54 protein-coding genes and 1 pseudogene (1 of these 55 cut by a window edge) are annotated in these 55,459 nt (G+C 67.1%); 18 read left to right on the top strand and 37 right to left on the bottom strand.

From position 1 onward, the window contains the following. Window positions 1-297, top strand: partial view of a molybdopterin molybdotransferase MoeA gene (locus ACTIFS_RS14750; protein WP_439574876.1) — the end only. The gene continues 906 nt to the left of window position 1, outside the view; only the last 297 of its 1,203 coding nucleotides appear in the window; its start codon lies off the left edge, out of view; its stop codon occupies window positions 295-297. Window positions 298-417: 120 nt separating this feature from the next. Then, entirely contained in the window at window positions 418-1,110 is a 693-nt protein-coding gene (lexA, locus tag ACTIFS_RS14745; RefSeq protein WP_439574875.1) for a transcriptional repressor LexA, read from the top strand. On the opposite strand, the gene ACTIFS_RS14740 is transcribed toward lexA, so the two are convergent. Then, window positions 1,104-3,407 (bottom strand): ComEC/Rec2 family competence protein, encoded by a 2,304-nt coding sequence (locus ACTIFS_RS14740; protein ID WP_439574874.1) that lies wholly within the window; start codon window positions 3,405-3,407, stop codon window positions 1,104-1,106. The two genes, lexA and ACTIFS_RS14740, sit on opposite strands and share 7 nt — an antisense overlap. A 116-nt stretch (window positions 3,408-3,523) precedes the next feature. On the opposite strand from ACTIFS_RS14740, the gene gltX reads away from it, so the two are divergent. Together gltX and gltA are read left to right on the top strand one after the other, a co-directional pair. Then, complete coding sequence (gene gltX, locus ACTIFS_RS14735; protein WP_439574873.1) at window positions 3,524-4,939, top strand: glutamate--tRNA ligase; 1,416 nt, start codon at window positions 3,524-3,526, stop codon at window positions 4,937-4,939. A 187-nt stretch (window positions 4,940-5,126) separates the two neighbouring features. Beyond that, window positions 5,127-6,428: a citrate synthase gene (gene gltA, locus ACTIFS_RS14730; RefSeq protein ID WP_439574872.1), complete on the top strand. Its 1,302-nt coding sequence runs from the start codon at window positions 5,127-5,129 to the stop codon at window positions 6,426-6,428. 102 nt (window positions 6,429-6,530) lie between these two features. On the opposite strand, the gene lpxB is transcribed toward gltA, so the two are convergent. The 12 genes from lpxB to pyrH all read right to left on the bottom strand — a co-directional run bounded on the left by lpxB (window position 6,531) and on the right by pyrH (window position 19,235). Next, a complete protein-coding gene (lpxB, locus tag ACTIFS_RS14725) occupies window positions 6,531-7,712 on the bottom strand; it encodes a lipid-A-disaccharide synthase (RefSeq protein ID WP_439574871.1) in 1,182 nt (393 codons plus the stop codon). Then, window positions 7,709-8,566, bottom strand: a complete 858-nt coding sequence (locus tag ACTIFS_RS14720; protein WP_439574870.1) for an LpxI family protein — start codon at window positions 8,564-8,566, stop codon at window positions 7,709-7,711. Before ACTIFS_RS14720 ends, lpxB begins: the two co-directional genes overlap by 4 nt. Continuing rightward, window positions 8,559-9,395: an acyl-ACP--UDP-N-acetylglucosamine O-acyltransferase gene (gene lpxA / locus ACTIFS_RS14715; protein WP_439574869.1), complete on the bottom strand. Its 837-nt coding sequence runs from the start codon at window positions 9,393-9,395 to the stop codon at window positions 8,559-8,561. Before lpxA ends, ACTIFS_RS14720 begins: the two co-directional genes overlap by 8 nt. Window positions 9,396-9,417: 22 nt before the next feature. Further along, the gene (fabZ, locus tag ACTIFS_RS14710; RefSeq protein WP_439574868.1) at window positions 9,418-9,870 is read right to left on the bottom strand and encodes a 3-hydroxyacyl-ACP dehydratase FabZ; all 453 of its coding nucleotides are present in this window, start codon (window positions 9,868-9,870) and stop codon (window positions 9,418-9,420) included. Window positions 9,871-9,982: 112 nt separating this feature from the next. Continuing rightward, window positions 9,983-11,017 carry a UDP-3-O-(3-hydroxymyristoyl)glucosamine N-acyltransferase gene (gene lpxD / locus ACTIFS_RS14705; protein WP_439574867.1) on the bottom strand — a complete coding sequence of 345 codons (1,035 nt, stop codon included), beginning with the start codon at window positions 11,015-11,017 and terminating at the stop codon, window positions 9,983-9,985. Between the two features lie 48 nt (window positions 11,018-11,065). Beyond that, window positions 11,066-13,630 (bottom strand): outer membrane protein assembly factor BamA, encoded by a 2,565-nt coding sequence (gene bamA, locus ACTIFS_RS14700; RefSeq protein WP_439574866.1) that lies wholly within the window; start codon window positions 13,628-13,630, stop codon window positions 11,066-11,068. A gap of 215 nt (window positions 13,631-13,845) precedes the next feature. Then, window positions 13,846-14,988: an RIP metalloprotease RseP gene (gene rseP / locus ACTIFS_RS14695; protein WP_439574865.1), complete on the bottom strand. Its 1,143-nt coding sequence runs from the start codon at window positions 14,986-14,988 to the stop codon at window positions 13,846-13,848. A gap of 54 nt (window positions 14,989-15,042) precedes the next feature. Next, window positions 15,043-16,224: a 1-deoxy-D-xylulose-5-phosphate reductoisomerase gene (gene dxr, locus ACTIFS_RS14690; RefSeq protein WP_439574864.1), complete on the bottom strand. Its 1,182-nt coding sequence runs from the start codon at window positions 16,222-16,224 to the stop codon at window positions 15,043-15,045. A gap of 5 nt (window positions 16,225-16,229) precedes the next feature. Next, the gene (locus ACTIFS_RS14685; protein ID WP_439574863.1) at window positions 16,230-17,096 is read right to left on the bottom strand and encodes a phosphatidate cytidylyltransferase; all 867 of its coding nucleotides are present in this window, start codon (window positions 17,094-17,096) and stop codon (window positions 16,230-16,232) included. A 5-nt stretch (window positions 17,097-17,101) separates the two neighbouring features. After that, window positions 17,102-17,884, bottom strand: a complete 783-nt coding sequence (locus ACTIFS_RS14680; RefSeq protein ID WP_439575034.1) for an isoprenyl transferase — start codon at window positions 17,882-17,884, stop codon at window positions 17,102-17,104. A 22-nt stretch (window positions 17,885-17,906) separates the two neighbouring features. After that, window positions 17,907-18,473, bottom strand: a complete 567-nt coding sequence (gene frr / locus ACTIFS_RS14675) for a ribosome recycling factor (protein WP_439574862.1) — start codon at window positions 18,471-18,473, stop codon at window positions 17,907-17,909. A gap of 45 nt (window positions 18,474-18,518) precedes the next feature. After that, entirely contained in the window at window positions 18,519-19,235 is a 717-nt protein-coding gene (gene pyrH / locus ACTIFS_RS14670) for a UMP kinase (protein ID WP_439574861.1), read from the bottom strand. Between the two features lie 180 nt (window positions 19,236-19,415). On the opposite strand from pyrH, the gene ACTIFS_RS14665 reads away from it, so the two are divergent. Both ACTIFS_RS14665 and ACTIFS_RS14660 read left to right on the top strand, forming a co-directional pair. Continuing rightward, window positions 19,416-20,168: an SDR family NAD(P)-dependent oxidoreductase gene (locus ACTIFS_RS14665; RefSeq protein ID WP_439574860.1), complete on the top strand. Its 753-nt coding sequence runs from the start codon at window positions 19,416-19,418 to the stop codon at window positions 20,166-20,168. Between the two features lie 4 nt (window positions 20,169-20,172). Further along, window positions 20,173-20,814: a 2-hydroxychromene-2-carboxylate isomerase gene (locus tag ACTIFS_RS14660; RefSeq protein ID WP_439574859.1), complete on the top strand. Its 642-nt coding sequence runs from the start codon at window positions 20,173-20,175 to the stop codon at window positions 20,812-20,814. Window positions 20,815-20,880: 66 nt separating this feature from the next. Here the strand turns inward: ACTIFS_RS14660 and tsf are convergent, their stop codons facing one another. Both tsf and ACTIFS_RS14650 read right to left on the bottom strand, forming a co-directional pair. Then, window positions 20,881-21,804, bottom strand: coding sequence for a translation elongation factor Ts (gene tsf / locus ACTIFS_RS14655; RefSeq protein ID WP_439574858.1), 924 nt, complete (start codon window positions 21,802-21,804; stop codon window positions 20,881-20,883). 130 nt (window positions 21,805-21,934) lie between these two features. Continuing rightward, entirely contained in the window at window positions 21,935-22,930 is a 996-nt protein-coding gene (locus ACTIFS_RS14650; protein WP_439574857.1) for a 30S ribosomal protein S2, read from the bottom strand. Between the two features lie 213 nt (window positions 22,931-23,143). On the opposite strand from ACTIFS_RS14650, the gene ACTIFS_RS14645 reads away from it, so the two are divergent. Further along, window positions 23,144-23,512: a nuclear transport factor 2 family protein gene (locus ACTIFS_RS14645; protein ID WP_439574856.1), complete on the top strand. Its 369-nt coding sequence runs from the start codon at window positions 23,144-23,146 to the stop codon at window positions 23,510-23,512. On the opposite strand, the gene ACTIFS_RS14640 is transcribed toward ACTIFS_RS14645, so the two are convergent. After that, entirely contained in the window at window positions 23,509-24,192 is a 684-nt protein-coding gene (locus ACTIFS_RS14640) for an HAD hydrolase-like protein (RefSeq protein WP_439574855.1), read from the bottom strand. The two genes, ACTIFS_RS14645 and ACTIFS_RS14640, sit on opposite strands and share 4 nt — an antisense overlap. A 130-nt stretch (window positions 24,193-24,322) precedes the next feature. Here ACTIFS_RS14640 and ACTIFS_RS14635 point away from each other — a divergent pair, with 130 nt between their 5' ends. Then, window positions 24,323-24,874 (top strand): MOSC domain-containing protein, encoded by a 552-nt coding sequence (locus ACTIFS_RS14635; protein WP_439574854.1) that lies wholly within the window; start codon window positions 24,323-24,325, stop codon window positions 24,872-24,874. Window positions 24,875-25,017: 143 nt separating this feature from the next. Then, entirely contained in the window at window positions 25,018-25,638 is a 621-nt protein-coding gene (locus ACTIFS_RS14630; RefSeq protein WP_439574853.1) for a pyridoxamine 5'-phosphate oxidase family protein, read from the top strand. A gap of 53 nt (window positions 25,639-25,691) precedes the next feature. Here the strand turns inward: ACTIFS_RS14630 and ACTIFS_RS14625 are convergent, their stop codons facing one another. From ACTIFS_RS14625 to ACTIFS_RS14610, 4 genes are all read right to left on the bottom strand, one after another. Further along, a complete protein-coding gene (locus ACTIFS_RS14625) occupies window positions 25,692-26,042 on the bottom strand; it encodes a hypothetical protein (RefSeq protein WP_439574852.1) in 351 nt (116 codons plus the stop codon). Window positions 26,043-26,047: 5 nt separating this feature from the next. Continuing rightward, window positions 26,048-26,359 (bottom strand): hypothetical protein, encoded by a 312-nt coding sequence (locus ACTIFS_RS14620; RefSeq protein ID WP_439574851.1) that lies wholly within the window; start codon window positions 26,357-26,359, stop codon window positions 26,048-26,050. Between the two features lie 128 nt (window positions 26,360-26,487). Next, complete coding sequence (locus ACTIFS_RS14615) at window positions 26,488-28,491, bottom strand: sodium:solute symporter family protein (RefSeq protein WP_439574850.1); 2,004 nt, start codon at window positions 28,489-28,491, stop codon at window positions 26,488-26,490. Window positions 28,492-28,504: 13 nt separating this feature from the next. After that, window positions 28,505-28,759, bottom strand: a complete 255-nt coding sequence (locus ACTIFS_RS14610) for a DUF4212 domain-containing protein (protein WP_439574849.1) — start codon at window positions 28,757-28,759, stop codon at window positions 28,505-28,507. Between the two features lie 403 nt (window positions 28,760-29,162). Between ACTIFS_RS14610 and ACTIFS_RS14605 the strand changes: the two genes are divergently transcribed. From ACTIFS_RS14605 to ACTIFS_RS14570, 8 genes are all read left to right on the top strand, one after another. Then, window positions 29,163-29,534: a hypothetical protein gene (locus ACTIFS_RS14605; RefSeq protein WP_439574848.1), complete on the top strand. Its 372-nt coding sequence runs from the start codon at window positions 29,163-29,165 to the stop codon at window positions 29,532-29,534. Window positions 29,535-29,622: 88 nt separating this feature from the next. Beyond that, a complete protein-coding gene (locus ACTIFS_RS14600; protein WP_439574847.1) occupies window positions 29,623-30,450 on the top strand; it encodes a sugar phosphate isomerase/epimerase family protein in 828 nt (275 codons plus the stop codon). A 139-nt stretch (window positions 30,451-30,589) separates the two neighbouring features. After that, the gene (locus tag ACTIFS_RS14595) at window positions 30,590-32,227 is read left to right on the top strand and encodes an ABC transporter substrate-binding protein (protein ID WP_439574846.1); all 1,638 of its coding nucleotides are present in this window, start codon (window positions 30,590-30,592) and stop codon (window positions 32,225-32,227) included. Window positions 32,228-32,381: 154 nt separating this feature from the next. Beyond that, the gene (locus ACTIFS_RS14590; protein WP_439574845.1) at window positions 32,382-33,410 is read left to right on the top strand and encodes an ABC transporter ATP-binding protein; all 1,029 of its coding nucleotides are present in this window, start codon (window positions 32,382-32,384) and stop codon (window positions 33,408-33,410) included. Continuing rightward, window positions 33,407-34,396, top strand: coding sequence for an ABC transporter ATP-binding protein (locus tag ACTIFS_RS14585; RefSeq protein ID WP_439574844.1), 990 nt, complete (start codon window positions 33,407-33,409; stop codon window positions 34,394-34,396). Before ACTIFS_RS14590 ends, ACTIFS_RS14585 begins: the two co-directional genes overlap by 4 nt. Further along, on the top strand, window positions 34,396-35,331 hold the full coding sequence (locus tag ACTIFS_RS14580) for an ABC transporter permease (RefSeq protein ID WP_439574843.1): 936 nt from the start codon (window positions 34,396-34,398) through the stop codon (window positions 35,329-35,331). The genes ACTIFS_RS14585 and ACTIFS_RS14580 overlap by 1 nt, the downstream gene beginning before the upstream one ends. Continuing rightward, on the top strand, window positions 35,328-36,206 hold the full coding sequence (locus ACTIFS_RS14575) for an ABC transporter permease (protein ID WP_439574842.1): 879 nt from the start codon (window positions 35,328-35,330) through the stop codon (window positions 36,204-36,206). Before ACTIFS_RS14580 ends, ACTIFS_RS14575 begins: the two co-directional genes overlap by 4 nt. 4 nt (window positions 36,207-36,210) lie before the next feature. Continuing rightward, window positions 36,211-37,683: an alkaline phosphatase family protein gene (locus ACTIFS_RS14570; protein ID WP_439574841.1), complete on the top strand. Its 1,473-nt coding sequence runs from the start codon at window positions 36,211-36,213 to the stop codon at window positions 37,681-37,683. Between the two features lie 9 nt (window positions 37,684-37,692). Here the strand turns inward: ACTIFS_RS14570 and ACTIFS_RS14565 are convergent, their stop codons facing one another. The 15 genes and pseudogenes from ACTIFS_RS14565 to ACTIFS_RS14495 all read right to left on the bottom strand — a co-directional run bounded on the left by ACTIFS_RS14565 (window position 37,693) and on the right by ACTIFS_RS14495 (window position 53,430). Then, window positions 37,693-38,046 (bottom strand): cupin domain-containing protein, encoded by a 354-nt coding sequence (locus ACTIFS_RS14565; protein ID WP_439574840.1) that lies wholly within the window; start codon window positions 38,044-38,046, stop codon window positions 37,693-37,695. 18 nt (window positions 38,047-38,064) lie between these two features. Beyond that, window positions 38,065-39,048 (bottom strand): quinone oxidoreductase family protein, encoded by a 984-nt coding sequence (locus ACTIFS_RS14560; RefSeq protein WP_439575033.1) that lies wholly within the window; start codon window positions 39,046-39,048, stop codon window positions 38,065-38,067. Window positions 39,049-39,119: 71 nt separating this feature from the next. Then, window positions 39,120-40,007, bottom strand: coding sequence for a 3-keto-5-aminohexanoate cleavage protein (locus ACTIFS_RS14555; protein WP_439575032.1), 888 nt, complete (start codon window positions 40,005-40,007; stop codon window positions 39,120-39,122). A gap of 31 nt (window positions 40,008-40,038) precedes the next feature. Further along, window positions 40,039-40,785 carry an SDR family NAD(P)-dependent oxidoreductase gene (locus ACTIFS_RS14550; protein WP_439574839.1) on the bottom strand — a complete coding sequence of 249 codons (747 nt, stop codon included), beginning with the start codon at window positions 40,783-40,785 and terminating at the stop codon, window positions 40,039-40,041. Window positions 40,786-40,789: 4 nt separating this feature from the next. After that, a pseudogene (locus ACTIFS_RS14545) lies at window positions 40,790-41,643 on the bottom strand (dioxygenase). Between the two features lie 43 nt (window positions 41,644-41,686). Continuing rightward, entirely contained in the window at window positions 41,687-43,093 is a 1,407-nt protein-coding gene (locus ACTIFS_RS14540; RefSeq protein WP_439574838.1) for an amidohydrolase family protein, read from the bottom strand. 4 nt (window positions 43,094-43,097) lie between these two features. Beyond that, entirely contained in the window at window positions 43,098-44,471 is a 1,374-nt protein-coding gene (locus ACTIFS_RS14535) for an amidohydrolase family protein (protein ID WP_439574837.1), read from the bottom strand. A 4-nt stretch (window positions 44,472-44,475) separates the two neighbouring features. Beyond that, window positions 44,476-45,849 carry an amidohydrolase family protein gene (locus ACTIFS_RS14530; RefSeq protein ID WP_439574836.1) on the bottom strand — a complete coding sequence of 458 codons (1,374 nt, stop codon included), beginning with the start codon at window positions 45,847-45,849 and terminating at the stop codon, window positions 44,476-44,478. A gap of 69 nt (window positions 45,850-45,918) precedes the next feature. Then, window positions 45,919-46,743 carry an ABC transporter permease gene (locus ACTIFS_RS14525; protein ID WP_439574835.1) on the bottom strand — a complete coding sequence of 275 codons (825 nt, stop codon included), beginning with the start codon at window positions 46,741-46,743 and terminating at the stop codon, window positions 45,919-45,921. Between the two features lie 11 nt (window positions 46,744-46,754). Continuing rightward, window positions 46,755-47,555, bottom strand: a complete 801-nt coding sequence (locus ACTIFS_RS14520) for an ABC transporter ATP-binding protein (protein WP_439574834.1) — start codon at window positions 47,553-47,555, stop codon at window positions 46,755-46,757. Window positions 47,556-47,608: 53 nt separating this feature from the next. Continuing rightward, window positions 47,609-48,664, bottom strand: a complete 1,056-nt coding sequence (locus tag ACTIFS_RS14515) for an ABC transporter substrate-binding protein (protein ID WP_439574833.1) — start codon at window positions 48,662-48,664, stop codon at window positions 47,609-47,611. 137 nt (window positions 48,665-48,801) lie between these two features. Continuing rightward, entirely contained in the window at window positions 48,802-49,806 is a 1,005-nt protein-coding gene (locus ACTIFS_RS14510; RefSeq protein ID WP_439575031.1) for a LacI family DNA-binding transcriptional regulator, read from the bottom strand. Between the two features lie 257 nt (window positions 49,807-50,063). Beyond that, window positions 50,064-50,390: a hypothetical protein gene (locus ACTIFS_RS14505; protein ID WP_439574832.1), complete on the bottom strand. Its 327-nt coding sequence runs from the start codon at window positions 50,388-50,390 to the stop codon at window positions 50,064-50,066. Next, a complete protein-coding gene (gene ctaD, locus ACTIFS_RS14500) occupies window positions 50,378-52,879 on the bottom strand; it encodes a cytochrome c oxidase subunit I (RefSeq protein ID WP_439574831.1) in 2,502 nt (833 codons plus the stop codon). Before ctaD ends, ACTIFS_RS14505 begins: the two co-directional genes overlap by 13 nt. Then, window positions 52,876-53,430, bottom strand: a complete 555-nt coding sequence (locus ACTIFS_RS14495; RefSeq protein WP_439574830.1) for a cytochrome c oxidase subunit II — start codon at window positions 53,428-53,430, stop codon at window positions 52,876-52,878. The genes ctaD and ACTIFS_RS14495 overlap by 4 nt, the downstream gene beginning before the upstream one ends. A 108-nt stretch (window positions 53,431-53,538) precedes the next feature. Between ACTIFS_RS14495 and ACTIFS_RS14490 the strand changes: the two genes are divergently transcribed. Beyond that, on the top strand, window positions 53,539-54,054 hold the full coding sequence (locus ACTIFS_RS14490) for a DUF2231 domain-containing protein (protein ID WP_439574829.1): 516 nt from the start codon (window positions 53,539-53,541) through the stop codon (window positions 54,052-54,054). On the opposite strand, the gene ACTIFS_RS14485 is transcribed toward ACTIFS_RS14490, so the two are convergent. Next, window positions 54,024-54,518: a CopD family protein gene (locus ACTIFS_RS14485; RefSeq protein WP_439574828.1), complete on the bottom strand. Its 495-nt coding sequence runs from the start codon at window positions 54,516-54,518 to the stop codon at window positions 54,024-54,026. The two genes, ACTIFS_RS14490 and ACTIFS_RS14485, sit on opposite strands and share 31 nt — an antisense overlap. Next, window positions 54,515-55,237 (bottom strand): cytochrome c oxidase assembly protein, encoded by a 723-nt coding sequence (locus ACTIFS_RS14480; RefSeq protein WP_439574827.1) that lies wholly within the window; start codon window positions 55,235-55,237, stop codon window positions 54,515-54,517. The genes ACTIFS_RS14485 and ACTIFS_RS14480 overlap by 4 nt, the downstream gene beginning before the upstream one ends. Window positions 55,238-55,459: the final 222 nt, after the last annotated feature.

Genomic DNA, 55,459 nt, shown 5'->3' with positions numbered 1-55,459 from the left:
TGCTCGCTGCTGTTCCTCGGGCCGCTGCTGCGCCGGTTTTCGGGCCTTGTCGACGTGATGACGCCGACCGAACCGGCCGTGCTCGGCCGCGACCTGCCGGCCAACGATCTGAGGGCCGACTACCTGCGCTCTCGGCTGACGGAGAGCGAAGGGCGTCTGGTGGCTACGCCCTCGTCGGTGCAGGATTCCTCCATGATCCGCGTGCTGGCCGAGGCCGATGCGCTGGTGCTGCGTGCTCCCTACGCCGAAGCGGCGCGCGCCGGCGATCCCTGCCGCATCATCCGCCTGCCGCGCTGACGCGCCGAGACCCGGCGTTCACCGAATATCAACCCTTGCAGAACACATAAAGAACAGATAGGCATTGTTCATGATCTGTTCGAGCGAGTCGGACAGATCAGAGCCGGAGACGACAAGCCGATGCTGACGCGCAAGCAGAACGAACTTCTTCGCTTCATCCAGGAGCGGCTGAAGGAAAGCGGCGTTCCGCCCTCTTTCGAGGAGATGAAGGAGGCGCTGGATCTCAAATCGAAGTCGGGCATCCATCGTCTCATCACGGCGCTGGAAGAGCGCGGGTTCATTCGCCGGCTACCCAATCGTGCGCGTGCCCTCGAGGTGATTCGCCAGCCCGAGCAGTCGGCCGGCCCCGCGCGTGGCCGGTTTGCGCCGAGCGTGATCGAGGGTTCGCTGGGTCGCATCCGCCCGCAGGTCTCCGACGAGGAAGCGCTGATGCCGGTGTCCGTGCCGGTGATGGGCCGGATCGCCGCCGGCGTGCCGCGCGAGGCCATCGAGAGCCGGACGAGCACGCTGTCGGTGCCGCCCGAGATGATCTCCCGGGGCGACCACTATGCCCTTGAAGTCCGCGGGGATTCGATGATCGACGCGGGCATCCTGGAGGGCGATCTGGCGCTGATCCGCAAGTCCGACAATGCCGAGACCGGTGACATTGTGGTTGCGCTGATCGACGACGAGGAAGCGACGTTGAAGCGGTTGCGCAAGCGTGGCACGTCGATCGCTCTCGAGGCCGCCAATCCCGCTTACGAGACGCGCGTGCTCGGTCCCGACCGGGTGCGTATCCAGGGCAAGCTCGTGGGGCTGATCCGGCGTTACTGAGCCGGCTCGTCTTCACCGGCCTGCGGAGCTTCGGGAAGGGTCTCGCCGGTTTGCGGGTCGGTGTCGGGCTGGACCTCGAGGTCAGGCGCCACGGCCGGCTGGATGGTGGCGCGCGCGGCAGGAAGCCGGACCAGAGGCTTTGGTTCGCCCGCCGGCCGGGGTCGGTACCACGGACGCAGTCCGGCGGGTGGCCGGCTCGGTGCGACCGACAGTTGGTCGCCGTGTCGCCGGAGGACCACGGCGCCGGTCCAGGGCAGGCCCGCGAGATCGACGACGATCGCCCTGCAATCGGCGGGCGCCGGATGGCGGGTCACGACGAGGCTCGCCTCGCGGCAATCATCGGCGACGGCCTCCGGATCGCGCGGCACGGCGATGCGCCCTCCTCCGGCCAGCGGCATGGCACAGCCAAGGGCGTCGCAGCGAACCCCGTCGACCAGGCTCTGGTCGGCCGCGCTGCGGGAATCGGCCTCGCTGGCAAGCCAGCGCTGGAGCGTGAAACGGCTCGTCCGGCTGGATGCCGCTCTCAGGAGCCCGTCCGGGCCGCGGGCGGCCACCGTCGTGCCATCCGCATCGATACGCACCAGCGGCGGCGGGTCGCGCCATGTCCCGAGGCCCATGCCGGCAAGGAAGATCGGCAGGCCCAGCCAGCGCAGGGGTGTCGAGGGCGCGGCCGCAAGGATCAGTCCCAGGGACATTATGCCGAGGGCCATGGGGCCGAACGAAGGGACCACCGCCTTGCCGCCCGGCCAAGAGGCCACCCATTCAGCGGTCCAGATGAAGGCGGTGACACCCTTGCCGGCCAGCGCCCAGACCGGTCCGTCCCAACCCAGCGGCCAGAGCAGCAGGGCGAGGATTTCCAGCGGCATGACCACGAACTCGACGATCGGCGCGCCAAGCAGGTTCCCGGGAACGCCATAGAGGTGGACGAGATTGAAGTGATGGGCGGCATAGGGCGTGGTTGCGAGCGAAGCGACCAGCGAGGCCATGGCGAGGCCGACGACGCCTCCTGTCACGACGAGCATGGCGCGCCCCGCCCCGCCCTTCACCTCCGCGTGCCGCTCGGCCCAGGGTCTCAGGCCGCCATAGCCGGAGACAAGAGCCAGCGTTGCGGCAAAGGACATCTGGAAGCTCGGCCCGAGAAGACTTTTCGGCGCGACGGTCAGGACGATCAGCGCTGCGACGGCCAGGGTGCGCAGGGTGAGTGCGCCGCGGTCGAGGGCCACGCCGACCAGCACCACGGCCACCATGATCCAGGAGCGTTGCGTGGCGACCTCTGCCCCCGAGATGAGCAGGTAGGCGGTGGATACGGCAAGGGCAACGAGGGCCGCCCAGGCCTTGACCCTGCGCCTCAGCGCCAGTGCCGGCACCAGCGACAGCGTGCCCCGCACCAGAGCGAAGACCAGCGCGGCAACGAGCGCCATGTGAAACCCTGAGATCGACAGGATGTGATAGGTCCCGGCCGCGCGCATGACCTCGTTCAAGGCTTCGGGAATGCCATCTCGCTTGCCGGTCACCAGCGCATCGGCGACGGCGCCGGACTGGCCGGGGATGGCTGCGCGGATGCGGCGGCTGATCGAGCCGCGCACGTCCTCCAATGCCTCGCGGGCGACGATGGGCCAGGGCTTTGGCCCGGCCTCGGCCAGCGCCGGACGACCAAAGGCGAGCCCCGAGGCGCCGATCCCCGAGAAATAGGCCTCGCGGGCGAAATCATACAGGCCCGGGCCTTGCGGATCCGCCGGCGGGCGCAGCCGCGCCGTGACGGTATAGGCCTGCCCGACGGTCATCCCGGTGCGCCCGCGGCTGACCACCCGCACCCGCTCGAGCGCTGCTGCCGGCGCCGGCTCGATGCGCACCACGCGCAGGGTCACGCGGTCGCTGCTTTCGCGCTGCTCGACCGCCTCGACCCAGCCTGTGACGCGAACCGTTGCCGTTTCGGCGCCGAGCACGGGATGAGCCAGCAGGGCGGTCTTGATCGTGGCGACCGAAAAGCCGGCGCCCGCCATCGCGGCTGCCACCAGCGCCACACGAAGGCCCTGGGTCTCGCGGTACCGGAACGCTGCAATGGCGAGGCCCGCTGTCATCGCGACGGGAGCCGCCAGCATGGGTTCGTCGGGGGCCGCGAAATAGAGCAGGATGCCCGCGGCGAAGGCGATCGGCAGGCCGAGGAACAGGCGGCCGCGATCCACCTCGGTGAGAAGCCAGCGAAGGCAGAGGCCGCCGAGAGCCGCCAGCCGGTCCGACAGAGGCGAAAGCCCGTCCCAGCCGCCGGCTGTGGCAGCCCGAACGCCTGCCGCCACGGCTTTCGCACGTGCCCGCAAGACCAGTTCCCCTCCCGGCCCCCTCCGTGCTAAACGCACGCGCTTTCGGGGTCAGGCTAGCCGGCCGCGCGCCCCCTGTCGTGTCCGGATGAATCATGACGGTTGTCACCCGTTTCGCCCCCTCCCCGACCGGGTTCCTGCATATTGGCGGGGGCCGGACGGCCCTGTTCAACTGGCTCTATGCCCGCAAGACGGGCGGCAGGATGCTCCTCAGGATCGAGGACACGGACCGCCAGCGCTCCACCACCGAAGCCATCGACGCGATCCTCGACGGTCTGTCATGGCTCGGGCTCGACTGGGACGGCGAGACCATCTTCCAGTTTGCACGCGCCGGCCGCCATGCCGAGGTCGCGCTCGGCCTGCTCGCCGAGGGGCGTGCCTACCGCTGTTATGCGAGCCCGGAGGAACTCGACGAGATGCGCGCGCTCGCCATGAAGGAGGGCCGCCCGCCGCGCTATGACGGGCGCTGGCGCGATCGCGATCCGGCGGATGCCCCGGCCGGGGTCAAGCCGGTGATCCGCCTGAAGGCCCAGCAGGATGGCGAAACGGTCGTGGACGACCTGGTCCAGGGCCGTGTCGTGATCCCCAACAAGGACCTCGACGATCTCGTCCTGCTGCGGTCCGACGGCACGCCCACCTACATGCTGGCCGTGGTCGTCGACGACCACGATATGGGAATCACCCATGTCGTGCGCGGCGTCGATCACCTGACCAACGCGGCGCGGCAGATCCAGATCTACCAGGCGCTCGGCTGGGCGGTGCCGGCCATGGCCCATATCCCGCTGATCCACGGATCGGACGGGGCCAAACTGTCCAAGCGCCATGGCGCTCTGGGCGTGGAGCAGTATCGCGCCCTCGGCTACCTGCCCGAGGCACTGCGCAACTATCTGGTCCGGCTCGGGTGGAGCCACGGCGACCAGGAGTTCTTCTCGACCGAGGAGATGACTGCGGCCTTCGACCTGTCCGGCGTCGGCCGGTCTGCCGCCCGTTTCGATCTCGCCAAGCTGGACGCCATCAACGCCCATTACATCCGCCATGCGGACGATCAGCGCCTGATGGCGGCCATCGACGACGTGCTGCCGCATATCGATGGCGGACGGGCGATTGCCGATGCCCTGTCGCCGCTGGTCCGTGCCCAGATCCTGAAAGCCATGCCCGGCCTCAAGGAGCGGGCCCGCACAGTGCTCGACCTGATCGACGGCGCGGGCTTCATTCTGGCGCAGCGGCCGATCCAGGTGGACGCCAAGGCTGCAGCCCTGCTGACCCCGGATGCCCGGTCCCACCTGACCGCCCTGCACCAGCGCCTCGCCGGCCTTTCCGAATGGTCGGCCACCAGCGCCGATGCTGCCGTGCGCAGCGAGGCCGAGGCACGCGGGATCAAGCTCGGCGCGCTCGCGCAGCCGCTCAGGGCCGCCCTTACCGGCCGCACGACGTCGCCGGGCATCTTCGACGTGCTCGACGTGCTCGGCCGCGAGGAGAGCCTCGCCCGGATCGCGGATCAGGCCCGCTGACGCCCTCTGCCGGAGGCATCACGCGCGCGGCGTCCGTGGCGACACCGACAGCCCAAGGTCTGATGCCCCGCCGCTTGCCGCATTGCGAAAAAGCGTCTATCCGGGTCTTTGGGGGCGCGTCCAGGAGACGGCTTGGGTCATCTGCGCGGGCACAATCGATTCAATTTGCAAATCCAAGAGGTTGCCAATGTCCGGTGATGGAAAGACGGCCACACTGACCTATGCCGACAAGTCGGTGCAACTGCCGGTCTCGCACGGGACGATCGGCCCCTCGACGGTCGATATCGCGAAGCTCTATGGCCAGACGGGGATGTTCACCTACGACCCCGGCTTCACCTCCACCGCAAGCTGCGAAAGCCAGATCACCTATATCGACGGAGACGAGGGCGTTCTGCTCTATCGCGGCTTCCCGATCGAGCAGCTTGCCGAGCACGGCGACTTCCTGGAAACCTGCTATCTCCTGCTCTACGGCGACCTGCCCACCGCCGCCCAGAAGGCCGATTTCGACTTCCGCGTCACGCATCACACCATGGTGCATGACCAGATGTCGCGCTTCTTCCTCGGCTTCCGGCGCGATGCCCACCCGATGGCGGTGATGGTGGCGGCCGTCGGCGCCCTTTCGGCCTTCTATCACGACTCGATCGACATCGCCGATCCGCAGCAGCGGATGATCTCGTCGATTCGCCTGGTCGCCAAGCTGCCGACGCTTGCGGCCATGGCGTACAAATACACCATTGGCCAGCCGTTCGTGTATCCGCAGAACTCGCTCGACTACGCGTCCAACTTCCTGAGGATGTGTTTTTCGGTTCCGGCCGCCGACTACAAGCCGAACCCGGTCCTTGCCCGCGCCATGGACCGCATCTTCATCCTGCATGCCGACCACGAACAGAACGCCTCGACCTCGACCGTCCGGCTCGCCGGCTCGTCGGGTGCCAATCCGTTCGCCTGCATCGCGGCCGGCATTGCCTGCCTGTGGGGGCCGGCTCATGGCGGTGCCAACGAGGCAGCGCTGAAGATGCTCAGCGAGATCGGCTCGGTCGACAACATTCCGAAATTCGTTGCCAAGGCCAAGGACAAGAACGATCCGTTCCGCCTGATGGGCTTTGGCCACCGGGTCTACAAGAACTACGACCCGCGCGCCAAGATCATGCAGAAGACCTGTCATGAGGTGCTCGGCGAGCTCGGCATCAAGGACGACCCGCTGCTCGACGTCGCTGTCGAACTGGAGCGCATTGCGCTGTCCGACGAGTATTTCATCGAGAAGAAGCTCTATCCGAACATCGACTTCTATTCAGGCATCACGCTGAAGGCGATGGGCTTTCCCACCTCCATGTTCACGGTGTTGTTCGCACTGGCGCGCACGGTCGGCTGGATCGCCCAGTGGAAAGAGATGATCGAGGATCCGCAGCAGAAGATCGGCCGGCCGCGCCAGCTCTATACGGGCGCCCCGCGCCGGGACTACGTGCCGATCTCGCGCCGCAAGGGCTGAGCGGGGCGGATCCGGTCAGCCCGGGTTCACGCATGCAGAACGGGGCGTCCATGCGGCGCCCCGTTTGCGTTTCGGGACGTCTGGCCGGCATCTTCGATCGGATCAGGCTCTGGACCTGCGCTCCGCCAGCACAGCCAGCACGATTTCCGCCGCCTTCCGGCTGGGGCTCTTGCCGTCGAAATCCATGATGGCATCGATCTCGGCGAAGCCATTGAGTTGGACCTGCCGAGCCGGACCGTTGGCGATCACCGCGAGGAGTGCATTGGTCAGGCCCTCCACGGTGGCAAACTCCTGCAGGAACTCCGGCACCACCTTCCGCCCGATCACGAGATTGGCAAGGATCGCCGTCTCGGCCGTGATCAGCCGGCGGGCGATCTGCGCTTCCAGCCAGCCGGTGCGATAGGCCCCGACCTGCGGAACACCGGCCACCGCCAGTTCCAGCGTGACGGTGCCCGAGCAGGCGAGCGCCGCGCGTGCTGAACGGAACGCGGCAAACTTCTCGTCATCGGTGGTCACCATGCGGGGCTTCACCGGCCAGCCGGACACCTCCCGCTCGATCAGCCGTCGGTGGCGCACCACCGCCGGAAGGACCCAGTCAAACGGGCCGGCAGCGGCCTCCGTGCGCGCGATCACCTGGCCGAACAGATCCGAAAGCCGGGTGATCTCCAGTTTGCGGCTGCCGGGCAGCACCAGAACCTGCGGGGGTGACGCGTTGCGCCTCGCGATCTCGGCAGGGCCCGGCCGCAGCTCGACGAGACGCTCGCTGATCGGATGACCGACATAGGTGCAGGGCGGCCCGCCGAGCTTGCGGTGAACCTCCGGCTCGAACGGCAAGAGGGCAAGGATATGGTCGACTGCGCCCTTCAGGCGCTGCGCGCGGCCCGGTCGCCAGGCCCAGACCGAGGGCGAGACATAGAGGATGATGGGCAGGTTCGGCAGCAGCTTGCGGACAGAGCGGGCCACACGGGCGTTGAAGCCCTGGCTGTCGATCAGCACCAGCACGTCCGGAGGGGCCGCGGCGATCGCCGCCACCGTTTCGCGAAGACGCCTGAGGACCCGCGGGAGATGCGCGACGATCGAGGTCAGCCCGAGAAGCGTGATCTCGGCCATGGGGAATTGCGGGACAACGCCCCGTGCTTCCATGCGGGAGCCGCCAAGCCCGCGGAACCGCGCGCCGCCCTCGTGCATGGCGACGAGCGCGTCCATCAGATGAGCACCAAGCTGGTCGCCGGACTCCTCTCCGGCAACGATGAACACATCAAGTTCTTTGCCGGCTTCGGTCATGGTGCCGGAGGTCCGGATCGCTCCACCCCCACGATGAAGAGGCCGCGCCGGTCGGCCGCCCCGATCATGGCCTGCGGTTCGACCATCAGCGTGCCGCCGGCCTCGACCGCAATGCCTCTCAGCCCGGCATCGGCCGCCCTTTCGCAGGTTCCCGGTCCGATCGCCGGCAGGTCCAGCCGATGATCCTGTCCGGGCTTCGGAGCCTTGACCAGAAGACCCGTGTCGGACGCCCATTTCAGCCGGCCGCTGGCCCGCATCGCCGCGCAGCGCTCGAGCATTCCGTCCGTGCCCTCGGCGCCTTCGACCGCGACGATCCGGCGGCCTGATATGACGACGCCCTGCCCGACATCGAAGGGGCCAAGGGCCGCAATGGCCGCCCGCCCATGGGCAATGTCGTCCATGTCGTCGGCGCCCGGAGCCCGGCGGGTCAGCACCCCGGCGGGCATCAGAAGCTCAGGCGCAACCTCCTGGGCCCCAAGCAGGCGGAAGCCCTCCTTCTCGAACAGACTGGCGATGCCGCGCAGGAGATGGTCGTCGCCGCCGCGGTAGAGCCGGATCACATCGGGCAGGGCCCTGAGGGCCGCGAGGTCCGGCACGGTGGTCCACAGATGCGGCCGCACCAGCGAGCCGATGAAGACGAGGTCGCGGCAGCCAGCCCGGCGGGCGGCCTGGAGAATCTGGCCGAAGCGGCCAATCCCCGCCCATTCATGCGGGAAGGCCTCGAGTTCGGGACCGGCAATGCCCTTCAAGAGGATGGCGAAGACCGGGCGGCCGCGCGCCGATGCCGCCTCTGCCAGGGCCAGCGGAAAGCGCCCTGCCCCGGCAATGATCCCGAGCGGGGAGGTGTCAGTCATCGGAGCCGGCGACGCGCGTCTTCTTCGGCGCGGCCATCATGACCGGACGCTTCTCCCCAGCCTCGATGAAGGCGATCAGGCGACCGGCAGCCGGATGGTCGCGATAGGCCGCGGCGGCATCAGTGAGGCGTTCGGCGAAGGTGCCGACACCGTAGAACAGGGTCTCGTAGCAGGCCCTGACCACGCGCAGATCCTCGCGTGAGAAGCCGCGGCGCTTCATCCCGATCACATTGAGGCCGATCAGTTCTCCCGCCGCGCCGTTGGCGGCGAAGGCCATGCCGAAGGGAATCACATCGTCCTTCACGCCGGTCACACCGCCGACCATGGCGAAATCACCGATCCGGGTGAACTGATGAACCGCGCAGAGTCCCCCCAGAAACACGGAATCGCCGACCTGGCAGTGGCCGCCAAGCGTCGCTGCATTGGCGAAGATGACATTGTTGCCGACACGGCAATCGTGCGCGACATGGGCATAGGCCATGAGGAAGCAACGATCGCCGATGCGGGTGAGGCCGGTCTTCGGCGTGCCGCGGTTGATCGTGACGCTTTCGCGGATGACGCAGCCGGCACCGATCTCAAGGCGGGTCGGCTCACCCTTGTAGGACAGGTCCTGCGGCGGCGAGCCGAGCGAGGCGAAGGGATAGACTTCCGTGCCGGCGCCGATCACCGTATGGCCGTCGACATGGACATGGGAATGCAGACGCACGCCCTCGCCGATCTCGACATCAGGACCGATCACGCAGAAGGGCCCGATGGTAGCGCCCTGCCCCACCCGTGCGGACGGGTCGACATGGGCCAGCGCGTGGATGTCGGCCGACGATTGGGTCATGATCGATGCGTTCCAGAGGGCTTCAGGCGTTGGCGAGCATGGCCGAGAGTTCGGCCTCCGCGACCAGCTTGCCGTCGACATAGGCTTCGCCGCGATAGAACCAGATGTTCCGCTTCTTGGCGAACTTGGTCATGTGATACTCGACCACGTCGCCGGGGATGACCGGCTTCCTGAACTTCGCCTTGTCGATGGTCATGAAGAAGACGAGCTTGCCAGCGGAGCCCTGGTGAGCAAGGGCGAGAACCCCGCCAGTCTGCGCCATGCCCTCGATCATCAGCACGCCCGGCATGACCGGATTGCCGGGGAAATGCCCCATGAATTGCGGCTCATTGGCCGTGACATTCTTCACGCCGACGCCGAAATCGTCGCCCTGGATGCGGATCACCTTGTCGATCAGCAGAAACGGATAACGATGCGGCAGGGTGCTCAGGATGGTGGCGATGCCCATCGCATCGATCGTGGTCGTCTCGTTCATCGCTCCCCCGCTCTCCTGACCCGGTTTGCAGTTGTTTCGCCCGGACGCCCTGCAACCCACCCCGCTCCAGACCTGCAGGACCGACGCGGCGGCGATGCCGGCACCTGCCTACCTAGTCCGACTGCCGCGTCCGCGCCAGCCGCTCGACGGCGGCAATCTCGCGGAACCAGTCGCGCACCGGCTTGGCCGGCCGCCCGCCCCAACGCGCGCCGGGCGGCACCTCATCCTTGACGATGGAGGTCGCCGCGATCTGTGCGCCAGACCCCACAGTGATGTGGTTGTTCACGCCGACCTGTCCGCCGAGCATGACGAAGTCGCCCAGTGTCGCCGAACCCGACAGGCCACACTGGCTGACGATGAGACAGTGGCGACCGATCACCACGTTGTGGGCAATCTGGACCAGATTGTCGATCTTGGTGCCCTCGCCGATCACCGTGTCGCGCACATGGCCGCGATCAACCGCCGTACTGGCGCCGATCTCGACGTCGTCCTGAATGATGACACGGCCGATCTGCGGCACCTTGCCATGGCCCTTCGCACCCGGTTCGAAGCCGAACCCGTCCTGACCGATCCGCACCCCCGCATGGAGGATGACACGATTGCCGACCAGCGCATGGGTCAGGCTGACGCCCGGCCCGACGGCACAGTCACGGCCGATGCGCACCGACGGCCCAATCACGGCATTGGCCGCGATCAGCGTACCGGCGCCGATCTCCGCACCGGGCCCGATCACGGCACCCGGATCGACGACAACGCCGGGCTCCAGCCGCGCCGAGGGATGGATTATCGCGCCCGGAGAGACACCGGTGGCGCCGAACAACGATTGCGGCCTGAGCGCCTGCGGGTAGAGCCGGCGCGAGACCGACACGAAGGCAGCATGGGGATGGGACACCAGGATCGCCGCCGTGCCTGACGGCACGGCATCCTTCAGCTTCTCGGTGACCAGGCAGGCGGCGGCGCGCGTGCCGGCAAGGTCGGCCGCATATCGGGGATTGTCGCAGAAGGACAGATCGCCTGATCCCGCATCGGCAAGAGCCGCAACGCCGGTGACGGGGCGATCCTCCCCGTTGAAGGATGCGCCCAGAAACTTGCAGACCGAGGCGACTGTCATCGCCTCGGCCGGTGTCAGGAAACGCGGCTCAACCATTGTCGCCCCGCCTGCCGGTCCGGTGCCGGACGGCACCTGGACGCTGGATCAGAAGCGCGTGCCGCCCGAGAAGCGGAAAGCCTGCGTGCGGTCCCACGGCGCCTTCGACAGGACCCACGAATAGTCGAAGCGGATCGGACCGAAGGGCGAGTTCCACAGAAGACCGACACCCACCGACGACCGGACCGCATGGGCAGCGGAGTTCCGCCCCGTGACCGGATCGACGAGATTGACGGGCAGAATACCGCCGCCGGTGTTGAACTGCCTGACGCCGTCATAGCCCCAGACCGCGCCGGCATCGGCGTAAACCGCGCCACGCATGCCGAAATCACGCGGCAGGAAGGAGATCGGGAAGGTGATCTCTGCCGAAGCGCCCCAGTACATCGTTCCACCGACAGCATCTGCCAGGCGGCCGCCAATGGCGGGGGCGAAGTCGCGCGGGCCGATGCCCGCCGTCTGGAAGCCGCGCACCAGTTCCGGTCCCATGAACCATTGGTCGATGGCGTCGAGCCGGCCGCCATTGGCGCTCTGCGCACCAAGGCCGAGCATATGGCCACCCTGGACGCGCAGCATCGCGATCCAGTCGTTGGTGAGGTCGTGGTAGTAGCGCAGTTCGCCGCTGGTGCGGATGAAGCGGGCATTGCCACCGGCACCTGCAATGTCCTGCTTCAGCTCTGCATAGAGGCCCTGGCTCGGATTGTTCACCCGGTCGAGGTTCGAATAGACCAGCGAATAGCCGAACATCGAGATGAAGCGCTGCCGGCCATCGACCGCCCGAAGGGCAACCGAAACCTCGCCGTCAGCCAAGCAACTGAACGGCGGATTCACACCGCCATTCGCTAAGGTTGCCGGCAAGCCATTGGGGCCTGTGAGAGCCGGGCCGTCGTTCACACCTCCCGCGGCCATAATGTCGGTCGCACGCGTGTCGGTAGGCTCAAGATAGTGAACGCCACCGTTTACGTCGGTGAACTGGTTCAACGGGGCGCCATAGGCTGTGAAGCAGTTCGTCTGGTCCGAGCGAATCGAGATCCTCTGCGCCACTGCACTGTAGCGCAACTGGACGGCGAAATTCTCGGTGATCGGAATACCAAGCCGCAGCGTGCCGCCGTAGGAATTCGATTCGAACGGCTGGAAGCTCGACCGGTTGACCTGCCGAAAGAACAGATCGAAACCGCCCGACAGGCGGTAGTCCATCAGGAAGGGCTCGGTAAACGAGAAGGTCACGCCCCGGGTCCGCTGGCCGAGCGTGCCGCCAAGGCGAACGAACTGGCCGCGGCCGAGGAAGTTGCGCTCCTCCACCGAGGCCTCGGCGATGAAGCCGTCGCTGGTCGAATAGCCACCGGAAATGGAGAACTGGCCGGTCGGCTGATCCTCGACATCCACGTTGACGATCACGCGATCCGAAGCCGAACCCGGCTCGGTCGTGATCCGCACGTTCTTGAAGAAGCCGAGGTTCTTCAAGCGGCGCTCGGCGCGGTCGACCAGCACGCGGTTGTAGGCGTCACCCTCGGCGATATCGAACTCGCGCCGGACGACGCGGTCCTGCGTGCGGGTGTTGCCGCGCACGTTGATGCGCTCGACATAGACGCGCGGGCCTTCCTCGACCACATAGACGAGATTGACCGTCAGGGTGGACGGGTCGCGCTCCCCGCGCGGACGCACGGTCGCGAAGGCATAGCCGCGGCGGGCCACCTCCAGCGTAACGTCCTCAAGAGACTTGTCGACCAGTTCGACGTTGTAGACCGAGCCGGTCTGGGTCCGCACCGAGCGGCGCAGGGTCGCGCCATCCACATCGCGGATGTTCGATTCCACATCGACCGTGCCGACCCGGTACTGCGGCCCTTCCTCGATCTCGATGGTGATGGCGAAGGCATTAGCGGCGCGGTCGAAATCGGCGCGCGCCGACAGGATGCGCATGTCGACATAGCCGGCGCGGAGGTAAAGGCGGCGGATCGCCTCCTGGTCGGCGTTCAGGCGGTCGGCGTCATAGACGTCGTTCGACTTGAGCCAGGAGAAGATGCCGGATTCAGCCGTCGACATGACGTCGAGGAGGCGCTGCCGGCCAAAAGCGTTGGCGCCGACGAAGCTGATGGCGCGGACGCCTGCCTTCTTGCCCTCATTGATCTCGAACACGAGATCCAGCCGGCCATTCGGCTGGCTGATGATCTTCGGCGAAATCTCGACATCGTAGCGGCCGGTGCGGCGATAGACATCGTAGAGGCGCTGCACATCGGACTGGACGGTAGCGCGCGAGAAGGTGCCGCGCGGCCGCGATTCAATCTCGTTCTGAAGCTGTTCGGTCTTCAGCCGCCGGTTGCCCTCGAAGGCGATGCGGTTGATGACCTCGTTCTCGTCCACCGTCACGACCAGACGACCGCCGGCGCGGCTGACGCGCACGTCACGGAACAGGCCCGTGGCGTACATCGCCTTGATGGCCTCGTCGACCCGTGCGGCCGACAGCGGCTCACCGGGTGCGGTGGAGAAATAGGAGCGGATCGTATCGCTCTCGATCCGCCTGTTGCCCTGCACGACGATCGAGGAAGCCTGCGCGTTCACGCTGGTAGAGAGAACAGTGCCGGAGGTGGTTGCTACCACCGCACCGACTGCCGTCATCGTTCCTGCGATCACGACCGTTCGGACCGTCCGAGCGAAAGAAGTCATGAATCACGCGCCTGTCTGTTCAATGCTATCGTGCCCGCACGAATGCGAACCGCCCATGGAATCTGCCTGGGCCGGTTGCTTGTAACCGGTTTCAGGATCAGTGCAAACCGCGCCGGACGATGCCGGCCCGTTTTCCGTCCGCCGTTGCCCTGACGCCACGCCAGTCCTCATCCGACGAGCCCCCGGATGTCATTCCAGGTGGCAAATATCATCAGCATCAGGACGAGCGCGAGGCCGAATCGGAAGGCCATTTCCTGCGACCTCTCGCTCATTGGACGGCCGCGCACGGCCTCGATGGCGTAGAAGACGAGGTGACCACCGTCGAGCATCGGGATCGGGAAAAGGTTGAGCAGGCCGATCGACACCGAGATCAGGCCGGCCAGCATGAGGAGTGCGCCGAAGCTCACCTGGGCGGCCTCGCCTGACACCTGGGCGATGCGGATCGGCCCACCGAGCTGGTCGGCACTCTGCGTGCCCATGACGATGCCGCCGAGATAGGCGAAGGTCCGCTCGATGACGAACCAGGTCTCCTGCACGCCCATCACGGTTGCGGTGAAGGGATCGTAACGGCGGATCTGCGTGTCGCCCGGCTGGTTGGAGCGGGAAATGCCGAGCCGGCCGATCCGGTGCGTGCCGCCGAAGCGATCCTTGAACTCGTGGATGGTCGGGACAGCCGACAGTTCGGTGCGCGAGCCGCCGCGATCGACGACGATGGTCAGCGTGTCACCGGCGCTGGCCGCGACGATGCGCTGCATGTCGCTGAAGCTCTCGATCGAGCGGCCGCCGACGGACAGGACAAGGTCGCCCGGCTGGAAACCAGCCCTTGCAGCGGCGCTGTCGGCCACCACCGTGTCCACGCGCGGCGCCGTGATGGCCTTCCCGAAGACCATGAACACGCCGGCGAAGATGACGATGGCGAGAATGAAATTGGCGATCGGCCCCGCCGCAACGATGGCAGCCCGCTGGCCGAGGGTCTTGTGGAAGAAGCTTTCGCGCCTCTGCTCCTCACTCATCGACGCGGTGCCGGCAAAGTCCGGTGTCGAGGCCGCATCCGCGTCGCCATAGAACTTGACGTAGCCACCGAGGGGGATGGCGCTCAGCTTCCACCGCGTCCCGTGACGGTCATTGAAGCCCGCCAGTTCCCGGCCGAAGCCAATGGAGAAGACCTCCACGCGCACACCGTTCCGCCGGGCCACCCAGAAATGGCCAAGCTCGTGGAAAAACACCACGATCGTCAGCACGAACAGGAAGGGGATGACGGTCCAGACAAAGGTCTGGCCCCATCCGCCCAGCGTGGCGAAAAGATTCATGTCGAAGTCCCATGGATGCGAACCGCCCGAGGCGGAGTCGCACCCTCCCGAGAGTTAAGATGCCGGAGCGGCCAGGCGAAGCAAAGAGCTCCGCGCCCGATCTCTCGCGGCATGGTCTACAAACCTTAAATCGCCCATTGTGGCTGGAGCTTGGCCGGCGCCCAGCGCATCGAGCGTATCGGACACGATTGCCGCGATCGCGCCGAAGCCGATGCGCCGGGCGAGGAACGCTTCCACGGCCACTTCGTTGGCGGCATTCAGGACGGTTGGCGCCCTGCCCCCGGCCTCCATGGCCTCGATAGCCAGCCTGAGACAGGGAAAGCGCAAGAGGTCGGGCTCCTCGAAGGTCAGGATTCCAAGCGCGGCCAGATCCAGCCGCGCGGACGGCCCGTCGATCCGCCCGGGGAACCCGAGGCAATGGGCGATCGGCACGCGCATATCGGCCGGGCCAAGCTGGGCCACAACCGAACCGTCACGGAACGCCACCATGCCGTGAACCACCTGCTGGGGATGGACCAGCGCCTTGAGGCGGGCCGGCTCAACCTCAAAGAGATGATGCGCCTCAATGAGTTCCAGGCCTTTGTTCATGAGACTTGCCGAATCGACGGTTACCTTCGCACCCATCGTGTAGTTGGGATGTTTCAGCGCATCCTCGGGCCTCGCGGCGGCAATGGCCGCAGCGGTCCAGGTCCGGAAGGGTCCGCCGGAGGCCGTGATCGAAATGGTCTCGACATCCTCCATCCTTGACCCGGCGAGCGCCTGAAAGACGGCATTGTGCTCGGAATCCACCGGCAGGATCGACACGCCGCGGGACCGTGCCGCGCCCATCACCATGGCACCGGCGGCGACGAGGCTCTCCTTGTTGGCCAGGGCGATGGTCGTCCCCTGCCCGATCGCTGCGAGGACGGGCTCTACCCCGGCGGCGCCGGAAATGGCCGCCATCACGAGATCGGCGGGCCGGGCAGCCGCGTCGACCACAGCCTCGGGCCCGGAGCCGGCCTCGATACCCGAGCCGGAAAGCGCCTCGGCCAGCCGCGGGCCTGCGGCCGGGTCTGCAACGGCCGCAAAGCGCGCTCCGAAGGCCCGCGCGATCCGCGCCAGACCTTCGGCATCGCCATTGGCCGTCACAGCCTCGATCCGGAACAGGTCGCGGTGACGGGCGACGAGGTCGAGCGTGCTGGAACCGACCGAACCGGTGGCGCCGAGCAGCGTGAGGGATCGCGGAGCGGGCGACATGGGCATTACCACACCAGTATACCCTGGGCGGGAGCGCCGAGGCCGCCGCGCGCAAGGCCGACCAGCGCGGCGACAATCGCGGCTACCAGAAAGCCGTCCAGCCTGTCCATCACGCCGCCATGGCCCGGTATGAGCTTGCCGGCATCCTTGGCGGAAAAGCGTCGCTTCACGAAGGATTCGAACAGGTCCCCGCCCTGACTTGCGGCGGCAATGGCAGCGCTGCACAGGGCCAGCCCAAAACTCACAGGCACGCCGGATAAATGCACCACTGCCAGCCCAAGGCTGGTGCCGGCCACAAGGCCGCCGATGAAGCCGGACCAGGTCTTTTTCGGCGACAGGGCCGGCCAGAGTTTCGGTCCTCCGATCGTCCGCCCGGCGAAATAGGCCGCGACATCGGCGCCCCAGACCACCGCGAAGAGCCAGAGGATGGCGATGAAACCGAGCGAGGGATCGTCCCGCAGGATCACCGGGCCGGCAACCACGGCGGTTGCATAGAGGAGACCGCCGATGGCCCAGCGTGAGCGTCCCTGCGGACTGAAGGCGAGCGCGATCCCGGCCCCGATGCCCAGCGCCACCAGCCCGAAGCCGGGATTGAGGAAGTAGCGGATCAGCAGCACTGCCGCGGCGAGCGCCATGAGTTCGCCTCCCATCATGACGGGAGGCACCTCGTCGAGGATCAGCCGGTTCCACTCCCACAGGACGACCGCTGCCGCCACGAGCCAGAACAGCGCGAAGGGCCAGCCGCCCCACCAGGCCGCCGCGATGGCAAGCGGAACCATGACCAGAGCCGACGCGATCCGCCTCAGGAGGTCAGGGTCGGAGAAGGCGCCTGCAGGCCGCTGGTCGCGTGAGGCCGTGTCCCGCGGTTCCATCTGGGTCACGCGCCAGCCACGACTGCGGCCACGCCGCCGAAACGGCGCTCCCGCCGGGCATATTCGGCAAGCGCCTCCAGCAACGCTTCGCGGCCATAATCCGGCCAGAGCACAGGCTGGAAGACGAGTTCGGCATAGGCCGACTGCCAGAGCAGGAAATTCGACAGCCGCATCTCGCCGGACGTGCGGATGACGAGGTCGGGATCGGGGATGCCGGCGGTCGACAGCCGGGCGCTGATGGCCTCGGGCGTGATCGAGGCCGGATCGCGGGTGCCCGCCGCAACCTCCATGGCGAGGGTGCGTGCAGCCTCGGCGATTTCCTGGCGGGAGCCGTAGTTGAAGGCGACGATGAGCGTCTGGCCGCGATTGCCTGCGGTCAGGGCTTCCGCCTCGACCAGCAGCGAGCGGATGTCGCGGCTCAGCGAATCGCGGTCGCCGGCAATCCGAACCCTGACCCCGGCCTCATGGAGTTCGGCGAGGTCGTTGCGGATGAAGCGCTTGAGCAGCCCCATCAGCCCGGACACCTCCGTGGCCGGTCGCGACCAGTTCTCCGACGAGAAGGAGTAGACGGTCACGATCTCGATGCCGATGTCGCGTGCGGCCCTCAGCGTGGCCCGCAGCGCCTCGACGCCGCGCCTGTGGCCTTCGAGCCGCGGCAGTCCGCGCGCCTCGGCCCAGCGCCCGTTGCCGTCCATGATGATCGCGACATGCCGGGGAAGAGCGGCGGCGCCCCGCGACGGACCGGGCTGTGCCGCGGCCAGGCCTGCTGCACCGTATCGCTCCGTCATGGTCATGGCGCCCCTGGTCCCGTCAGACCGTCATGATCTCTTTTTCCTTCTGCACAAGCAGATTGTCGATCTCGGCGATGTGCTTGTCGGTTTCCTTCTGGACCTGGTCGGCTGCGCGGGCATGGTCGTCCTCGCTCATCGAATGGTCCTTTTCCTTGGCCTTCAGGACGTCGAGCCCGTCGCGGCGGACGTGGCGCACGGCAACGCGGGCGCCTTCGGCATATTTGTGGGCGACCTTGACCATTTCCTTGCGGCGGTCCTGCGTCAGTTCCGGAATGCGCAGGCGGATGACCTGGCCCTCGGTCTGCGGGTTGAGGCCGAGGCTGGACTCGCGGATCGCCTTTTCCACAGCCTGCACCATCGAGCGGTCCCAGACCTGCACCGAGAGCAGCCGGGGCTCGGGCACGCTGACGGTGGCAACCTGGTTGACGTGCATCGACTGGCCATAGGCGTCGATCGTGATCGGATCGAGCAGGTTCGGCGAGGCGCGGCCGGTCCGCAGCGTGCCCAGTTCATGCTTGAAACTGGCAATGCTGCCCTGCATGCGGCGCGAGATGTCGGCAAGATCGAAGGTCGGGGACGCGGCCATGGCTGAGCCTCTACGAACGATGGGCGGGAAAACCCGCTGGCGCGGTCAGACGGTGACCACAGTGCAACGCCCCTGCCCGGCCAGAACGGCGGCCACGGCGCCGGGAGCGTCGAGGGAGAACACGATTATCGGAAGACCGTTCTCGCGGGCAAGGGCGAAGGCCGCCGTATCCATGACCTTCAGGTCGCGGGCAATGGCCTCTTCTGCCGACAACTGGTCGAAGCGGGTGGCCTTCGGGTCCTTCCGGGGGTCGGCCGAATAGACGCCATCGACATTGGTGGCCTTCAAGACGACCTCGCAGCCGAGCTCGGCCGCCCGCATGACGGCGGTCGTGTCGGTGGTCAGGAGCGGCACGCCGATGCCGCCTCCCAGCACCACGATGCGGCCGGCTTCCAGATGCTCCAGCGCCAGGCGCGGCGTGTAGGTGTCGATGACCTCGGGGGCAGGCTCGGCGGACAGCGCCACGGCGGGATGGCCAAGCGCGCGGATGCGGCCGGCCAGCGCAATGGCGTTCATGACGGTCGCCAGCCTTCCGATGGCATCGGCATCGACGCGCGAGAGGCCGATGCCTGCAATCTGGCGGCCGCGGAAGATGTTGCCGCCGCCCACAACGACGGCCATGCCGGTCCCGGCCTTTGCCGCGGCGATCAGGTCTCCGGCTATGGCGCCCATGACCTTCGCGTCGAAGCCGAAATCCTGGTCTCCCGCCAGGGCCTCGCCGGATACCTTGACCAGCGCGCGGGCGTAGGTGGGCGCCGTCATCCGCTCCCCCGATTCGATACAGCCTGAAAATCCTGTCGGGGGACGGGTTTAGCGGATCGCGCCACAGGCGCAACCTCAACCGCGCTACGTGACCACAGCAGCGGACGGACGGTTCGTGTCGGGGGTGCATCTTGGCACCGTGCAGATACACGCCCTAGACTGACGGTTCGGGAGGTGCCGATGGCAGAGTTGCGCGCAGCGAGTCCCAAGCCAGCGAGCGTCGCCGTGATCGGCGCGGGCGACTTTATCGGCGCGGCCATTGCTCGCCGCTTTGCCGCCGGCGGCTACCACGTCGTCTGCGGCCGCCGCAATGGCGACAAGCTGGTCCCGCTGATCGAGGGCATTGTAGCGGCTGGCGGACAGGCCACCGGCCGGGCGCTCGATGCCCGCGACGAGGCGGACGTCACCGCCTTTCTGGCCGAGGCGGAGGCGACAGCGCCGCTTGCCGCCTGCATCTTCAATGTCGGGGCCAATGTGAACTTCCCCATCGTCGACACCACCGAACGGGTGTTCCGGAAGGTGTGGGAAATGGCCTGCTACTCGGGCTTTCTTGCCGGCCGCGAGGCGGCGCGGCTGATGCTGCCGCGCGCAAGCGGCTCGATCTTCTTCACCGGGGCGACCGCCAGCCTGCGCGGTGGCGCGGGGTTTGCGGCCTTCGCCAGCGCCAAGGCGGGACTGCGCGCCGTCGCCCAGAGCATGGCGCGCGAGCTCGGACCGCAGGGCATTCATGTGGCCCATCTCGTCATCGATGCCGGTGTCGACACCGCCTTCGTCCGCGACCTGCGCCAGAAGCGCACCGGCCGCTCGGATTTTGCTCCCGACGAACTGATGGACCCCGCCTCGATCGCGGAGACATACTGGCACCTGCATCATCAGCCACGCGATGCGTGGACCCATGAACTTGATCTCAGGCCCTTTGGCGAACGCTGGTGAGACCATGACCGACCCCGCCTCCCCGCAAGCCGAGCCGGACCGCACGCCGAAAGCGGTGGAGTTTCATTTCGACTTCGGCAGCCCCAACGCCTATCTGGCCCATCGCGTGCTGCCCGAACTGGCGGCCCGGACGGGGGCCGAGGTCGTCTATGTTCCGGTGCTGCTCGGCGGCATCTTCAAGGCAACGGGCAACCGCTCGCCCTTCGAGGCCTTTGCCGGGGTCAAGGCCAAGATGGACTACGAGCGTATCGAGATCCGCCGGTTCATCGCGCGGCACCGGCTGACCGCCTACAGGCTCAATCCGTTCTTCCCGGTCAATACGCTGATGATGATGCGCGGCGCGGTGGCCGCGCAGATGGACGGCCTGCTTGCGCCCTATGCCGAGACCTGCTTTCGCGCCATGTGGGAAGACGAGAAGAAGATGGACGATCCGGACGTCTTCCGGTCGGTTCTCGACACCGCTGGCCTCGATGGCGGGCGCTTCCTCGAGCGAAGCCAGGACCCCGCCGTCAAGGAGCGGCTTTTGACCAACACGCAGGATTCGGTCGGCCGCGGCACGTTCGGCATCCCGACCTTTTTCGTCGGCCGCGACATCTATTTCGGCAAGGACCGGCTGCGCGATGTCGAAGAGGCGCTGGCGACATGAAAAAGGGGCGGTCGCCCGCCCCTCTTCCGATCCGATGATGAGCCGGCAACCGACCGGCGGCGTGGCTCAGCCCTTCAGGCCGGCCTGAGCCGCAACTTCGGCGGCGAAATCGCTTTCGGCCTTCTCGATCCCCTCGCCGAGCGCAAAACGGGCGAAACCCGTCAGCTTGATCGGCGCGCCGATCTTGCCCTCGGCTTCCTTGAGCGCCTGGGCAACGGTCTTGCCGCCATCGTGGATATAGAGCTGGTCGAGGAGGCAGACCTCCTTGGCATAGGTCTTCAGCCCGGACTCCACGATCTTCGCGAGCACGTTCTCCGGCTTGCCGGCATTCTTCTCGGCCAGAATCGCCTTTTCGCGGGCGACCACAGACGGGTCGAGACCGGCAAAGTCCAGCGCCAGCGGGCTGGCGGCCGCGACATGCATCGCGACCATGCGGCCGAGCGCGGCAAGCTCATCCTTGGCACCGGTCGATTCGAGCGCCACCAGCACGCCGATCTTGCCGAGGCCGGGATCGACGGCATTGTGCATGTAGGTCCCGATCACGCCGTCCGAGACAGCGAGGACGCCGGCGCGGCGCAGCGACATGTTCTCGCCAATCGTCGCCACGGCCGACGACAGGGCGTCGGCCACCGTGCCGGACGAGGTGACGGGAGCTGCCAGGATCGCGGCAACATCGTCGCCGGTCTTGTAGGCGACATGGGCCACCATCTTCACGAGGCCCTGGAACTGCTCGTTGCGGGCGACGAAGTCGGTTTCCGAGTTGACCTCGACAACGGCCGCCCGGGGACCGTCGACCCAGATGCCGACGAGACCCTCGGCCGCCACGCGGCCGGCCTTCTTGGCCGCCTTCGAGAGACCCTTCTTGCGCAAGAGATCGACAGCGGCCTCGATGTCGCCGTTGGTCTCGGCGAGCGCGGCCTTGCAGTCCATCATGCCTGCGCCGGTCATCTCGCGCAGTTCCTTGACCATCTGGGCGGTGATGTTCGCCATGGGTCCTGTCCTTGAAAGCTAAGTGAAAATTGAGACGGGAAACGGCCGGTCCGTGGTGCGGACCGGCCGGAACGCGAAAGCATCAGACGCGCTCACCACGTCAGGGTGACAAGCGCATGACGGGTGGCGATCAGGCCGCCTCGGCCTCGACGAAGCCCTTGGCCTGCTCGATCCAGCCCTGGACGCGGCCCGGCAGGCCGACGGCATCGCCGAATTCCGCCACATCGGCCGGCGTGAAGGCGGCAACCTGCCAGAAGTGGAAGATGCCGAGATCGTTCAGCTGCTTCTCGATGGCAGCGGAGACACCGGCGAGCTTGGTGAGCTCGTCGGCCGGTCCGCGCGGGCCGGCAAGACGCTCGACGCCGGCGGGAGCGGCTTCCGGAACCTCCTCGACGATCGGGGCCTCGGCGGCGCCGAGATCCATGCCGGAGGAGCCCTGCGAACGGGCGAGACCGTCGATGGCCGCGCGGGCGATGAGGTCGCAATAGAGCGTGATGGCGCGGCCGGCGTCGTCATTGCCGGGAATCGGGAAGGTGATGCCGTCCGGATCGCAATTGGTGTCGACGATCGCGGCGACCGGAATGCCCAGGCGACGCGCCTCGAGGATGGCGTTCGCCTCCTTGTTGGTGTCGATCACGAACATCAGGTCCGGCGTGCCGCCCATGTCCTTGATGCCGCCGAGCGCACGCTCCAGCTTGGCCTTCTCGCGCGACAGCGTGAGGGCTTCCTTCTTGGTGTAGCCGGCGCCGCCGCCCGAGAGCTGCTCGTCGAGCCTGCGCAGCCGCGAGATCGACTGCGACACCGTCTTCCAGTTGGTCAGCGTGCCGCCGAGCCAGCGCGAGTTCACGTAGTACTGGGCCGACTTCTTGGCCCCATCGGCGATCGATTCCTGCGCCTGGCGCTTGGTGCCGACGAACAGCACGCGGCCGCCCTTGGCCACCGTGTCGGACACGGCCACCAGCGCGCGGTGCAGCATCGGGACGGTCTGGGCGAGGTCGATGATGTGAATGTTGTTGCGGACGCCGAAGATGAACTGGTTCATCTTCGGGTTCCAGCGATGGGCCTGATGGCCAAAGTGGCAGCCAGCTTCCAAAAGCTGGCGCAGGCTGAAATCGGGCAGCGCCATGGGTCTTCTCCGGTTGTGCCTCCGCGGATATGGCCGGCCCCGCATGGGACCCGTCGCCACCGGAACGGCAAAAGGACATTCGTCCCCAGCCGCGTTTCCGCGTGTGGAATAGCCGGGCCGATACACGATCAGGCCGATGAGTGCAAGGCTGTGGCCCTCTGGTGGCGCAGATGGCCGTTACTCTGGACCGGACAAGCCAAGGAGAATGCGACCATGACGCTGCCGGATCTCATCGCTGGCTATTTCGCCGTCTGGAACGAGGCCGACGCCACGCGGCGTGCGGCACGCCTTGCAGCGATCTGGGCCGACGGGGCGCTTTACTGCGATCCGAGCGTGCATGCAGGCAGTCCGGAGGCGTTCCTGGTCCATATCGCGCAGGTTCGTGAACGGCGCCCCGGAGCGGTGTGGTCGCTTGTCGGCACGCCCGACGCCCATCACGACCTGGTTCGCTTCGCCTGGAACGTGGTCGGTCCGGCAGGCAACGAGATTCGCAGGGGCATCGATGTCCTCGTGCTTTCGGGCAATGGCACGCAGATCTCGCGCGTTTTCGGCTTCTTCGATGACCCGGCGACGGCCGCCTAGCGTCTTGCCGGACGGCCTGTCGCAGCGAGGCGCGCGGCCTGGTCCCGAACCATTGCGGCCAGCTCCTGCGGCCTGTGACAGATCGCGGTCGCCCCGGCCGCGGTCAGTTCCTCGACGCCGCCATAGCCCCAGGCGACACCGATGGAGGCGATGCCGTGCTTCTGGGCTGCGTGGATATCGTGCATCCGGTCGCCGATCATCACGGTCTGTGCCGGATCGATGCCCTGCTCGGCGATGATCTTCGCGATGATGTCGGCCTTGTCGTCGAGGCTGCCGTCGAGGGCTGCGCCATAGACCCTCTCGAACAGCGGGGCATAGCCGAAGCGCTCGACGATGGGCACCGCATAGGGCTCGGGCTTGGCGGTGCAGACGAACATGCGGTCGGACGCGGCGCGGATGGCGGCAACCGCCTCCATCATGCCGTCGTAGAGCGTCAGGTCGTACATGCCGCCCGCGCGGTAATGAATGCGGTAACGCTCGACCGCCGCCTCCGCATCGCTTCCCTCGCCCATGACCTTCGGAAACGACAGCCGCAGGGCCGGCCCAATCACCCAGCCGAGCGCCTCGAAGGGCGGCGGCTCGTGGCCGAGGTCGATGAGAGCCTTTCGGAACGAACCGATGATGCCGGGCGCCGGATCGGTGAGCGTTCCATCGAGGTCGAAGAGCACGGTAAGGGGCATGCGCCTCCTCTATCGTCCCGCCAAGCGCCGGTCCATCGCCGGTAAGGCATGGGCAGGAAGCGGGCGCAGCCGATGACAGACGCGCGCGGATCGGCCACAAGGACGCCGTCTGATGACCGGGAGAAACGACATGGATCAGCCAGAAAAGGCTTGCGTCGTCTCGGTGAGCCTGAACCCGCGCCATGGGTTCTCGAAGACCTGCACCGATTCAGTCCGACTCCTGGCCGGCGAAGGCATCGAGGGCGATGCTCATTGCGGGCGCACCGTGAAACACCGCTCCCGCGTCGCCATCGACCCGGCACAGCCCAATCTCCGGCAGGTTCACCTCATCCATCAGGAACTGTTTGCCGAACTGGCGGCGAAGGGCTTCGACCTCCGCCCCGGCGATATCGGCGAGAACATCCTGACCCGCGGCATCGATCTGCTGGCGCTGCCAACGGGCGCGCGCCTGGCCATCGGCGAAGCAGAGATCGAGGTGACAGGCCTGCGCAATCCGTGCATCCAGCTGGACCGTTTCCGGCCGGGCCTGACGCAGGCCGTGCTGGACCGCGACAGCACGGGCCGGCTCGTCCGCAAGGCCGGAATCATGGCGATTGTCCTGGCAGGTGGCCTGGTGCGCAGGGGCGACGCCATCGCCGTCCATTTGCCGGCCGGCCCACACCGGCCGCTGGAGCGCGTCTGAAGCCCGCGACGCTCGCTGGCACGCATTTCTACTGACCGTTTCTGTATGATGAAACCAGCGCTATCCTGAAGCCTCGCCCGACCCTGCCAGCCGATGAAGGCCGGCGCGGCCGCCTCCGAACCACCACCGGAACGAGGCATGCCATGACCCAGTCCCTGCTCTACCACGAGGGCAATCGCGCCTTTCAGGACGCCTTCGACAGCCGCCGGATCTCCGACCGCCTGGAGGAGAAGCTCTGTCGCACGGCCTTCACTGACGACGACCGCGCCTACATCGAGGGCTCCATCTACTTTTTCATGGCGACTGCCGATGCGGAGGGGCGCCCGGACTGTTCGTTCAAGGGCGGCCCGGCCGGATTCGTGCAGGTGACGGGGACTTCAGAACTCGCCTTCCCGGACTATGACGGCAACGGCATGTTCAAGAGCCTGGGCAATCTCAGGAGCAATCCCCATGTCGGATTGCTGTTCATCGACCTGCACGAGCGACCGCGCCGGTTGCGGGTCAACGGCACGGCGCAGGTGTCACGCGACGATCCGCTTCTCGGGCAGACGCTTGGCGCCCAGCTGATCGTGCGTGTGACGGCCCGGGCGATCTTCCCCAACTGCCCGCGCTACATCCCGAAACTGCAACTGGTCGCGCCCTCCGACTACACGCCGGCTGCCGGCTGCGAGCCGGTCGAGCCCGCATGGAAGGGGTTCGACATGTTCAAGGATGCCATGCACCCGCGCCAGCCGGCCTGGCGCGGCGATCCTCCGCCGGCTTGAGGCCGTCCTGACCGCATTCCGGGCGGTTGGCGCGCCAGCGCCCCGAGCGGCGCCTATCGCCCGCCGAAGAACCCGAGGAAGGTCGGCGCGGCAAAGATCGCGACCCCCGCCAGCCAGATGCCGATCGACACCGGGGTCGACTGCTGCAGGTTGTTGGCCCGCTCGTAGATCGCGGCCGGTATGCCGCCCACCAGCAGGGTGAGCAGCGAGATGAACAGCGAGGTGAAATAGAACAGCAGGATCGGGCTGGTGATGAAAAAGCCGGCGGCAAACGGCCTCATCAGAAAGAAGACCGGGTCGAAGAAGGGCGAGAAGTGCATGCCGTTCAGGAGCGACAGACCGGCAGTAACGATCAGCAGGACATCCCGCTGCATCGTGGCAAGGCGTTCGGCTTCATCTTCCATGGCCGTCAGCCTCCGATCGTCGGGCGCAGGCCCGCGGCTGCAAAGGCCAGGAACACGGCCATGCGAAGCGCCATCAGCCAGATGAAGGCGAAGACGATCAGCAGGCCGCGCGGCACGATCCGCGGTGTGATCACCGCCACGGCATTGACCACCGGATCCGTGACCGTCGTGAACACACGGATCATCACCTTGTCGCTGTTCGCGCCGAAGAACAGCGAGAGGATGTAGCGCCCGATCAGGGTGTACATCAGCGCCGCCAGCACCAGATTGGGCAGGTGGAAATACCAGTGCGCGAAAAACGTATCGGTCGCCGTCATCGATTGCCTGTTCCACCCTGCCGCCGGCCCCTTGCCGGGCCGGTCATTCGTGCTCTCAGATTAGGCGGTTGCGCCCAAAAGAGAAGGGCGGGGGCAAGCCCCGCCCTTCCCGTTTCGTGTGATGGGACTCAGTGAGCCGGCAGTTCGGCGTCCTTGTCGCGCATGATCGTGTCGCCGCGGGGACGACGGGTGGCATCGACCATGTCCATCACCTGCTGCGACGGCGCCGGGGTCATCATCGAGACGATGTAGATCGCCGCGAAGCCGACCGGCAGACCGAACAGGGCAGCCGAGATGTTGCGGACACCGAACCAGGACGCGATGCCCTGGGCATGGGTGTCGAGAGCACGCCAGGCGACGTCCTTCGCCGGACCGGAGGCCGCCATCCAGGCATTCTTCAGTTCGACGAACCGGTCGTGTGCCACCGGAGAGGCGGTCGAGAGCCAGCCCCACATCTCGTAGAAGGTCACCGCGAAGTAGCGGGTTCCGACCAGATAGTAGACGCAGATACCGAAGCCCAGCACCATTCCGGCGATACAGCCCTGGGTGTTGGCCCGCTTCCACCAGATGCCCAGTGTGAGCGCCGGGAAGATGCCGGCTGCCGCGAGCGAGAACGCCCAGGCCACCATGGACAGGATGTCGGCAGGTCGTGTCGAGGCCGTGTAGGCCGCAAGGACCGCCACGATCAGGAGGATGACGCGGGCCACGATGAGCCGCTGCCGCGTCGGCGCGTTCGGGTTGATCATCTTGTAGTAGATGTCGTGCGACAGCGCGTTGGCGATGGCGAGCAGCAGACCGTCTGCCGTCGAGAGCGCCGCGGCGAGGCCGCCGGCCGCAACAAGGCCGGCAATCACATAGGGCATGCCCGCGATCTCGGGGGTCGAGAGCACGATCACGTCCGTGTTGATCGCCAGATCCTGCAGGCGCAGCAGGCCGGGATGACCGGCTATCCTGCCGCAGGCTTCGACGACGGCCTGTGTGGTGGCCGCATCGACGCCGCAGATCTTCACGAGGCCGAGTTTGCCGTAGGTGAAGATCCACGCCGGCAGGGCGGAGAGCTGCGTGCTGTTGTTGATGAGGGTGTAGACCTCCAGCTTTGAGAAGGCGGCGTAGGCCGGCGCCGAGAAGTAGAGGAGGAAGATGAAGAACAGCGACCAGGCCACCGAGCCGCGCGCTTCACGCACCGAGGGGGTGGTGAAGTAGCGCATCAGGATGTGCGGCAGGGACGCCGTGCCCACCATCAGGCAGAGAATGAGGGCGAAGTAGTTGAGCGGGTCGTAATTCGTGAAAGGCTGGACGTGCGGCTTGAGGTTCTGGGCCGCAAGACCCTTCTGCTGCATGCTCTGCTCGAGGTTCGTGATCTCCTGCAGCGCCTGGCCATAGGTCAGCTGCGGCAGGGGAATGCCGAATTTCTTCGCCGACAGGATCACGATCGGGATCAGGTAGGCGACGATCAGGACGATGTACTGAGCGACCTGCGTCCAGGTCACCGCCTTCATACCGCCCAGCATGGAGCAGAGCAGGATGCCGACCAGGCCGACATAGACCGCAACCGTGAAATCCATGTCGAGGAAGCGCGAGGCAATGATGCCGGTGGCGAAGATCTGCGCGGTCACATAGGTGAACGAGCAGGCCATCAGCACCAGAACCGCCAGAACGCGGGCGGTGGAACCGCCGTAGCGCTCGGAGAAGAAGTCCGGGACGGTGTAGGCGCCGAACTTGCGCAGGAACGGAGCGATCAGCACCGCGACCAGCACATAGCCGCCGGTCCAGCCGAGCACGAAGGACAGGCCGTCGTAGCCGAGCAGGAACAGCGTACCGGCCATGCCGACGAAGGAGGCGCCGGACATCCAGTCCGCACCGGTCGCCATGCCGTTGTAGAACGAGGGAACGCGGCGGCCGGCGACATAGTATTCGCCGACTTCGGAGGTCCTGGAGAGGATGCCGATGACGGCATAGACGGCGATCGTCAGGAAGACGAAGCCGTAGCCGATCCACCGGTTGGGGACGCCCATCTGCTCAAGAAGAGCAAGGACGAGAACGAATCCGAAAAATCCGCCCGTGTAGAAGCCGTAAATTCTGCCGAGATTAGAGATGAAATCTCCACCGCCGGCCGGAGCCTGTTGTGCCATGACCGTGTCCCCCTCAGTCTTCCGCCACGCCCTCTTCGCGATCAATGTTGTCCTGCCGCTTGGCATAGATGAACAGCATGATCACGAAGACGAGGAGTGATCCCTGGGCCGCCATGTAGAAGCCCATCGGGAAGCCGAGAATGACGATCTTGTTCAGCGGCCCGGCGAACATGTGGATGACGAAGCCAAAGAAGACCCAGAGGGCCATCATCACCCACATCAATGAACTTGTTCGATTCCAGTACCGGTCTTCTTGTCCGTTGGACATGCCCTTCCCTCCTTGACTCTGGCGCAAGCCGTCTGCGCGAGTTTCCCCCGGGCGAGGATCTTGTTCTTTGAGTTTTTGCGCACAGACCCGTGCGGTCGCCCGATTCCTTGACCCTGCCACGCTAGAGAAGGCGCCAGAGGCGATCCAATTAGACTTTCGCTGAAGATGCGCTGCAGCAAATCCAAGCATTGGATTCTGCCGCTGAATCGGGGTGATTTCAGCTCTTCATCGTTGAAATTGGCCGATTCCGAAACGGCATAGACTATGGTCGATGCCGGTTGCGGGCCTGTCACGTCGACGTGTTCTGTTGCGATGCAATATTCCCGTTCCAAGGCCTTCCCAGCGGCGCTTTTCCGGGGAACACTGAGTTTGATGCAAGGCGCCGGGTTGGTTGAGGCTCGCGATGCGCAACATTCACAATCTCGCCCTGATCGCGACCGCTCGCGGCTGCGGCTTCGGCTCGCTCGCGATCATCACCGCCATGGCCGGCTGTGCGTTCGATTCCGCGCTCGCCCTGAAGGTCGGTGGCTTCGGCTTCACGCTGATGGCGGCCATCCTGCTGCTGAAGGCGGAGATTGCCCGCTGGCAGCCCTACAATCGCACCGAGGTCTGGATCCTGCTGCCCAAGGACCAGCGACCCGACCAGGCCTATGCCCAGCGCGTCATCACCGAGGCCAACCGGGAGGCCTTCCTGCGCTTCGGCCGCTACACGGCGGCGACGGCGATCGGATTGTGGGTCATGCAGATCATCGTCTCGCTCGGCGCGGCGTCCTGACGATTCGCAGCCGTCACATCGCTGTCGCCTGACCGGACGATGACGGGCGGCCTCGCGGCTTGGCCGCGCCAGCCGGATCGGACGACCCATGACCCAGACCCCTTCCCTGCCCGTGCTCGGAGCAGCCCTCCCGCTCGACGGCCTGCGCCAGCATCGCGACTGGATTCTCGACAAGCAGCGCGATCTCGAGATCCAGGACTTCTTCTGGGCCGAGGTGCTCAACGGCGACTGGCGCCCGCTGGCCGAAACCATCCGCAAGGAACTCGACGGCTACAAGGGCCGGCTCGGCATCCACGGCCCGTTCTGGGGTTTCTCCATTGCCTCGATGGACCCGGACGTTCGCGACGTGGTGCGCAAGCGCATGGCGCAGGGCCTCGACGTCTGTGCCGCGCTCGGTGCCACGCAGATGGTCATCCACTCCCCCTACACCACCTGGGATGCGAACAATCTCGACAGCCTGCCCGGTGCCGCCGCCAGCGTGGTGGAGCGGACCCACGACACGCTGCGCGAGGCCGTCCGCCGCGCCGAGGACATGGGCGTGGTGCTCGTCATCGAGAATATCGAGGACAAGGAGCCGCACCAGCGGGTCGCGCTCGCCCGTTCCTTCGACAGCCCGGCTGTGCGGGTCTCGATCGACACGGGCCATGCCAACTACGCTTATGGCTCGACCGGCGCGCCGCCCGTCGACTTCTACGTCACGGCGGCCGGTGAGATGCTCAACCACGTCCACCTCCAGGACACGGACGGTCACGCCGACCGTCACTGGAACCCCGGCGAGGGCAACATTGCCTGGCGGGCGGTCTTTCACGCCTTGCAGCGGATCGACAGCAATCCGCGCCTGATCCTCGAGGTCCGCAACAAGGAGAAGCTGCGCGCCGGCGCGGACTATCTGATCGCGCTCGGCGTGGCGCAGTGACGCGGCCGCGGCCTGTCATCGCCGCGACATCTGCCGGTCATCCCGGCGTTACCCCCGCCGTCTAGTCGGGTGCCGATGGCTGGCCTCCGCAGGTTCGGAGAGCCAGCCGCCTCCCTTTTCCCGATCCGACGGTGACACGATGGCCAAGACCTCCCGACGCAATGTTCTCCTGGCAGGTGGCACGATCCTCGCGGCGCCGTTCGTTCCCAGGATCGTCATGGCACAGGGCGACAGCCGCCCGGCGATCACCATTGCCGTCCAGAAGATCGTCAACTCCAACACGCTCGACGTGCTGCGCGAACAGTCCAATGTCGGCGAGCGCATCTTCTTCACCTCGCTCTGGGAAGGCCTGATCGGCCGCGACTGGCTCGGCAATCTGAGCCCCCGCCCCGGCCTTGCGACGGAGTGGAAGCGGATCGACGACCAGACCGTCGAACTCAAGCTTCGCCAGGGCGTGAAATTCCACAACGGCGACGAGATGACGGCCGAGGACGTGGTCTTCACGTTCTCGCGCGAGCGCATGTTCGGCGACACCCAGCCGAAGAACCGGACGACACTGTCGATCATGGGTGTCATCCCGTCCCCGCGCGCCGGCAAGGAACTGCCCCGCGAGGTTCCCGCGGTTGCCCGCCGCGCCTGGCCGGACCTCGTCCGCGTCGACGCCGTCGACCGCTACACCGTGCGCTTCTACAATGCCACGCCCGACGTGACGCTGGAGGGCCGCCTCGCCCGCTACGGCTCGGACATCATGAGCCGCCGTGGATGGGAAGAGGCCAATTCCTATCTCGATTGGGCCCGCAAGCCGATCACCACCGGTCCCTACAAGGTGGTCGAGTTCCGTCCCGACACCTCGCTCCAGCTGGTGGCGCATGACGAGTACTGGGGCGGCACGCCGCCGCTCCGGTCGATCCGCTTCGTCGAGGTCCCGGAGGTTGCCAGCCGCATCGCTGGCCTGCAGTCCGGCCAGTACCAGTTCGCCTGCGACATCCCGCCCGACCAGATCAGTGAGATCGAGAAGAACGCCGCCTTCGAGGTTCAGGGCGGAACGATCCAGAACCATCGCCTGATCTGCTTCGACAAGAACAATGCCCAGTTGGCCAATCCGCTGGTGCGACGGGCCTTCACCCACGCCATCGATCGCCAGGCGATCGTCGAATCGCTCTGGGCGGGCCGCACCGTCGTCCCCGCAGGCCTGCAGTGGCAGTTCTACGGTGACATGTTCCACGCCGACTGGACGGTGCCGGAGTACAACCCGACCCTGGCGCGCGACCTGCTCCGCCAGGCAGGCTACAAGGGCGACCCGATCGTCTATCGCCTGCTGAGCAACTACTACACCAACCAGAACGCCACGGCCCAGGTGATGACCGAGATGTGGCGCTCGGTCGGCCTCAACGTGCAGATCAACACGGTGGAGAACTGGAGCCAGATCATGGCGCGGGGTCCGCAGCGTGCCGTGCGTGACTGGTCGAACTCGGCCCCGTTCAACGATCCGGTCTCCTCGCTCGTCAACCAGCACGGCCCGAACGGCCAGCAGCAGCAGATCGGCGAATGGACCAATGCCGAAATGAACCAGCTCTGCGAGGTGCTTGAAACCTCCACTGACCGCGCGCGCCGGCGCCAGGCCTTCCGGCGCATGCTGGAAATCTGCGAGCGCGAGGACCCCGCCTACACGGTCCTTCACCAGAACGCGACGTTCACGGCCAAGCCGAAGTCAATCCAGTGGAAGGCGGCCCCGGCCTTCGCCATGGACTTTCGCCCCGGCAATTTCGGCGCGTGACGCAGCAAATCTCGCCGGCGGGCCCAGTGCCCGCCGGTGTTTTCATTCTGCCTGGGACAGATCAGACGATGCAGTACCTTCCACCTGCCGCCGCCCGCCGTTTCGGTTTGACGGCCGCCGGAGCCGGCCCTGTCGCGGATAGGGTCTGACCGGGATGGCCAATGTCCCCTCACCGGCCTCGGGCCGCGAGCCGCTCGTCCGCATTCGCGACCTGACCGTCTCCTTCGCCGGCGTTCCGGCCCTGCGCGGCGTCGATCTCGACGTCGCCCGTGGCGAGGCTGTCGGCCTGGTCGGCGAATCCGGATCGGGCAAATCGGTCACCTGGCTCGCAGCTCTTGGCCTGCTTCCAGGCAAGGCCCGCATTTCCGGAAGCGCCCGCCTGGAGGGACGCGAACTGCTGGGCGCGCCAGCGGCCGATCTCGACCGCGTGCGAGGAGGCCGCATCGCGATGATCTTCCAGGATCCGGCGAGCGCGCTCAATCCCGTCCTCAAGGTCGGCCGCCAGATCAGCGAGGCCCTGGCGCTGCACACCGATCTTTCGGGCGCGAGCCTCAGGGCCGAAGCGCGCCGGCTGATGGAACTGGTCGGCATTCCGGATGTCGCCCGCCGGATCGACGCCTTCCCGCACGAGTTTTCCGGCGGCCAGAACCAGCGGATCATGATCGCCATGGCGCTCGCCGGGCGACCGGACCTGCTGGTCGCCGATGAGCCGACAACGGCGCTCGATGTGACGATCCAGGCGCAGATCCTCGAACTCATCAGTGCGATCCGGCGCGAGACGGGAATGGCCATCGTGCTGATCAGCCACGATCTGGGAGTGATCGCCGAGACCTGCGAGCGCGTCGCGGTCATGTATGCCGGCCGGATCGTCGAGACAGCGCCGGCGGGCGCCCTGTTTGCCGAGGGTCCATGGCATCCCTATGCGCGCGGCCTGCTCGGCTCCCTTCCGCCGCTGGCGGGGCCGCGCCGGCGCCTGACGTCCATTCCAGGCGTTGTCCCCGATCCACGGGCCCTGCCCCCGGGCTGTGCCTTCTCACCCCGCTGCGAACTGGCTACCGAGGCGTGCCGGCACGAGGACCCGCTGCTGACGCCGCTCGGTAACGGCCATAGCGCTGCCTGCGTCCTGCTTCGCCGGCCGGTGGAGACCCATGCGCCGCGGGCTGCCCGGACGGTGACGGCATGACGGCCGAGCTTGTTCGTGCCCAGGGGCTGGCGCGGGTCTATCACAGCCGCCGCGGCCTGTTCGGACAGGCCGTCGGGGTCCGCGCGGTGGACAGTGTGAGCCTGACGATCCGGCCCGGCGAGACGCTTGGCGTGGTCGGCGAATCCGGGTCCGGCAAATCGACACTCGGCCGGATGGTGCTCGGGCTGGAGGTGCCGGACGAAGGCTCCGTCACCTTTGCGGGGCAACCTGTTCCGCCGATCCGGTCGGCGGCCTGGCGGCAGTCGCGGTCGCGCATGCAGATGATCTACCAGGACCCGCTCGGAGCACTCGACCGCCGGCTCCCGGTCATCGAGCAGGTTCGCGAACCGCTCGATATCCACGAAGGCGCGGCGCGCAGCGAGCGGCAGGAAAGGGCTGTTCGCATGCTGGAGCGCGTCGGGCTGTCGGCCCGCCAGGGCAGTCGCTATCCGCACGAACTGTCCGGCGGCCAGCGCCAGCGGGTGGTGCTCGCCCGGGCGCTGATGACGCGACCCGACTTCCTCGTCTGCGACGAGCCGGTCTCCGCGCTCGACGTCTCGATCCAGGCGCAGGTGGTCAACCTGCTGATCGACCTGCAGGCCGACCTCGGCCTCGCCATGCTGTTCATCAGCCACGACCTGCGCGTGGTGCGCCAGATCAGTGGGCGGATCGCGGTCATGTATCTGGGCCGTTTCGTCGAGGAGGGCGACGCCGACGACCTCTTCGCCGAGCCGCTGCATCCCTATACGCGGGCCCTCGTTTCGGCGGCCCCGTCGCCTGGCCGGCGCGCCGAGCGCATCGTCCTGTCCGGCGAGCCGCCCAATCCGGCTGATCGTCCGCAGGGCTGCGCATTCCACCCGCGCTGCCCGCTGGCCGCCGCGCGCTGCCGCACCGAGGCGCCGAGGCTGGTGGCCGTCGACGGAACCCGGCGGGTTGCCTGCCATCTGGTCGAACCTGCGGCCGGAACCGCCCGAAAGGCCGCCTGATGCTCCGCTTTACAGCCCTGCGCCTCGGTCGCGCGCTGATCACGATCGTGCTGGTCGTCACCTTCGCATTCGTCGTGCTGCGCCTGTCCGGCGATCCGGCCCTGATCATTCTGGGGCCGGAAGCGCCGCCGGAGGCGATCGCCGCATTCCGCAAGTCCTGGGGCCTCGATGACCCCCTGTGGCAGCAATATATCAGCTATTTCTACGCGATCGCGCAGGGTGAACTCGGCCGGTCGATGCGCGATGGCCGCGCCGCCGTCGAACTGGTCGCCGAGCGCATCCCGGCAACGCTGGCGCTGACCATCCCGGCGTTGATGCTCAAGCTGCTCATCGGCATTCCGGCCGGAATCCTCGCAGCCCTGCACCGCGGCAGCTTCGCCGACCGGGCGATCATGCTCCTGTCGGTTGCCGGCTTCACCGTGCCGAGCTTCGTTCTCGGCCTGGTGCTGGTGCTGATCTTCGCCGTGCAACTCGGCTGGCTGCCCTCCGGGGGGCAGGACAGCTGGAAACACGCCATCCTGCCGGTGGTGACACTCGGGATCGGCGGCGCGGCCGTCCTTGCCCGTTTCACCCGCAGCGCCATGCTTGAAGTGCTGGGCCAGCCCTATGTGCGCACGGCGAGTGCCAAGGGCGTGCCCTGGCGGGACGTGGTGGTCGGCCATGCCCTGCCCAATGCCGCGATCCCGACCGTGACCATCATCGGCTTCATGGTCGGCTCGCTGATCGCCGGCGCGGTGGTGGTGGAGAGCGTGTTCTCGTGGCCGGGGGTCGGGCGCCTGCTGGTCGTGGCCGTAGCAAACCGTGACCTTGCCGTCGTCCAGTGCATCTTGCTGCTCGTCGCGGCCACCATGGTGGCCGCCAACCTTACCGTTGATTTCCTTTACGGCTTTCTCGATCCGCGGCTGCGCCAGACCGCCGGCAGGAGCGGATCATGACCGACGGCACCTTCGACAAGGTCGCCATCGCGGAGGGCACCGACCCGACCTGGCGCCGGCGCATGGCAAGCGTGCCGCTGCTGGTCTGGTTCGCCGTCCTGTGGATTGCCGCCATGATCCTGGTCGCGCTCGCCGCCGACTGGATCGCACCCTATTCCTACACCACGCCGAACCTGCGCAACCGGCTGGTGCCGCCGGGGACCGCGCCACACTGGCTCGGCACCGACGAACTCGGCCGTGACGTGCTGTCACGACTGATCGTCTCGATCCGCATCTCGCTGATGATCGCCTTCGGCGCGACGATCATCTCGGCCGTGCTCGGCACCACGCTGGGTTTCGTCGCCGCCTATTTTCGCGGGGTAGCCGAGCAGGCGGTGCTCATGCTGGCCGACTTCCAGGCGGCCATGCCGTTTCTCATTCTGGCCCTGTCCGTGCTCGCCTTCTTCGGCAATTCGCTGGCCCTGCTCATCGGCCTGATGGGCCTGTTCGGCTGGGAACGCTATGCCCGCATCGCCCGCGGCCTAGCCGTCTCGGCCAGCGCCCAGGGCTATGCCTCGGCCGTCACGCAGCTTGGCGCCTCCCCCGGCCGCGTGTACCTGAAGCACATCCTGCCGAATATCGCCTCCACGCTGATCGTCTCGATGACGCTTGTCTTCCCCGAGGTGATCCTGCTGGAGAGCGGGCTGTCCTTCCTCGGGCTCGGCGTCCAGCCGCCCATGACCAGCCTCGGCAACATGGTCGGGTTCGGGCGTGAATACATCACACGGGCCCCCTGGATCATGCTGGCGCCCGCCCTGACCATCGTGCTGACCACGCTCGCCGTCTCGCTGCTCGGCGACTGGCTGCGCGATCGGCTGGACCCGACCCTGAGGTGAGCCCGTGCGCCGTGCATCCCGTGTCGTCGTGGTCGTCTTCGACGGCTTGCGCCCGGATTTCGTCCGTCCGGATCTGATGCCGAGACTGGCAGCCTTCGCAGGCAGCCAGCGCTGGTTCCGTGAAGCACGGTCGGTGTTCCCGTCCATGACCCGCGTGGCGACCACATCGATCGCCACCGGTGCGCCGCCGCGCGTCCACGGCATCGTCGGAAATGCCTTCTATGACCGGGCGATCGCCAGGGACCGCATCATCGACACCTCACGCCTGGATCACATCACCCATGCCGAGGCCGTGCTGGGCGGCGACCTCGTGGGCGTCGCCACGTTTGCCGACGTCATGGCGGAGGCGGGACTGCGGCTCGCCGTGGTCCATACCGGCTCGGCAGGCTCGGCCTATGCCATCAATCCACGGGCTGCCCGGCACGGCCACTGGACCTTTGCCATGATGGGGGCGGACCACAGTCGCACGCCGGAGGCCGTCCGGGAGGCCATCGCCCGGTTTGGCCCCCTCCCACCGCGAGAACTGCCCCGCTTCGCGGAGACCGATTATGCCGCCCGAGTGATGGTCGAGCATGTGCTGGCCGACCTTGAGCCGGACGTCGCCCTCATCTGGTTCAACGAGCCGGATACCTCGTTCCACTACCGATTTCTGGGCACTCCTGAAACGCTTTCCGTCATCCGGCACGTCGATGCCGCTTTCGGGCGCATTCTCGATGCCCTGGCAGCCCGGCCGGGCGCGGAGGCGATCACGGTCATTGCCGCCTCCGATCATGGGCAGATTTCCAGCCATGGCCAGTTCGACATGGCCGCGGCCCTGACAGCGTCCGGCCACCCGGCCGCCAAGGCCGCGGATGAGTGGGTGGGCGACGCGGTGCTGACGGTCACCGGCGGCAATATGGGCGAGATTCGCGTGGTCGACGGTGACGTGAGCCGTCGCGATGCGGTGGCCCGCTGGCTGATGGAGCAGCCGGAGACGGGGATGGTGTTCACCCCGTCCGACGACCCGGTCATGGGCCAGGTTCCGGGCACGTTGTCCCTTGGTCTGGTCGGCCTCGACCATCCCGACCGCGCCCCCGATCTCGTCTATGTCCTGCGCTCGGACTGCGGCGCCGATGCCTATGGCCTGCCCGGCCGCGGGCTGATCACCGGCGGCGTGCCGGTGGGGGGCGGGATGCATGGCGGCCTCAACCGCCACGAGGTCAACACCCTGCTGGTGCTCGGCAATGGGGCGGATGCCGGTCGCGGCGCCATCGACATGAGGCCATGCGGCATCATCGATATCGCGCCGACCGTCCTCGACCTTCTGGGCCTCCCGCGAGCCTCGACCATGGTCGGCAGGAGCCTGCTCGAGCCGACAGACAGGCACGCGGTCGATGGGGCGCACCACCATGCGACCGGGGCCGGCGCCTTCCGCCAGTCGCTGAGCGTTGCCGATCGTGACGGCCACGCCTTTCCGCTCCATGGCGGACGCGCCTGAGCGGCTGCCTCAGTCCGTGCGAGCCACGCCGGGCAGCGGCATGGCGAGCAGCACCGTGACGGTGCGGTTCGTCTCGTTCTTCAGGGCGCGGACCTCATCGGGAGCGATGCGACAGCTGTCCCAGGGGCCGAGCCGGGCGCTGCCGGAGGCTGTCTCGACCGTCAGTTCACCTTCCAGAACGACGTAGAACTTCTCCTCGGCCGAAGCCGAAGGATCGACACCGCCGCCGGGGAGGATCTGCGACACGCCGAGCCAGACCACCTCCGAAGGCCCCGCCTCCCGGCCCTGCATTCTCAGCATCCGCATGCCATGGTGGCCGGGCGCCTCATAGGGCTTCAGGTCGGCGAACCGGTTGATGTGCATGGCTTCAGGGCCTTCGGGCTAGACCTGCGGCAGGAACACGATCCGGTCGCGGCTCGAGCCGAGAACCGCGGCATAGGCTTCCCGCGCCCGATCGAGCGAGTAGAGCCCTTCCGGGCGGATTTCGAACGGCTTCAGGCTGCCGGTGGCAAATCCCGGCACGAGGTCGCGCAGGATGTCCGCCGTCGCGGTCGTGCTGAGGGCCAGCGTATCGATGCCGACATAGGTGTGCCGCCCGCGATAGAAGGCGAAGAGGTCGAACGGCACCGGCTCCCTGAGCGAGGCGATGACGATCATCCGGCCCGTTACCGCCAGCGCCTTGGTGCCTGCCTCATGGTAGGGCTCGCCCACCGTGTTGAAGACGATATCGGCACCCTTGCCGCCCGTGAGCTCGCGCACCCGGGCCGCCACATCGACGGATGCGGAATTCACCACGGTGACCTCGCCGGTGGCGTGGCCGGCATAGGCCTCGGCACGCCGGACGACGCCGATGACGCTGGCTCCGGCCCAGGTGGCGATCTGGGCGGCCGCCTGTCCCACCTTGCCATTCAGGCCGAGAATGAGCACGGTCTCGCCGGGTTTCGGCCGCCCTGCCCGGCGGAAACCCTCCTGCGCCGTCACGAAGGGCACGCCGATGCCGGCAGCCTCGACGAGCGAGATGGTCGCAGGCTTCTCGACAAGGCCGGTCGCCTCGACAAGGACATGGGTGGCGTGCGTGCCGTCGCGGCGAATGCCGAGATCGCCCGATGAGCCGAACACCTCGCGACCGAGAAACTGCCGGGGCCCCTCGACAACCACGCCGGCAAAATCACGGCCTGGCGTGCGGGGAAACACAGCATAAGGCATCATGCCGATCGCCGCCTTGGCGTCGGACGGGTTGACGGCGGCGGCGCGAATCTCGACCAGCGCATCCGCTTCGTCAGTGCGAATGATCGACAGGGGCTCGATAACGGGAGCCACCATCTCGATGGAGGCGGCCTTGGCGCCGAGCCTCAGCCCGCGCATCGGCACGGTCGCTCCATTCAGGGATTTCGGCGCGCCGGCAGACCTGCCGGCCGAAACATTCACGGCCACGGTCAGGCTCCCCGGGACGGCAGGTGGAAGATCTCGCGCGCCTCGCGGGGCGACGCGATGCCGACGCCGAGTTCCTGGACGATACGGCGCGCCTTCTCGACCATCGCGGCGTTCGAGGGTGCCAGCACGCCCTTGTCGAGCATCACGGCGTCCTCAAGGCCCGTGCGGACATGGCCACCGGCGAGCACGGACTGCGCAACCATGGGGAACGACGACCGACCGGTGCCGATCACCGTAAACTCGGTGCCCGCCGGCAGCAGGTTGCGCGCGTAGATCACCGTCTCGGGACTTGGCTGGAAGCCGTATTTCACACCGAGCACGAAGGAGGCGATGCAGGGGCCGGTCAGCGTGCCATCGCGCAGGAGATCATGCATCAGGGCGATGTCACCGGAATCGAACAGTTCGATCTCCGGCTTGACGCCGGCCTCGCGCATGATCTTCGCCATGCGGCGGACATTGCCCGGCGTGTTGATCACCACCTGTCCGCCCGAGCTCATGGTGTTGAGATCGAGCGTGCAGATGTCCGGGCGGATCTTCGCGATGTGCTCGACGCGTTTTTCCGGCGCGACCAGCGTGGTGCCGGGGCCTGCCACTTTCGGGTCGTCCTCGGAGGGCACGAAGCGCCCGCCGGGTCCGGTGGTCAGGTTGAGAATGAGTTCGGCATTGCGGGCGCGGATGCGGGCAACGACCTCCTCGTAATAGGCGATCTCCATCGACGGCTTGCCGGTGCCGGGCTCGCGCACATGGATGTGGACGACGGCCGCACCCGCCTCGGCCGCTCCCAGGCAGGCCTCGGCGATCTCTTCCGGCGTGATCGGCAGATGGGGGGTCTGGTCCGGCGTCGTCAGGTTGCCGGTCACGGCACAGGTGATGACGACCTTGTCTCTCATGGTGCGCATTGTTCTTGTCCTCCCTGCCTGGTCAGAGCGCGCGCCCGCCATCGACGACGACGAGCGAGCCGGTGGAATAGGTCAGGTGTGTCGCGCAGGCGAGAATGGCGCGCGCGACATCGTCGGCGACCGCCACCCGCCTTAGCGGAATGCTCGGGGCGATTTTCGCCAGTTGCTCCGGGCCGCGGCCTGGCACGAAGTCAGTGTCGACGACGCCGGGGGAGACACCCATGACCCTGATCGCGGGCGCGAGCGCGCGCGCGAGGGCTTTTGTCATCGTGTCCGTCGCCGCCTTCACCGAGGCATAGGCGATGTTGGATCCGACGCCGTTGAAGGCGGCAATCGAGGAGACATTGACGATCAGGCCGTCACCGCGGGCGGCGATCTGCTCGCGAAAGGCCCGGACGGCGGCGAACTGGCCGCGCCAGTTGACCTCGAAGATGAGGTCGATCAGCCCGTCGGTCAGCGCGTCGAGGTCGGCGGCGGGCACCGCTTCGGTGAAGCCACCGGTGTTGACCAGAATGTCGGCGCCGCCGGTGCGCGCCGCAACCTCCGCGGCCAGGGCCGCGAGGGTGGCCGTGTCGGCGAGGTCGGCAGGCAGGCACAGGTGCCCGTCTCCGGGGAGACTGGCGACCACCGCCTCGCCGGCATCCTTCCGGCAGCGATAGGTAACGATCACGCGCGCGCCCGCGCCCGCGAGCATCCGCGCGGTTGCGGCGCCGATGCCGCCGGAGCCGCCGATGACCACGGCGACCTTGTTATCGAGCCTGTGGGACATGGATCTACTCGATGGGCGGGGTCGGCAGGACCGACTCGCCCGGCTGGAGCACGAAATCGTAGGTGAGCGCGAAACCGTCCGCCGTCCGCTCGAACCGCCCGATCAGGGCGCGCGTGACACCGAAGACGACGTCGCTTTCCAGGTGCTGGTCGTCGTCGACGAAGACCTGCGAGACCAGCGTCCTGAAACCCTGTTTGTGGATCAGGAAATGGATGTGGGCCGGACGGTATGGCGCGCGCTGCTGGGCCTCGAGCAGCCGGCCGACGACGCCGTGCGTGGGAACCGGATAGCCGGCCGGCTTCACGGAGGTGAACCAGAACCGGCCGTCAGCATCCGTGCGGAACGTGCCGCGCAGGTTCATGTCGGCCTGGCTGTCGTCCTGGTTCTCGTACATGCCGACCGTCGAGGCCTGCCAGACATCCACCGCCGCATCGGCGACCCGGCGGCATCGCGCACCGTACAGGACACGGTCAGCGGCTCGCCCGGCGTCGGCGAGCGGATGATGGACGCGCCATTGGCTGTCGGCGGCGAATGCAACCGCCAGAATGGTCCGAGCAGCGCGGCCATGCTCTCGGTCTGACCCTCGGGCCCGTTGTTCATCAGGCAGACAAGCGTCGACAGGCCGAGAACGTCGGAAGCGAGCACCGCCTCGTTGTGGGTGCGATTGGTCAACTGGCCGAGCGCGACCACGGCCTGGATCGCCTGGTCGAATTCCGCCTCCGACAGGCGCACTTCGCGCGCGAAGGCATGCAGATGGCGCACGAGCGCGGCCATGATCTCGCCAAGGCGCGCGTCGGGCGTGGCCGCCATCGCGGCGAGCACAGCGTCGGTGACCTGCTCCTGCCGTTCGATGATCATGGCGTCCTCCGGACTATGGAGGTATTGCAATCGTTTGCATCGGTCAAGTCGGCGCACTCCCGAAGGCAGGAAAGGGCACCGCATCGCGACCCGCCGCCCGGGCAGCGGCGTTGGCCTCGGACATGAGCCGTCCGACGGACTGGATGAGGGCCTCGCCAAGGACGCGGCGCTGGTCCTGGGGAAACAGCAGGCGCCCTGCCCGCTTGCGCACGATGCCGTCCACGATGACCGTGTCGACATTGCCGGCATGGGCCTGTTCGACGATGGCAAAGACCGGATCGTGGACCGGGAACAGGTTCAGATCGCCGCTTCGCAGCATCACGATATCGGCCTTCAGGCCGGGCGCGAGACGCCCGATCTCGCGCTCCTTCATCAGCGCCTTTGCGCCGGCGGTCGTGACCCAGCCGAGCGCCGTGCGCGAGCCGATCATGGCATCGGGGCGCCCTGCCCTGAGCCCTTCATTACGGGCGAACAGAAGCGCGGTCTGCATCTCGCGCCACAGGTCGCCGGCCACCATGGCCTCGACATCGACGCCGACAGAGGGCTGGTGACCGCGGTCCATGACCTTCCTCAGGACCGAATCCGTCGGATAGTCGTGGAACTCGTTCATGGTCGTGGCGGTCACCGTGCAGCCGGTATCGAGCAGCCGCCCGATCTCGTCCGCGGTCAGGTGGTTGCAATGGACCAGGTTGTGGTCGGGTCCAAGCAGGCCCATGGCCGCCAGCCGGTCGTAGCCGTCCGGCGTGACGGCATTCGCATGGCTGCGGGTGACATGGGAGGAGGCCACAAGACCGAGATCGCGTGCCAGCCGCACATTGTGCAGGCTCGCCTCCCAGTCGGCCCAGTGCGGCCCTGCAATGCCGAGCGCCAGCGTCACCCGGCCGGAATGAGCGAACCGGCTCGCCATCAGGGCCTCGACCCGCTCGCGCGGATGCAGCCGCCGCGACGGCATGGCGCCCGGCAGGGCCGGTTCGCGCAGGCCGTCCCCGTGGATGAAGACCGCGCGAATGCCTGAATCGACGAGCGCATCGACGGAACGCTCGGCCTGTTCGAACGAACGCAGGTTGTGGGAATAGTCTGCCAGCGTGGTGACGCCCTGATCGAGCTGGTTGAGGGCGCCGAACAGCGTGCCGAGATAGTTGTCCTCCGGCGTGAATCGGGTCGCCGTATCGCCGTAGAAGTTGCGGAAATAGTCCGGCCCCAGCCATTCCGCCCCGACCGCCCGGAAGCCGGCCTGGAACGTATGCAGGTGCATGTTGACCAGACCCGGCATGACGATCATGCCGGTCGCATCGATCTCATCGTCGCAGGGGGGCGGTGTGCCCTGCCCCAGCGCCTCGATACGGTCTCCGGCCATGACCAGCCAGGCATCGCGCATGGCGCCGGGCGTCCCGTCCTGGGTGACGAGCCAGCCGCAGCGGATCAGCGTGCGCGTGGAGGCGGTCGCCATGGTGCTATCGTCCGAACGGCACGTAGCCGGCTTCCGCCATGACCCGAGCGACGGACGTCTCCAGTTCCGCCATGCGCTGGCGCCGCACGGCCTCCGGGAAGACCAGCTTCTTGCCGCGCTTGCGCACCACGCCGTCGATCAGAACGGTGTCGACACTGCCCTGGTTGGCCTGCTCGACGATGGACAGGATGGGGTCGTGGACCGGGAACAGGTTCAGGTCGTCGCCATCGAGGAGGACAATATCGGCCTTCTTGCCCGGCGTGAGCGTGCCGATCCGGTCTGCGAGCCCGAGCGCCTCTGCGCCACCGATGGTGGCCCAGGCGAGAGCCTCGCGCGAGCGGATGGGCACCACGGAGAAAGCCGGCTTGCGGTCACGGGCATTCTCGCGCTGGCAGACGGACAGCGCGTAGAGGAGCGCTATCTGCATCTCCCGGAACATTTCCCCGGAGACGCGCGGCTCCACGTCGATGCCGAGCGAGGGAATGCCGCCAAGCGCTCTCACCCGCCCGACCAGCGGATCGCCGGCATAGCCGCGCAGTTCCGTCTGCACCGTGGCGCAGAACGTGACCCCGGCGTCGAACAGCCGCTTCAGCTCGTCGTCGGACAGGTAATTTCCGTGCACCACGCTGTGGTCGGCACCGACCAGACCCTCGTCCAGAAGCGGGTAATAGCCGCGCGGGTCGATGGCCAGTTCCGGCCGCTTGGTGGCATGGGAGGACGAGCGCAGGCCCATCTCGCGGGCAAGTCTCAGATTGATGCGCGTCGGCTCCATCTCGGCCCAGTGGGGCCCGGCAACCGCCAGGGCCATGGTGATGAGCGCACTGTCATCGGCCAGCCGCTTGCGGATATGGGCGACCCGGTCGCGCGGATTGAGACGCTTCTCGAACGGCTCTGCCTTCTCCTGCTCGGGCGGCAGCTTGCCGGCGCCGAGCGTGAACACCGCGCGGATGCCGGCATCCTCCAGCGCGTCGATGGAGCGCTCCGCCTGCTCGGTGGAGGTGATGTTGTGGCAGTAGTCGTTGAGCGTCGTGCAGCCGCCATCGATCTGGTTCAGCGCGCCGATCAGGTTGCCGAGGTAATTGTCTTCCGGCCCATATTGCGTGGCCATGCCGCCGTGCAGGTATTTGAAATATTCGCCGTGCGCCCATTCGCAACCGATGGCGCGCAGGCCCGTCTGCCAGGTGTGAAGGTGGGCGTTCACCAGCCCCGGCATGGCGATCATCGCGGGAGCATCGATCACCGTGTCGGCTTGCGCGCCAAGGTCTCGCCCGATGGCGGCGATGCGGTCGTCCTCGACAAGGATCTCGGCGCCCTTCAGGTCACCGATGGCCGGGTCCATCGAGACGACCCAGCCGCAGCGGATGAGGGTGCGGGCCATGGCGTCAGGCCGCCTTCACGGTGAAGCTGCCGGCGCGCATGATCCGGTCGATGGAGGCGAGAAGCTCGGTCTTGCGGCGCTCCAGCACGTCGTCCGGAAACTCGCGCTTCCCGCCCTGTTTCTTCACCACGCCGTCAATGATGACGGTGTCGACATTGCCGGCATGGGCCTGGTCGGTGATCGACAGCAGCGGGTCGTGGACCGGGAAGAGGTTCAGGTCGTTCGCCCGCAGCATGACGATATCGGCCTTCTTGCCGGGCGTGATCGAGCCGATCTGGTCTTCCATGCCCATGGCGCGGGCATTGCCGATGGTCGCCCAGGTCAGCGCCTCGCGCGAGCGGATCGGGATGGACTGGAACGGCGGATTGCCGGCGGCGGCATTGTCGCGCAGCGAAGCCCAGCGCGCGTGCAACAGGGCCGCCTGCATCTCGCGGAACATCTCGCCGGTGACGATGGGTTCGACGTCGATGCCGATGGAGGGCATGCCGCCGAAACGGCGCACGCGCAAGGTGACGGGCTCGGCGGCATGGCCGTGCAGTTCGACCAGCACGGTGGCGGTGATCGAGGCGCCGGCCTCCACCAGCGGCCTCAGTTCCTCGTCCTCGATGTAGTTGCCGTGGACGAGGTTGTGGTCGGGGCCGATCAGGCCGGCCTTCACGAGCTTGCCGTAGCCGCCGGGTGCGACCTGGTCAGGAATGCGGCGCGTGGCGTGGGACGTGGACACAAGGCCCAGTTCGCGCGCGAGGCGCAGGTCCTGCTCGGCCACCTCGTAGGTGCCCCAGTGGGGGCCGAGGATGGCCATGGAGAGGGTCACCAGGCGGTCATCGGAGGCGAACCGGCCCTTGCGCAGCGCCTCGATGCGGTCACGCGGATGGGGAACGTGGGTATAGGGCAGTTCGCCCGGCCTGGTCGGCGGCTTGGCCGTGCCGTGCGCAAACAGCGCGCGGATACCGGATTCCTCCAGACCGTCCACGGACCGCTCGGCATGGTCCAGCGAGGTTATGTTGTGGCACCAGTCCCAGATGGTCGTGACGCCGCCATCGATCTGGCCGAGAGCGCCGATGAGATTGCCGAGATAATTGTCCTCGGGGCCATAATGGGTGGCGAGGTTGGCATGGATGTTCTTGTGATAGTCCGGCCCCAGCCATTCCGAGCCGATGGCGCGCAGGCCCGCCTGCCAGGTGTGGATGTGGGCGTCGATCAGGCCCGGCATGACGATCTTGTCGCGGGCGTCGATGACCGCATCGGCGTCGGCTTCGATGCCCTTGCCGGCCGCCACGATCCGGCTGCCCTCGATCAGGATGCGGGCATTGCGGTGGTCGCCGACGGCCTCGTCCATCGAGACGAGCCAGCCGCATTCGATCAGCGTGCGCTTCATGGTGCTTCTCCGGGGCCGGCGGGCAGCCCGAATGGTCTCGGCGGGAACGGTGGACCGGGCGTGCGCCGGTCAGTTCGCGCGCCAGCGGTTGACGAGGTTGCCGAGCTTGTCCTGGCCCTTGGTGAGCAGGATGCCGAGCACGGCCAGCAGCAGCAGGATGGCGAAGACCTGGCCGGTCTCGAGCACCTGTCCGGCAAGCTGGAGCTGTGCGCCAAGGCCGTAGCGGGCGGTCTGCATCTCGGCGGCCACGACGAGGATGATGGAAATGCCGAGCGCCAGCCTGAGTCCGCCGAAAATGGCAGGAATAGCAGCCGGCAGCACGACCTTGCGCTGGATCTGCACCTGGCTGGCACCAAGGTCGCGGGCCGCCAGGATCAGCCCCTCGTCGCACTGGCGCACGCCGATGATGGTGTTGACCAGGATCGGGAAGATGCAGCCGAGCGCGGACAGCACGATGAGGAAGATGTTGCCGGTGCCGAGCCAGATGACCAGCAGCGGCAGGAGCGCGATCTTCGGAACGGGATAGAGCGCGGCGACGAAGATGTCGGCGGTGGCATAGATGCGCCGCGACATGCCCATCAGCAGGCCGAGGCCGATGCCGATGACCGCGGCCAGCAGGAAGCCGCCGAAGATCCGGTAGCAGGTGATGGCCAGGTCCCAGATGAGGCCCTTGCGGGCAAAAAGGTCATAGAGCGTCACCACTACCAGCGAGGGCCGCGGCAGGAACAGTTCCGGAATGTCGCCCCACCAGACCGAGACCTCCCAGAAAATCAGGAAGGCGGTCATGGCGACCGGGCCATACCACCAGGTGTCGTCGGTGAGGCGCTCGTCGACGGGAAGCGGGGCATCGGGCTTGTCGGTGGCCATGGCGATGGCCCTGTTGGCGTCGGTCATGGTCCGCGACCTCAATTCATCATCGACTTGCGGACTTCTTCGCGCAACAGCCCGTAGATTTCCGAGAAGAGCTCGCCGAAACGGGGATTGTTCTGCACGTCAATATTGCGCGGACGCGGCAGGTCGACATCGATCGTGGCGGCGATACGGCCCGGGCGGGCGGTCATCACGACCACATGATCGCCAAGGAAGATCGCTTCCTCGATCGAATGGGTGATGAGGATCACCGTCTTGGCGCTGCGCTCGACAAGTTCGGCAAGCTGTTCCTGGAGATAGAGCCGGGTCTGGGCATCGAGCGCGCCGAAGGGTTCGTCCAGGAACAGGATGTCCGGCGACATGACGAGGCCGCGTGCAAGTCCGACACGCTGCTTCATGCCGCCGGAGAGCTGGCCGGGATAATGGTTCTCGAACCCGGCCAGTTCGACGGCCTTGATGGCCTCCAGAGCCTTCTCGCGCCGCTCGGCCGCCGGCATGCCGCCAAGCTCGAGGCCGAAGGCCACATTGTCCGTCACGGTGCGCCACGGCAGCAGGTTGAACGACTGCCAGACGGTGGCCATGCGCGGCGCCTCGCCCGGCACCAGGCGGCCGGAGCCGTCGCCATACATGAAGCGGACGGCTCCCTGGCTCTGCTCGACGAGCCCCCGCATGATCAGCAGGAGGGTCGATTTCCCGCAACCCGATGGGCCGACGATCGACGTGACCTTGCCGGCCGGAAAGGAACAGGTCACGTCGGTGAGGGCCGTTGTCGGTGGCCGCGTCCTGGACAGGAAGCGGTGGGACAGGCCCTCGATGGAAATCGCCTCGAACTGCATGCGAACGTTCGTGCCTTGCTGATGGGGAACGGGAAAGCGGTCGGGACCGGTCGTCAGATGAAGGGGTTGCGTTCGTCCAGCCTCTTGCGCGCCTCGCGGATGGCGCGATCGTCGAACAGCTCGTTCTCCGGCACCATGCGCTGCAGGAGATCGGTCCGCTCGTGCCAGAACTTCTGCTGCGCCACGATGGAGGACATGTTGGGCAGGCCGTCGAGCGACATCAGGGTCCAGCGCGGGCGGCTGCTGTTGACGACCGCAGGCGCGAGGCCGGTTGCATCGCCGATGATCTTGAGGATCTCGTCGCCGCCGTTCTTCGCAGCCTCCATATATTCGGCATTGGCCTGCATGATCGCCATGCAGAAGCGCACCACGGCCGAGTGCTTCTCGCGCAGGAACTTCTCGCTGGCCACCGAACAGGCGAGCACGAAGTCCGGCGCAAGCTCGTCGCTCCAGGTGGCGATCTTGCCGACGCCGCGCGCCTGGGCGGCATAGGCCCCCGGCAGCGGCATGTTGACGATGTCGATGCGGTTCTGCTGCATCAGCGGCAGGCTGACGCGGGGCGCCATGCCCCAGTTCCAGTCAGCATCGTCGAACTTCAGCCCGGCACGCTCCAGACCCATCGTGTGCAGGTAGTGGGCGACGCTGCCGCGCGAGGAAATGCCGATCCTGGCGCCCTTGGCCAGCTTGTAGCCGTCCACGGTGCGGAAGCCCTTCTCCCACATCTCGTTGGACACCATGATCGAGTTGGACCCCCAGCCCGGCGCCTCGCGGCCGCGCTCGAAGAACAGCCTCAGGCCGGCGCCCTTGGACATCAGGTTGAACAGGCCCGCGCTGAGCGTGGCACCGGTGATGTCGAGCTCACCCGCCGCAAGCGAGGGCATGGACAGCGATCCATCGACATGGCTCGTCCCCACCACCTCGATGTTCAGCTTTTTGAAATAGCCCTTGGCCTGGGCGATGAAGTAGGGCCCGCCGGAAATATAGGGCGCGTAGCCCATGCGGATGCGGGTCGGCTCCATGAAGTCGGACTGGGCCATCACCATCGGAGCCGGAATCGTGCCGGCTGCGACAGAGCCTGCGATGAACGTGCGCCGGGATACGGAATTCATTGCGACTCTCCTCGGGGTCGGGTGCGGGCTGGAGGCCGTTCCGCCCTGAAATATGAGCGAAACGGCTACAGCAATCGATTGCAGATTAGGAGCAGCCTTTATGCCGGTCAATGCAAATCCTGCATGACCGTGTTTCCTCAGGATGCGGCGGGGCGACGCGGCCGGGCAGGCCCGGTGGAACTGCGAATGACGAGGGTCGGCACCAGAACGTGATGCGGCTCGGCGGGCTCCTCGCCACTCATCAGGCCGAGGAGGATGCGGGCCGCGTCGCAGCCCATCTCGCGCGGCCCGATGCGGATCGTGGTCAGCGGCGGTTCAACCAGATCCACGAGCGGCATATCGTTGTGCCCGACCACGGCGATATCGGCGGGGCACGCTAGGCCGCGGGCGCGGATCGCCTCGTAGGCGCCGAGCGCCAGAAGGTCATTGGCAGCGGCGATGGCCGTCATGTCCGGATTGCGGTCCAGAAGGAGACCCGTGGCCCGGGCGCCCTCCGTGCGATCATAGGCCCGTGCCGCAGCGATCAGCCGGGTCTCGACGTCAAGACCGAGGCCCGCCATGGCCTGTTCATAGCCCAGGCGCCGAAGATGGCCGGTCGACAGGTGCTCCGGTCCGCCGACATGGCCGATGATGCGGTGTCCGAGCCCGTGGAGATGCTCGACAGCGACCTTCATGCCCGCGATGTCATCGCTGACCACCGAGGGCGCGCGCCCCGAATCGTCCGCGCGGTTGACCAGCACGACCTTGACGCCCTCGGCAAGACAATGGTCCAGAACCGCATCGCTGCGGCTCACCGAGGCGAGCACCAGGCCGTCCACCCGCCGGGCGATCAATTCGTCGATCAGCCTGAGGCCGGCATCGGATTCGCTGCCGGTATCGGCCACGATGGTCGAATAGCCGGCTCCGCGGACCACTTCGGAGATGCCGGAGATGATCGGCGAAAAGACCGGATTGGCGATATCCGGCACGAGGACGCCGACGAGGGCCGAACGCTGCGTCCTGAGGCTGGCCGCCACCGGGTTGGGCCGGTAACCGAGCTCATCGGCTGTCTGGCGGATGCGCTCGGCGACCTCGGCGGCCACCAGATGGCGCTTGGCCGGGTCGAGCGCCCGCGACACCGTCGAGGGGTGAACGCCGATCACCTCAGCCAATTGCCTGAGGTTCAGGCTTCGTCGTGCTGCGCCGCCATTCGCCATTGGGTGCCCTGCCCTCCCGAAGGTCGCATAGGCCGGCTGCGTCGCCAACGTCAATGCGCGGCGACCGTCATGTGCCGGGTCATGGGTGACGACAGCGAGCGTCGCACGGAGGCCATGTTCGAAGACGGCAAAATCGTGAAACCTCTACGACGGGCGCTGGACTCATCCCTCGATTGCATCCGGCTTGGGGTCGGGCCGGCCGCCTAAAGGCACTGCGCCGGCAGCAGCACGGGCGCACCCATGAAGAGAAGGCCGGCAAGACCCGACCATGCGCCGATCATTGCCAGGCGCTGCAGGAAGCCAGCGCGGCCATCGCCATCGGTTCTGCGCAGGAGAATCAGGAACAGGGCCGCGACGGCCAGAAGAACAAGCCAGGTGCCGATGAGGACCGCGCCGGCGATGGTGACCGGCCCGGCCAGCGGCCGCGCTCCCCAACCGGCGGCACAGACCAGGCCGTGCAGGGCGTAAAGCAGCGCGAAGCCGAAGGCCCAGATGAGCAGACCACCGAGCGCGCGGATTACCAGCGCCATGAGCCGGCTCCGGGAAAGGCCGTGACGACGAGGATGAGCAGGATCACGCCGGCGCCGTAGCGCAGCCACTGGCGGGCCACGAGCGGCTCCACGGTGCGGGCAGCGGACACGAAGCCCTGCCCCAGCCGATGACGCACGAACAGCAGCATGAGCAGCGCCACGCACCCGTGGAACGCACCATAGGCGACAAGCACCCAGACGACGGCGCCATAGGCATGCGAGGCGGGAGCGGGCAGCCCCAGCCAGCCAAAGGCGATCAGCGCCACCACTGCTGCCAGCATCGCGGCTGCGGCAACGCCGTATCGGGCGGCGGCGGCGCGGGCGTTGCCCCCGCGGATGGCGCTCAGGGCTCCATGCTCGGCGCCAAGTGCCAGCGCGAGCGCCACGGTGACGGCGGCAATTGCGAGAAGCGACGGCTGGACGAGGACGGGAGGCGGCCAGCCTGGAGCCACGGTGGCGAGAAAGGCATAGCCGAACAGCAGGGAGGTGAAGAACGTGCCGTCCGCGACCAGCGTGAAGACGCTGCCCCACAGCCCTGGCGATTCAACGGATTCATGATGCGGCGGGGCCGCCTCGCCGAGACCCGCGTCGACAAGGCCGTGATCGGTGCGCGTGCCGATCGCCGATGCCCAGTGCCAGGCCAGCACAGCCACCGCGACCAGAGCAAGGGGTGCGAGCGCATAGAGGCCGGCAAGCATCAGCAGGAAAAAGCTGCCGGTGGCCGCGGCCGTCAGCACAGGCAGCCAGCTGTTGCCGGGCAGGACGACGATCTCGTGCAGCCGGCCGGAGACGATATCCACGCCGGTGGTCTCGCGCAGGCCGTCGCGGTCCCGTGCCAGATAGCCCTCGCCGGCAGCGAGCTGGGCTGTCAACCGGCCCCGCCGGTCCAGCGGTTCGCGACTTTCGACCCGAGGCTGGCTGGCGAAGTTGTAGCTCGGCACGGGAATGGGAATGGCCCATTCGAGCGTTGGCGCCCGCCACGGGTTGCGAACCACCCTGCGGCCGTACAACGCCGCCAGCACCATGTCGATGAGCACCACGGCAAAGCCGAAGGCCATGACGAAGGAGCCGACCGAGGAGATGAAGTTGGGCCAGTCCCAGCCCAGACCCGCGTCATAGGTGTAGATGCGTCGGCGCATGCCCAGCAGGCCGGTGAGATGCATCACCAGGAAGGTGACGTTGAAACCGACGAAGATCAGCCAGAATCCGAGACGCCCGATCAGGCCATGGGACACCCGCCCGGTCAGCCGGGGCAGCCAGTAATAGAGACCCGCCAGCATGGGGAAGATGAAGCCGCCGATCAGAACATAGTGCAGGTGGGCGGTGACGAAGGCCGTGTCGTGAACCTGCCAGTTGAACGGCACGATGGCCAGCATCACGCCGGTCAGACCTCCCAGCAGGAAGATGAAGAAGAAGGCGCCGATATAGAGCATGGGCAGGCGCAGTTGCGGCCGGCCGGCCCACATGGTGGCGAGCCAGGCAAAGAGTTGCACGACGGTCGGCACGGCCACCAGTGCCGAGGCCGCCGAGAAAAACGCCAGTGCCAGATGCGGGATGCCGGTCGCGAACATGTGGTGCACCCACAGCCCGAAGCTGAAGAAGCCGAGCACCAGGATCGAGCCGACCACCCAGCCGTAGCCGATCAGCGGGTGGCGGGCCATGACCGGGAGCACAGTGGACACCACGCCGGCGGCCGGAAGAAAGATGATGTAGACCTCCGGATGGCCGAACAGCCAGAACAGGTGCTGCCACAGCAGCGGATGGCCGCCGCGTGCGGGGTCGAAGAACGGCCAGCCAAAGGCCCGTTCGATTTCCAGCAGCGTCGAGGCCAGGATCAGCGGCGGAAAGCCGACCACCATCATCAGCGCGGTGACGAGGAAGTACCATGCAAGGATCGGCATGCGCTTCAGCGACATACCCGGCGCGCGCAGCTTCAGGATCGAGACGGTCAGTTCCACGGCGGCGCACACCGCGGAGATCTCGACGAAGGTGATGCCGAGCAGCCAGACGTCGGCATTGATGCCGGGCGTATAGGGCTTCGAGGCCAGCGGCGTGTACATGAACCAGCCGCCGTCGGGGGCGACGCCGGCCGCCATGGCCGCCAGAAGGATGAACCCGCCGAACAGGTAGCACCACCAGCCGAATGCGGAGAGGCGTGGAAAGGCGAGATCGCGCGAACCCAGCAGTTTCGGCAGCATGTACATGGCCAGTCCCTCGAAGAAGGGAATGGCGAACATGAACATCATCAGGCTGCCGTGCATCGTGAAGACCTGGTTGAACAGGTCAGGCCCGATGAAGGCCGAGCGCGGCGAGGCAAGCTGGGCGCGGATCAGCATGGCCAGAACGCCGCCGATCGCAAAATAGACGATCGCCGCGACCATGAAGCGAAGGCCGAGATCGGTGTGGTTGACGCAGGTGAGCACGCCCCGCCAGCCACGCTCGTTGCGCCAGATCGCATCGAGCCGGCTGTGAAGCTGGAGGGCGGTCATCGGCTGTCCCCCCGCGCAATGGCGTCCCAGTCCGGGGCGGCATGGGCCACGACGACGAAGATCATCCCGGTGTGGCCATTGCCGCAGAATTCGGCGCAGACGCCGCCATACCGGCCGGGCTGGTCGGCACGAATGAGGATGCGGTTGCGCATGCCTGGAACGGCGTCGATCTTGCCGGCGAGGCGGGGCACCCAGAAGCTGTGAATCACGTCGGTGCTGGTGAGACGGATCTCGACGGTCTGACCGGCCGGGACATGGAGGACATTCTCCGTCACGATGGAACCCTGCGGCGTCCCGTGCGTAAACGTCCAGCGCCAGCGTTCGGCCCGAGCCTCGACCGCCATGGCGGGAATGGTGCGGGCGCCGGTGATCCGTTCCCCGAGAACCACGCCATAGACGGTCGCAACCGTCAGCAGAACCAGCGGGAAGACGAGGCCGCCCCAGACAAGGAACAGGCGCAACGAGACGGTCCGGTTCCGGTTGCGGCGGAGCGCCAGAAGGAACAGGCCGAAGATGATGAGGAACGCCGCGGTGGCCAGCACAAGCAGCACGACCAGCAGCGTCAGGATGCCGCCGGCCGCCGGCCCCGCCGGATCAAGGGCCGAGAGCGGGCCCGCGCAGCCACCCGCCAGCAGGACGAAAGCAGGAAGGGCCAGCCTATGAACACCTCCAAGCCGAGCGGCGAACGGGACGACCTCGATCCGCTGCACGCCCGGCACGTCTTCAGCGACACGGAGACGCGCATCGCCGTCGCGGGGCACCCGATCCACGCCATGCTGGTCGCCTTCCCCATCGCGCTGACCATCTGCACCTTCGGAGCCGACCTGTTCTACTGGTGGACCGGCGATGCCTTCTGGGCGCGGGCGGCGCTGTGGGCGATCGGCCTCGGGTTCATCATGGGCGTTGTCGCCGGCATCACCGGAACGGTGGAACTGCTGCTGGTTCCCGGCATTCGCACGCGCCCGGCGAGCTGGACGCACTTCGTCATCGCCGTGGCGCTCCTGACCATGCTCGGCGCCAATTACGGCCTGCGGCTCGGCGGCTACGAGGAGGCCGTCCTGCCGTTCGGCATCCTGCTGTCCGGCCTGTGCGTGGCCTTCACGGGCCTCACCGGCTGGCATGGCGGCAAGCTTGTGTTCGACTATCAACTGGGCACCACGGGCAAAGGCAGCTGACGGCCGGCGGGCACACGCAGCCAGAGCGGCAGGCCGTCCACCGTGATCGGGGGCTTGGCGAGAACCATGACCAGAATGGCGCCCATCACCGCGAGGCCGGCACCGAGAAGCAGGGCGGGCGGAATGGCCGGGCGCACATAGCCCGTCTCGCCGAGCCGGGTGACGCAGTGGCCGAGATAGGTGTGGAGCACCACCATCAGCCCGATGAAGCCGAGCTTGACGAACATCCACGGCTCGAACAGCCATCGGACGAACATCAACGCGCCACCGGCGGCCGTCGCGATGACTGCGGCCGGGCTGATGCAGGCATTGTAGGCGTGGTGGGCGAAAACACGCATGCGGGCCGCCTCGCCTGCCCGAACCGGATTGTCGGCGCGGGCGAGCAGCAGCGGCAGCATCAGCAGCCCGGCGCACCAGACGGCCAGCCCTGCAATATGGACGAATTTCAGCACAGCGGCCGTCATGCCGGCATCCCGGCCGCCTGACGGCGGGCCGCGGCCATGGCCAGCCCCCCGTAAACGAAGAAGGCCGGCACCCACATCAAAAGCCCGCCAAGTTGCTGGTCGGTCAGCGGATCGAGGCCCCAGGCCAGGGGGCCGAGGCCATGGACCGCATAGAGCGGGCGCGGCGCAAGCGTCAGCAGTGCCGCCAGCAGGCCCATCTGGGCCGCCCCTGCCCCCAGCGCCAGCAACGCGGCAAAGGGAGGCGTGTTGGGCGACAGCACCGCGCGCCAGAACCACACGAAGCCCGCCAGCAACCCGATCTGCAGCGCCCAGTAGATGACGTGGCTGGAGAACGCCGCGGCATAGATGGCCGGCCAGTGCCACAGCCACAGGACGAGGGAGGATGCGACCAGCGGCAGCAGCGGGCCAGACCGCCGGGCCGCTGGCAGCGCCAGCGCGATCAGGGGCGCGGCCATGGCGGCGACAACGAGATGATGGAAGGAGCGCGCGGAAAACAGTGCCACGGTCAGGGCGCAGAGCGGCGACATGAGTGCCACGGCCAGCAGGCCGAGACCGGCGAGGAAACAGCCGCGCTCGCGCGCCCCCCCAAGCAGCGGCAGGCCGCAAAGCGCCACCGCAAAGGCTGCGATCAGGAGGGGGTCGAGATTCCAGGCCGACCACAGCTCCGCCGGCGATGGCGCCGGGCCGCAATAGGGACGCTCGCTGGCACTCGTGATCATGCGTTCCCCCTCCCCGCCCGTTTCCCGAGCCGTCTCGATCGAGCGGCAGCCGTCGCCTCGGCCCGGCCGTCAGTGAACCTCAGCCTGCCTCAACCGCTCGCGTAACTGAACCGCCCCTAGATTCCTGGACGCCTTCTCCCCTAATTTTTGAGGCGAGGAGGCCCCGATGGGCAAAGCGAACTTCACCGAGGACTTCAAGCGCGACGCAGTCCTTCAGATCAC

It is taken from the genome of Phreatobacter sp. (assembly GCF_051860605.1).
Lineage (GTDB): Bacteria > Pseudomonadota > Alphaproteobacteria > Rhizobiales > Phreatobacteraceae > Phreatobacter.
Note: the sequence above shows the minus strand (reverse complement) of the source record. Positions and strands in the feature narration are given on the sequence as shown.

What these genes read in the sequence shown, in the direction of transcription:
- ACTIFS_RS14600 (WP_439574847.1), top strand. Translation starts at nt 29,623, where the DNA reads ATGACCCAGACCCCTTCCCTGCCCGTGCTCGGAGCAGCCCTCCCGCTC.
- fabZ (WP_439574868.1), bottom strand. Translation starts at nt 9,870, where the DNA reads ATGAACGAGACGACCACGATCGATGCGATGGGCATCGCCACCATCCTG.
- ACTIFS_RS14565 (WP_439574840.1), bottom strand. Translation starts at nt 38,046, where the DNA reads ATGCACATCAACCGGTTCGCCGACCTGAAGCCCTATGAGGCGCCCGGC.
- gltA (WP_439574872.1), top strand. Translation starts at nt 5,127, where the DNA reads ATGTCCGGTGATGGAAAGACGGCCACACTGACCTATGCCGACAAGTCG.
- ACTIFS_RS14525 (WP_439574835.1), bottom strand. Translation starts at nt 46,743, where the DNA reads ATGACCGACGCCAACAGGGCCATCGCCATGGCCACCGACAAGCCCGAT.
- ACTIFS_RS14665 (WP_439574860.1), top strand. Translation starts at nt 19,416, where the DNA reads ATGGCAGAGTTGCGCGCAGCGAGTCCCAAGCCAGCGAGCGTCGCCGTG.
- ACTIFS_RS14485 (WP_439574828.1), bottom strand. Translation starts at nt 54,518, where the DNA reads ATGACGGCCGCTGTGCTGAAATTCGTCCATATTGCAGGGCTGGCCGTC.
- ACTIFS_RS14685 (WP_439574863.1), bottom strand. Translation starts at nt 17,096, where the DNA reads ATGGAACCGCGGGACACGGCCTCACGCGACCAGCGGCCTGCAGGCGCC.
- tsf (WP_439574858.1), bottom strand. Translation starts at nt 21,804, where the DNA reads ATGGCGAACATCACCGCCCAGATGGTCAAGGAACTGCGCGAGATGACC.
- lpxD (WP_439574867.1), bottom strand. Translation starts at nt 11,017, where the DNA reads ATGGTTGAGCCGCGTTTCCTGACACCGGCCGAGGCGATGACAGTCGCC.
- ACTIFS_RS14585 (WP_439574844.1), top strand. Translation starts at nt 33,407, where the DNA reads ATGACGGCCGAGCTTGTTCGTGCCCAGGGGCTGGCGCGGGTCTATCAC.
- ACTIFS_RS14590 (WP_439574845.1), top strand. Translation starts at nt 32,382, where the DNA reads ATGGCCAATGTCCCCTCACCGGCCTCGGGCCGCGAGCCGCTCGTCCGC.
- ACTIFS_RS14530 (WP_439574836.1), bottom strand. Translation starts at nt 45,849, where the DNA reads ATGAAGCGCACGCTGATCGAATGCGGCTGGCTCGTCTCGATGGACGAG.
- ACTIFS_RS14610 (WP_439574849.1), bottom strand. Translation starts at nt 28,759, where the DNA reads ATGTCCAACGGACAAGAAGACCGGTACTGGAATCGAACAAGTTCATTG.
- rseP (WP_439574865.1), bottom strand. Translation starts at nt 14,988, where the DNA reads ATGAATCTTTTCGCCACGCTGGGCGGATGGGGCCAGACCTTTGTCTGG.
- ACTIFS_RS14490 (WP_439574829.1), top strand. Translation starts at nt 53,539, where the DNA reads ATGAACACCTCCAAGCCGAGCGGCGAACGGGACGACCTCGATCCGCTG.
- ACTIFS_RS14505 (WP_439574832.1), bottom strand. Translation starts at nt 50,390, where the DNA reads ATGGCGCTGGTAATCCGCGCGCTCGGTGGTCTGCTCATCTGGGCCTTC.
- ACTIFS_RS14535 (WP_439574837.1), bottom strand. Translation starts at nt 44,471, where the DNA reads ATGGCCCGCACCCTCATCCGCTGCGGCTGGGTCGTCTCGATGGACCCG.
- ACTIFS_RS14640 (WP_439574855.1), bottom strand. Translation starts at nt 24,192, where the DNA reads ATGCCCCTTACCGTGCTCTTCGACCTCGATGGAACGCTCACCGATCCG.
- lpxA (WP_439574869.1), bottom strand. Translation starts at nt 9,395, where the DNA reads ATGACCCAATCGTCGGCCGACATCCACGCGCTGGCCCATGTCGACCCG.
- ACTIFS_RS14630 (WP_439574853.1), top strand. Translation starts at nt 25,018, where the DNA reads ATGACCCAGTCCCTGCTCTACCACGAGGGCAATCGCGCCTTTCAGGAC.
- ACTIFS_RS14660 (WP_439574859.1), top strand. Translation starts at nt 20,173, where the DNA reads ATGACCGACCCCGCCTCCCCGCAAGCCGAGCCGGACCGCACGCCGAAA.
- ACTIFS_RS14635 (WP_439574854.1), top strand. Translation starts at nt 24,323, where the DNA reads ATGGATCAGCCAGAAAAGGCTTGCGTCGTCTCGGTGAGCCTGAACCCG.
- ACTIFS_RS14575 (WP_439574842.1), top strand. Translation starts at nt 35,328, where the DNA reads ATGACCGACGGCACCTTCGACAAGGTCGCCATCGCGGAGGGCACCGAC.
- ACTIFS_RS14620 (WP_439574851.1), bottom strand. Translation starts at nt 26,359, where the DNA reads ATGACGGCGACCGATACGTTTTTCGCGCACTGGTATTTCCACCTGCCC.
- ACTIFS_RS14550 (WP_439574839.1), bottom strand. Translation starts at nt 40,785, where the DNA reads ATGTCCCACAGGCTCGATAACAAGGTCGCCGTGGTCATCGGCGGCTCC.
- lexA (WP_439574875.1), top strand. Translation starts at nt 418, where the DNA reads ATGCTGACGCGCAAGCAGAACGAACTTCTTCGCTTCATCCAGGAGCGG.
- ACTIFS_RS14720 (WP_439574870.1), bottom strand. Translation starts at nt 8,566, where the DNA reads ATGACTGACACCTCCCCGCTCGGGATCATTGCCGGGGCAGGGCGCTTT.
- ACTIFS_RS14480 (WP_439574827.1), bottom strand. Translation starts at nt 55,237, where the DNA reads ATGATCACGAGTGCCAGCGAGCGTCCCTATTGCGGCCCGGCGCCATCG.
- lpxB (WP_439574871.1), bottom strand. Translation starts at nt 7,712, where the DNA reads ATGACCGAAGCCGGCAAAGAACTTGATGTGTTCATCGTTGCCGGAGAG.
- ACTIFS_RS14520 (WP_439574834.1), bottom strand. Translation starts at nt 47,555, where the DNA reads ATGCAGTTCGAGGCGATTTCCATCGAGGGCCTGTCCCACCGCTTCCTG.
- gltX (WP_439574873.1), top strand. Translation starts at nt 3,524, where the DNA reads ATGACGGTTGTCACCCGTTTCGCCCCCTCCCCGACCGGGTTCCTGCAT.
- ACTIFS_RS14580 (WP_439574843.1), top strand. Translation starts at nt 34,396, where the DNA reads ATGCTCCGCTTTACAGCCCTGCGCCTCGGTCGCGCGCTGATCACGATC.
- ACTIFS_RS14650 (WP_439574857.1), bottom strand. Translation starts at nt 22,930, where the DNA reads ATGGCGCTGCCCGATTTCAGCCTGCGCCAGCTTTTGGAAGCTGGCTGC.
- ACTIFS_RS14595 (WP_439574846.1), top strand. Translation starts at nt 30,590, where the DNA reads ATGGCCAAGACCTCCCGACGCAATGTTCTCCTGGCAGGTGGCACGATC.
- ctaD (WP_439574831.1), bottom strand. Translation starts at nt 52,879, where the DNA reads ATGACCGCCCTCCAGCTTCACAGCCGGCTCGATGCGATCTGGCGCAAC.
- ACTIFS_RS14645 (WP_439574856.1), top strand. Translation starts at nt 23,144, where the DNA reads ATGACGCTGCCGGATCTCATCGCTGGCTATTTCGCCGTCTGGAACGAG.
- ACTIFS_RS14605 (WP_439574848.1), top strand. Translation starts at nt 29,163, where the DNA reads ATGCGCAACATTCACAATCTCGCCCTGATCGCGACCGCTCGCGGCTGC.
- ACTIFS_RS14555 (WP_439575032.1), bottom strand. Translation starts at nt 40,007, where the DNA reads ATGAGAGACAAGGTCGTCATCACCTGTGCCGTGACCGGCAACCTGACG.
- pyrH (WP_439574861.1), bottom strand. Translation starts at nt 19,235, where the DNA reads ATGACGGCGCCCACCTACGCCCGCGCGCTGGTCAAGGTATCCGGCGAG.
- ACTIFS_RS14540 (WP_439574838.1), bottom strand. Translation starts at nt 43,093, where the DNA reads ATGGCGACCGCCTCCACGCGCACGCTGATCCGCTGCGGCTGGCTCGTC.
- ACTIFS_RS14625 (WP_439574852.1), bottom strand. Translation starts at nt 26,042, where the DNA reads ATGGAAGATGAAGCCGAACGCCTTGCCACGATGCAGCGGGATGTCCTG.
- frr (WP_439574862.1), bottom strand. Translation starts at nt 18,473, where the DNA reads ATGGCCGCGTCCCCGACCTTCGATCTTGCCGACATCTCGCGCCGCATG.
- ACTIFS_RS14615 (WP_439574850.1), bottom strand. Translation starts at nt 28,491, where the DNA reads ATGGCACAACAGGCTCCGGCCGGCGGTGGAGATTTCATCTCTAATCTC.
- ACTIFS_RS14560 (WP_439575033.1), bottom strand. Translation starts at nt 39,048, where the DNA reads ATGCGCGGGCTGAGGCTCGGCGCCAAGGCCGCCTCCATCGAGATGGTG.
- dxr (WP_439574864.1), bottom strand. Translation starts at nt 16,224, where the DNA reads ATGTCGCCCGCTCCGCGATCCCTCACGCTGCTCGGCGCCACCGGTTCG.
- ACTIFS_RS14680 (WP_439575034.1), bottom strand. Translation starts at nt 17,884, where the DNA reads ATGACGGAGCGATACGGTGCAGCAGGCCTGGCCGCGGCACAGCCCGGT.
- bamA (WP_439574866.1), bottom strand. Translation starts at nt 13,630, where the DNA reads ATGACGGCAGTCGGTGCGGTGGTAGCAACCACCTCCGGCACTGTTCTC.
- ACTIFS_RS14515 (WP_439574833.1), bottom strand. Translation starts at nt 48,664, where the DNA reads ATGAATTCCGTATCCCGGCGCACGTTCATCGCAGGCTCTGTCGCAGCC.